Here is a 53,555-nt window from a genome sequence, read left to right as displayed (position 1 = left end):
CTAAGACGTCGCGCAGGAATCACAGGCGGGTCTTTCCTCGATAGCCGGCCATAGCAACACCTCAAACTGCTCAGCCGGAACGGGTTCGGAATATAAAAACCCTTGGGCAAAATCACAGCCGACCGCAATGAGGAAATCCCGTTGCTCTGTTGTCTCTACCCCTTCAGCGATGACCTTTAAGCCCAGTTTGTGAGCCAGCACGACCATCGCTTCGCACAGCGCCTGATTGTCTTCATCGAAGGCAAGGTTCTGTACGAATGAACGATCGATCTTGAGGTAATCGATATCGAAGCGCCTGAGATACGCCAGCGACGAGTAACCCGTCCCGAAGTCGTCGATCGAGATCCGGATCCCTGCATCGCGGAACGTCAGCAGCTTCTCGTCAATCTTCGACTCCGCATTCAGCAACAGCCCCTCGGTTATTTCGATCGCAACACTCTGCCCCGGCATCCCTTCCTGGATCAGATATTCCGGCCATTGGATGCAGAGGAGGCTGTCTTGACGAATCTGCACGGGCGACACGTTGACGCTGATCTGGAACGACGGATGGAATCGGCTGCGCCATTGCCGCGCCTGTTGCACGGCCTGCCTGAACATCCAGTCCCCGATCGGGACGATGAGCCCCGTGTCTTCGGCCAATGGAATGAAATCCAGCGGACTGATCGTGCCGCGTTCGGGGTGCATCCATCGGATCAGTGCTTCGGCTTTGTAGATTTCTCCCGTCGCCAGGTCAACGATAGGCTGGTAATAGATCTGGAACTGCTCACCGGACAGGGCGATGCGTAGATCACTCGTGAGCCGCCGGCGCTTTTCTGCCGCCACTTGCAGGTCGGGCGTGAAGTAGCTGAAGCGATTGCGCCCCGCGTTTTTGGCCGCATACATGGCCTGGTCAGCATTCTTGAAAAGGACGTCAAGCTCGATGGTGTCGTTGGGGTAAATTGTGACGCCGACGCTCGCCGATATGAAAGCCTCGTCTTGGCCGAGCTTGAAGGGTTCGGCCAGCTTGTCGATGATCGTCTTTGCGATCCGGTCAATGCTTTCGGTGTCGTTCAGGTTGGGCAGAATGACGGTGAACTCGTCGCCGCCAAGACGCGCAACCGTGTCCGATTCGCGCACGCTCGACATGATGCGCCTGGCGGCCTCGATCAAGAGAATGTCTCCTGTGTCGTGTCCCAGCGAGTCGTTAACCTCTTTGAAGCGATCCAGGTCGATCAGCATCAAGGCCATGCACTTTCCGGAGCGACGCGACGTTCTGGCTTCATGGTCGAGACGGCCATGGAACATCTGACGGTTTGGAAGGTGGGTCAGTGCATCGAAATTGGCCTGTTCCCAGATCGTCGCCTCGAAGGCCATCCGGTCCGATAAATCACGACCGATAGCGAGCACCGAGCTCACCGCGCCCGACCGGTCAATCTCCGGAGTCAGGCGGATATGGGCGCATTGTTCCTGTCCATCTTTACTGAGCCATTTCAACTCGAATTGCCCGCTTTTTCCGCTTGAGATGGCTTCGCTTATCTTCTTCTCGTAGATGAGGGCATTCACGCCGCCCGGGATCTCCGAAGGGCGCTTGCCGAGCGATTCCCCAAGGCTGCGTCCGACTGAGGCACAGAAAGCGGGATTGGCGTAAATGCGGCGGAGGTTCCGGTCGTAGCGGGTAATCGTGTCCGGAGAATTCTCGATCAACGTCCGCGACTCGTGCTCCTTGGTAACGAGTTCCGCGGTGCGCTCAATGACAGTCTGCTCAAGCGAGGCATTGATCTCGTTGATCTTCTGGATCTTCTGCTTGATCGCTTCGCGCATTCTTTCGAAGCGCTGCGCCAGTCTGCCTAGCTCGTCTTCGCCGTCGGCATCCGCGAGCGCTTGCGCACCGTCCTCCGCCTGGGCTCCCGCATCGTTGCCTGTATCGTGCATCTTTCGCACCAGGTCCTTGAGCGGCGCCGAAATGCTGTGGGAAATAAAGTAAGCAAGGAAGATCGAAAGCAGGAAGCCCAGGATGCCGACCAGTACGATCTGGTTGCGCACCGACTGTGCTTGTGCCGTCAACTTCGCTTCCGGAATGGTGCTGACGACAAACCATGTCGTACCCGGAATCCTTGAGTACGCGGCGAAGTAGCGCGCGCGGTGCTCGCCTTCGAAGGCAACGAAACCACTCGGCTTCCCATAGGGTTCGTTATGCGCGATTTTATCGATCAGGCCAGGTTCGACGGACTCACCAGTGGTCTCGTCTGAATTCGTGGAGGTGTCGTCGGCACGGACAATCAGCTTGTTGCTGCTCGCATCGAGAACGTAGATTTCCGTTCCGCTCCCCAAGGCGACGTCATTAAAAATGGTAGAGAAATATTCGGGGCGAATCACCAGAACCAGATTGCCGATCTGCTGATTGTTGCTCTTGCTGATGATGGCCCGCACCATCCCGAGGTTTTGTTGCCCAACGCCGTTGTCGTAGCTGCCCCAGTAAGGGTGGCCGTTATGATGGGGCGCCTGCTCGACCAGGTGCATCACGCCCCGGGTCAATTGCGCGAACGCCTGCGTGTCCATGATCCGGTTGTTCTTGTCGAGCAGATATTTCTGGTTGATGAAATCAATCGATCCGTAGTGCTCCAGGAGCAGCCGGGTCATGTCCCGGCGGGCCTCGCTCTGCTCTGTTTCATTGCCGATTGCGACCCTTGTCAGCGCGCCTTGAACCCGGTCAGAGAGCACAAGTGAACTGCTCTCCGTCTCGATTTGTTCCATTCGCAGCAAGACGTTCTTGGATAGTTGCTTGACCACTTCTTTCGAAAATATCTCCGCCTTCTCCCTGATCGCTGCGGTAGATTCCACATACGATAAGTAACCCGAAAGAAGTATGGGTAGCAGCGAAAGCAAAATGAATGCGGTGATCAGCCGGTAACGAATTTCGACCCGGCGCAGCAGATCCAGCGAGAGGTACTCGAAAACGCTTCGCAGCGACCGCATGATTGAGCTCATTTGTAGTGCATCTTTGCTTCGTTCTTGACAGATTCATCCAGGAGTTTTGCCGCCTGCCTGGACGTGATCTTCTTGAACAGCACGTCTTGCATCAACTGATGCAGCCGCTCGATCGAATTGGAAGGTATGACCGAGTAGTACGGGCTGCCAGTCACGGAAAACTGACTGACCTTATTCGTGTAATCGGCAATCTGCGGGTTGCTCACCATTGCGCTATCGACTTGCTTGAAGGGCGGAATGTTCTGGCGTTTTCTTTGGAGAATGGGAAACCCCTTCCCGGCGATGAATTCGAGAAAACGCATTGCCGCGGCTTTATTGGGCGTCTCACACACCGCAAACCCGGTTTCGCTGCCAATCACAGGCACGATCTGTTTGCCGGGCGCGTTCCAGGGTGGGATAAACACACCAACCTCGAAGGGGTTGCCGTGCAGGAACAGGCCGGCTGCCCAGCTGCCGTGGAATGCCATTGCCACTTTGCCTTCCTTGAACAGACGTATGCCTTGATCGTAGTCGGTCGCCATGAACGCCTCTTGTACGTATCCACGGTCTGCAATCAGCGAAATCTTGGCAAAAATATCGGCTACCTGAGGCGTGTTTAAATCGAGCGTGCCGTCAGATATTTTCTTTTTCCAGTCCGGCTCGCGTGCCACCACATTGTTGGCAAAGCCGAAACTGAAAGGCCCGTTACCAAGCATGTTCGGGAACCCGCCGTTCCACATGATCGGTGTAAAACCCGCACGTTTGAGCTTGTCGCACACCAACAGGAACTCCTGGAAATTGGTCGGCAGGTCCTTGATCCCCGCCTTCGCGAACATGTCCTTGTTGTAGTAAATCAGCGTCATGGCCACGCCGCCTGAGATTCCAAACCGCCTGGACCGGCGACTCGTCCAGTCGCCTTTGAGAGCGTCGAGCATGTTGTTCCACGCCGACGTCCCGCCGACGTCCGCCAGGATGCCTTGGTCCGCTAATTCCGCCGCGTAGGCGTTCGGGTTCACGCTGACCAGGTCTGGCAAGTTGCCTGAGGCGATCCGTGGTTTGATATTTTCTTCGACCGAATTGCCGATCATGAACTGCACATTCACGCGTATGTCCGGATTGAGCTTGCCGAATTCGGCGGCAATCTGCAGCATCTCCTCCGGCCAGTCCGGCGCCCATATCAACGCAGTGATGGTGGTCCGGGTCGGCGTGGTTGTGTTTGAGGAGGTGTGGTCTTGCTGGCTACAACCGTACAACGACATGAGAATGACGCTGAGCAGGACAGATAGCAGGGAGGCAAGCTCAATTCGTCGCACTGGAGATTTACTTTTTGGTTGCGGGATGGAACGACCCGGCTTCAGTCGGCACTTTTGGCGCGCCTGAAAGCTAACCTTTGGAACCTGCATCGCGAAAGAGCCAACGGCATGACGATGGGGGCGACTCTCAAACGGTAAAACGCAAAGACAAGGTGAATTGAACGGATGCAGTGCTTAGACTGAATATCGGCAACGGGCGTCAATACTTTAACCAGCCCGGGGTGGGTTGCCCCGACGTGATGAGGCGCCGCCGACGCGAATACGGGTCCGTTGCCGCTCTGCAGGCGATGGCCTGGCACGAGGTGGCGTCATTGATCGTCCGACTTCTACCGGCCCCGGCCTCTTGCTTATGCACGCCGCAAACCGCGTAAACAGCTTGTCTTACGCTCGACGATCACAACCGCGGCCGAGCATGACCGGACATGCAGCCGTGCAGAGTACGAGGCGTTTTGCCCCGCGACCCGGAGGCCGTCAGGGTTTACAGTTAAACTATTTGCCATGAACGAGTGCCGTTACTGCAGAAAAATGCGTGACGAATGGGATTGCCACGGGCAGGAATGCCGTACGGCCATAGCCCGGGCTTTGCGGAGGCAGCGCCTGGGCCTGCCGATGGTGCCGAATCTCATCCGCAACGAAATTCCCGCTGGGGCGACTACGGGAGAGGTCATTACCGTCCTGTGGCGCCAGCGCGTGCGTGCTCGCCGTGCCAACGAAGAGCGCCGGAATCGTAAGGCAGAGGACGATTTCGACGGCGACTAGCCGCGAAACCGGACACCCGCGCCGACGGTTCGCCTTCAGCGACCGAAACTGCAGCGTGGGAGCCTTCGCACGCGCCACATCCAACCCCGTACAGCCCGTCAGGCGGCGCGCCGCAATGCCCGCGCTTCTAGGGCTTTACCGGCGGCAAGAGCGCTGTGTTGATGCCGTAAGGCGCGTCCCGTGCACATGCGTACGCAGTATCGCAATCGCGACAATAGCCTTCCACCGTTCGCATATTGACCGGCTCTCGGCCACATCAAGGCAAAATACGGGTTTCAGCCCTAACCGGGCTCACGAATTACGTGCCGGAACGCGCGCTTCAAGCCTTTCAACCGGCCTTGTCCCGCGGACGGCAGGATCGCTCGTTGTTCAAGCGAGCCTACAGGAGCAATTTTGTATGACCGAATCGAACATGTCTTTTTTCAGCCGATTTTCCTTGGCCATCGGTACCTTTTTCGCCGTCCTGGGTGACGGCGAATTCGCCGCCCAAGTACGTCGGCTGCGCGACGGGGCAGTAGTCGCAGCGCCAGTTTCGGCGCCGCAACCCGCACCCACGCCCACCACGATCAAGGAGACAAGCCCCGAGGCAGCGCTTCAGTTGCTGGGACTTCTCCAGCGTGGCGCGCGCTTTGTCGACTTCGTCGAAGAGGACATTGCAGGTTATTCCGATGCGGACATCGGCGCGGCCGCGAGGCTCGTGCACGACGGTTGCCGCACGACATTGCGCGAGCATTTCACGATTCGCCCGGTACGCGAAGAGGCCGAGGGCAGCCGCGTGACGCTCGCCGATGGCTTCGACGCAACGGCAATCCGGCTGACGGGCAACGTGGTCGGCAAGGCGCCGTTCACCGGCAACATCAGTCATCGTGGCTGGCGAGTGACGGAGGTCAGGCTGCCGATGCTGACCAAGACGCACGACGCGACTGTGATCGCGCAGGCCGAGGTGGAACTATGAGCGAGCCGCGCTATTCGATCGGCATCGACCTGGGCACCACCCATTGCGCCCTCTCGTATGTCGACCTCTCCGCCAGCGACGGCGAGAAGACCATTCAGGGCGTGCTGCCCATCACTCAGCTCACCGCACCGGGGGCCATCGAGGCGCCCGAACTGCTGCCCTCGTTTCTCTACCTGCCCCATCCGAGCGAACTGACGCCGGGCGATCTTGCCTTGCCGTGGACCGGCGAACGCGACTTTGCTGTCGGTGAAATGGCACGCAGCCGAGGCGCCGGGACGCCGATACGCCTGGTGTCGAGCGCCAAGAGCTGGCTGTGTCATCCGGGTGTGGACCGTCGCGCGGCCATCCTGCCGAGCGACGCGCCGCCTGAAGTGACGCGCGTCTCGCCGCTTGAAAGCTCGGTTCGCTATCTCACGCATTTGCGTGAAGCCTGGAACCATTCGCATCCCGATGCACCGTTCGACGAGCAGGACGTCACGGTGACCATTCCCGCTTCTTTCGATCCGGCAGCGAGAGAATTGACGGCCGAGGCAGCGCAAGCGGCTGGCTACACCCGCATGACGCTGCTGGAGGAGCCGCAAGCCGCGCTCTATAGCTGGATTCAGAAAAGCAACGGCGCCTGGCGCAAGCAAGTGAAGGTCGGCGACATCATCCTGGTCGTGGACGTAGGCGGTGGCACGACCGACCTGTCGTTGATCGCGGTCATCGAACGAGAAGGCAATCTTGAGTTGCATCGCGTCGCGGTCGGCGAACATATCCTGCTGGGTGGCGACAACATGGATCTGGCGCTTGCGCACGTGGTCGCGCGCAAGCTGGCTGCTCAGGGAACACAGGCCGATCCGTGGCAGCTGCGCGCGCTCACCTATGCGTGCCGGGCAGCCAAGGAAACGCTGTTGACCGACCGCAGCATAGATACGGTGCCGCTGGTCGTGCCGAGCCGTGGATCGAAACTGATTGGCGGCTCGATCCGCACTGAACTGACCCGCGACGAACTCACGCAGACGATTCTCGACGGCTTCTTTCCGCAAGTCGATGCATCGGCGCGGCCGGTGAGCCGGACCCGAGGCGGCTTGACGCAACTCGGCTTGCCGTATGCGCAGGATGCGGGCATTACGCGGCATCTCGCTGCATTCCTCGGCCGACAGGTCGCGGCACTAGCCGACCTCGACGGCCTGCAGCATGTGCCCGCCGAGAATGCGAGCTTCCTGCATCCCACAGCCGTCCTGTTCAACGGCGGCGTGTTCAAGTCGATGCTGCTCGTTGAGCGGATTCTCGATGGCCTCAACGGCTGGCTCGAAGCCGAAGGCGCGCCGTCTGCGCGCTTGTTGGGCGGCGCCGATCTCGACCTCGCGGTCGCGCGCGGCGCGGCGTACTACGGCTACGTGAAGCGCGGCAAAGGTGTACGCATTCGTGGCGGCACGGCACGCGCCTACTATATTGCGATCGAGTCGGCTATGCCTGCCGTGCCCGGTATGGAGCCGCCTGTTCAGGCGTTGTGCCTCGCGCCCTTCGGTATGGAGGAGGGCACGGACGCCGCGTTGCCGGCGCAGGAATTTGGTCTCGTGGTTGGCGAACCGGTGCACTTCCGTTTCTTTGGTTCGTCGGTACGCCGGCAAGATCAGGTTGGCACGATGCTCGACTACTGGTCGCCCGACGAGTTGCAGGAGCTGGAGGAAATCCACGCCACGTTGCCGACCGAAGGACGCACGCCCGGTGAAGTCGTGCCGGTGAAGCTGCATGCACGGATCACTGAAGCCGGCACACTGGAACTCGAAGCCGTGCCGCGCGGCACAAACGAGCGCTGGAAAGTCGAATTCGATGTGCGCGGCAGCGTGAACGCCTGAGTGCGATGAAGCACTACATCGTCGGCATCGATCTCGGTACGAGCAATACGGTGGTTGCGTACGTCGAGGCGGGTACTGACGAGATCAGAATCTTTGATATCGATCAGCTCGTGGGTCTTGGCGAGGTCGGCGCGCGAGCGTTGTTGCCGTCCGTGCGCTATCACCCGGCGCCGGGTGAGCTTGCGCCCGGTGATCTGCAATTGCCGTGGATACCTAACGATCGCGAAACGCAACCGGCCGTAATCGGACATCTCGCTCGCACGCTGGGCGCGCAGGTGCCGGGACGGCTTGTGACCAGTGCGAAAAGCTGGCTTTCGCATGCGTCGGTCGATCGTCTCGCACCAATTTTGCCGTGGGGTGCGGACGATGAAGCCGGCAAGGTCTCGCCGGTGACCGCGAGCGCCAGCTATCTGGCTCACGTGCGTGCCGCGTGGAACCACCGTTTTCCGCACGCGCTGCTCGAAGATCAGGACGTAGTGCTAACTGTTCCAGCATCGTTCGACGATGGCGCACGCGCGCTCACGCTAGAGGCCGCGCGTATCGCGAAGCTGCCTGCCTTGCGCCTGCTCGAAGAACCTCAGGCCGCTTTCTACGACTGGCTGTTTCACCATCGCGCGACGCTTGGCGCCGAACTCGCGCAGACGCGCCTCGTGCTGGTCTGCGATGTGGGCGGCGGAACAACTGACCTCACGCTGATCAAGGTGCATTTCGAGGATGGCGAGCCGCAACTGACGCGCATCGGCGTAGGCAATCATTTGATGCTCGGCGGCGACAACATGGATCTTGCGCTGGCGCATCTGGTCGAGTCGCGTTTGGCGAAGGAGCAAACGCGACTGTCGGCGGCGAGCTTGTCGCAGCTAGTGGAAAGGTGCCGCGCCGCGAAGGAACAACTGCTTGGCAAGCAAGCGCCCGACTCCGTTGCGATCACGCTGCTGGGTGCAGGAGCGCGGCTGGTTGGCGGTGCACGCACGACGGAGTTGAGCCGGCAGGAAGTCGAACAGGTCATCGTGGAAGGGTTCTTTCCAATTGGCGGCCCGGATGAATTGCCTCGCCGGTCGCGGGCCGCGCTCGTCGAATTCGGCTTGCCCTATGCGGCCGATGCGGCCATCACGCGACACATCGCAGCGTTTCTGAAAAGACTCGACGCACAGTCGCGCGATGCATTGGGTGCATCGGATGCTGCGCAAACATCGATGCCCGATACCCTGCTGCTCAACGGTGGTGTGTTCCGTGCCAAAGCGCTCTCCGGGCGTCTGGCGAGTGCGCTGGGTACATGGCGCCAACAGCCTCTGCATGTGTTGCAAAACGACCATCCCGACGTTGCTGTCGCGCGTGGCGCGGTCGCTTACGGCCTGGCACGCGCGGGACACGCACCGCGCATTGGCGGCGGCTCGCCACGCAGCTACTTCCTTGTCCTTGATAACGACGCGCAGGATGACGCGCAGGACGGCGCGCAGGCATCGCGCGGCGTGTGCTTGTTGCCACGCGGAACCGAAGAAGGCCACGAGGTCCATCTAGAGGATCGCGTGTTTGCGCTGCGGCTCGGGCATCCGGTGCGCTTCCACCTGGTCTCTACTGTCGCCGATACAGCGTGGCAGCCAGGCGAGCTGGTCGACTTTACGACGGGCGATTTTGTGCGCTTGCCGCCGCTCGCAACGGTGGTGCAGCAGCAAGACGCAAATGGGCCACGCGAGCGACCGGTCAGGCTCACGACATCACTGACGGAACTCGGCCGGCTGGAGATGCATTGCATTGCAACCGACGATGCTTCGCAACGATGGTTGCTTGAGTTCCAGTTGCGTCGCGACAATGCTGAGCAAGACGTCTCCGCGGCCATACGAAATCCGTCGCTCGACAGAGCCATTGAACTCATCGACCGGACGTTCGGCGCTCGCTCGGCGAATGTCGATCCCAAGGAAATAAAGCGCCTGCGTGCAGGACTCGAACAGCTATTGGGACCGCGTCAGAGTTGGGATAGCGCATTGCTTCGCGAACTGTTCGGGGCGCTCTGGGAACGCGCCGGCCGGCGGCGGCGTTCAGCGGATCATGAACGCCTATGGTTGAATCTGGCCGGCTACTGCGTGCGGCCAGGATTTGGCTACCCGCTCGACGAATGGCGCGTTGAACAGCTTTGGTCGTTATTCGACGATGGCATTCAGTATGTCAACGAGAGCCAGGTGTGGTCGGAATGGTGGACGTTATGGCGCCGCGCGGCGGGCGGCTTGCATGAGGATGCACAGCTTCAGGTGCTCGATGCAATGGCCTGGCTTCAGGCGGCTGCGGGCACGAAGCGGCACAAGCTGCCCTTCGATCCCTCGAAGGTGGGCATCGCGGACATGCTGCGCCTTTACGCATCGCTTGAACGCATTCCTGTCGATCGCAAAATCGATATCGCGGAACAGCTTTTGGTCCGGCTTCAGCGGCCCTCGGAAAATCATCAGGGCTGGTGGGCAATTGGACGCATGGGTGCACGTCGGCCGTTCTATGGCAGCGCGCATGGTGTCGTGCCGGCGGACGTGGCGACCCGATGGCTGGACACAATCCTCGCGCTGGACTGGAAAAAGGTTGAGCCTGCCGCGTTTGCCGCCGCGCAAATCGCTCGCATGACGGGCGACCGTTCAAGGGATCTGCAGGAGCCGATCCGCGAAACTGTCGTGCGACGACTCGAAGCCGCGAATGCGCCGTCCGCGTGGGTCGACATGGTTCGTGAAGTCGTGACGCTCGATAACGCAGATACCGGGCGCGTATTCGGAGAGTCACTGCCTGCCGGATTAAAACTGATTATTGGTTGATGCGTTTTTCGAGTGGCTTTCTACCGACGCGAATGCAAGCACACGGTCGCCTGAATGATTGTCGCGGTAGTGAAAATTAGTGAAGATCGCTTCCCGTCCCACAGCACTTCTTGAACTTCTTGCCGGAACCGCACGGGCACGGATCGTTACGGCCTACTTTCGGACTCGTGCGCTGGATCGTCGTCGACGCGAGCGCGCGTTCAAACACTGCTTTTCGGAACGGAAGCCAATAATTGTGGATCGAGGCGACGTAGACGGGAATCAGTTCCGCAAACTTTTCACGTTGATCGGGACGAAGGACGAGCGACTTCTCTTCTTCAGCAAGGTCCGAAGAGCCAAGCAAATGAAATGGCTTTAGCCATTCCTGCCCATCCGGGTTATCGAATAGCGGTTGCCACGCTGACCGGCACAAGTTGAGACCTTGCATGAAACCAAGCGCCCACATTTCGGCGTCGACATAAGAGCGAGGATCGTCTGAAAACTTACGCTGACTCAAGATTGGCCGAAATGAGTAAGGATCATTCTCCATGATCTCGATAATGCTGTTGTAGTGCCTGATGATAAGACCCATGACGCGGTCGGCCTGCTTCTTCGATTTGAATTCAGGCGCGTCCTCAGGTTCCGGCCCCCAGACACCCGGTAGCCATTGACTCGGCATCAGTGTGATCGGACCGATCGCTATTGCGCTCAGATAACCGTCAAGACTTTCGGCTGTCAACGCCTCATCCGACATTACATCGGATAGCAGGATCTGGTTGAGTTTGTTCAGTTCGTCATCGGACAGCAGAGGCATGTTGGAGATCGGTCCTGAGTTTGGTTGGATCACGGCAGCGCAGGCGATCTATAGAACTGCCGGCGGTGATGCAATGTCCGGGGCAGTTTCCGTGCGCCAAACCCACATTTTAACCGCGACCGGCAAAGCGGCTTTGGAACCTGCCTCAGCGGGTGTTGCAACGCGTCAGACCTTCATTAGCGATCCCCTGTCTGAAAAACGAAATACTGTTTAAGCATGTTTCGATAAACATCATTCAACCCGGATTTATAGGCTTTCGCGCTACACGAAAGTCAATCCAATGTTGCGAACGGGAGACACGGCAATAGAAAACCAATCCCGATTTGCTTTGAAGGAAATATTATCCCGCTTGCGATCAAAAATCGCGAACGGACTTCTAGCGTTACATACGCCAGAAGTTGCTCATCAAATCAATAGGGGGAGACACTCTGTGAAGAAGACTATTAGCGCCATCGGCGGCGCACTCATCGCCCTTTCTGCCCAATCCGCCTTAGCGCAAAGCTCGGTCACGCTGTACGGTATCGTCGACACGAGCGTCCGTTATCTCACCAATGCCAATGCAAATAACGACAGCCAGGTATCGATGGGCGTTGGCCCGATCACCGGTAGCCGATGGGGCTTGAAGGGATCTGAGGATCTGGGCGGTGGCTTGTCTGCGGTGTTCCGTCTCGAAGACGGCTTCAATCTCTGGAACGGCCAGTTTGCAAGCGCGAATACGCTCTTCAACCGGATGGCTTACGTCGGGCTGTCGAGCAACCAATATGGCACGGTCACCGTGGGTCGCCAGAACACGCCGCTGTTCGATCAGTTAGGGAATGTCTATGACCCGTTGACTGTGGGTAACTTCGATCAGGACGGCTGGTTGCCGGGCGCACTCGGCTATGGCCTGCGGCAGAACAACTCCGTCAAGTACAACGGCCAGTTTGGCGGCGTGAACGTGGAAGCCATGTACGGCTTCGGCAACGTAGCCGGCAGCACCGGCGCGAGCAACATGTACGGCTTGACGGCTTCATACACGTTCGCCGGCTTGTCTCTTGATGCGGGCTTCCAGCAGAACAGCGACGTGCACAACAACAAGTTCAATGTTGTCAACGTGAGCGCGGTCTATGCATTCAGCACGGTCAAGGCCTTCGCGGGCTGGCTGCATTCGCAGGACAACACGGGCATGGTCGACATCTTCATGTCGGCTGCAAACTCACCGGCTGCCAATTTCGCGGCGCCTGTGACGAACACGAACCGCATCGACGATGGGTTCTACACCGGTGCCACGTGGCAGGTCACTCCGCCGTTGCTGCTGACCGCGGCGGCCTATTACGATCACTCCCGCAATGCGCTGGACGCCGACGGAACCACGCTTAGCCGCGGCGTCCGCTACTCGGGCGTGCTGCTCGCCGAATACTCGCTGTCCAAGCGGACAGAAGTGTATGGCACGGTCGATTTCATCCGTGGCACTGGCGCGGCGCAAGCAGACTTCCCGGGACGCAACAACCAGACCGGCGTTGCGGTCGGCTTTCGCAACATATTCTGATGTGGGCTGCCCGGTTTAACGCCGGGCATGACACTTCTGACCAAACGGCGTGCACTCAATGGTGCGCGCCGTGTTTTTACGCATGCAGCGAATTGCAGCACGCCATCAGATCAACAGTTCGACTGACTGCAGCACGTGGCGTGTTTCCGGCAAACTCGATTCGCATCCCTCGCGAATCGTTTCGATCATGCATTCTATAAAGCACTCCGACGCGGCACTCGCGGGATGACCGTTGCGTGAGATGACGCTGACCATCGCGTCATCGAGTTGCTCGCGCAATGGAATAGCGCACAGCCCTTCTTTGGCCGCACAGACCTCGACGAGCGGCCACGGAAATACGCTGACCATGTCGGTTTTTTTGAGCAATGCAATGGCAATCGAAACTGAATGCGTCAGATGAATCTTTCGCGGCACGGGCACGTTGTATCGGGTGAACATGTTGTCGACGAGCGCATTTTCGTTCAACGGATCCCACGTCAATACCCAGTCCAGATCGCTCAGATCCGCCAGTGAGTGGCAATTCGCTCGCGGATGTCCCTCGCGAGCGACGAGCGCGCACGTCGACGAAAACAGTGGCCGATACTGAAATTCAACACCGAACGCTCCAGGCTCCGGCCGGCCGATAAAGAAATCGAGGCTGCCGTCGCGCAAGCGCGGATTGGCAATCGACAACAATCCCTCGAAGAACTCCAGGCGGATATCGGGCATGCGCTCGCAAAAGCGCGTGACCGTGTCCGCCAGGAACGTCATGGCGATCCATGGGGTGACAGCGACCGTGAGCTTGCCCTGCGTGGCGCCTCGCAGGGCGTTCATGGCGTCCTGGGCGCGGGTCATCTGCCCGTAGATCAGTCTGGCGTGAACCAGCAGCGCCTGGCCGCTCTCCGTGAGCGTGACGCCTGACGACGTGCGCACCACCAGCGGCATCTGCACGCTTTCCTCAAGCTGGCGCAGGCTCTTGGTGATCGCCGCCGGAGACGCTTTCAACACGCGTGCCGCGCCGCGCACACCGCCTGCTTCGGCAATGGCGATCAGTGTGCGGATTTGATGAAGTTTCATACGCTCTCGATAATAAAGACGGTTAGCGCGGGTGTTCACTTCTGGTTGCCACGTTCACGATTCTAGCTCTCCCGCCTCGTTTTCTGTCGCGCTACGGTAGCGTCACCCGATGAAGCTCCGGGGTTGCTTAGGGACTCACAGGGACCCACACGAATGACTGCTTCTATCGACATCGACTGAACGCCGAACGCTCAAACTGATTCAATACCGACGGGGAACTCCATGAAACACGTAAGGCTTTCAGCCCTTTGCGCACTGGCGATGTTGCCCCTTGCCGTTCTTGCACAGGACAAAGAGGCGATTCGCTTTGGCGTCGATCCGAGCTATCCGCCGTTCGAGTCGAAGGCGCCCGATGGATCGTTCACGGGTTTCGATATTGACCTGGGCAACGCGATCTGCGCGCAGCTCCATCAGAAGTGCGTGTGGGTCGAGCAGACCTTCGACGGCATGATCCCGGCGCTCAAGGCGCGCAAGTTCGACGCCATACTCTCGGCAATGTCGGCTACACCGGCGCGGCGTCAGCAGATTGACTTCAGCAACCGCCTTTACAACAGCAGCTCGGCATTGATTGCGCGCACGGGATCGAGTCTTGAGCCGACCGCGCAGGCGTTGCAGGGAAGAAGCGTGGGGGTTGTGCAGGGTTCGACCCAGGAGAGTTATGCGAAGGCGGAGTGGGCGCCGAAGAACGTGACGGTGGTGTCGTATCAGACGCAGGACCAGATCTACCAGGACCTGGTGACGAATCGTCTCGATGCGGCATTTCAGGCCGCCGTGCAAGCTGACTTTGGCTTTCTGAAGACGCCGCAAGGCAAGGGTTTCGCGCTGGTGGGCAAGCCGGTGGGGGACAGTCGCGTGGCGGGCGATGTGGCGATCGGTATCCGGAAGGGCGACACGCCGATGGCAACGCAGATCAACCAGGCCATTGCCGCGATACGTCAGGACGGCGTGTATCAACAGGTCGCTGCGAAGTATTTTAATTTTAATATTTACGGCGATTGAGCGTCAGAACTCAGCCCATTCTTTCTCGTAGGGAGTCAGGTATGTCGGAGACTTTGGAGACCGTAACCGCTCGTCTTGAGCGGGCCGTCACCCGGCAATTGGTGGAAGATTTTCATCGCGATGGCGCGGTGTGTATTCGCCAGATATTCACGCAGGAAGAAGTTGCTTTGCTGCGTGGGGGTATCGATAGCAATCTGCAAGCGCCTAGTCCGCGTGCGAAAGTCGCGAGCCGCCCCGACGATCCGGGCTGGTTCTTCGAGGATTTCTGCAATTGGCAGGATAACGAAGCATATCGTCAGTTTATTTTTCAATCGGCTGCACCCGCGGTTGCCGCGGCGTTGTTGGGGGGCGAGACAATACGGCTTTACCACGATCATCTGCTGGTGAAGGAGCCGAATACGCGGCAGCGTACGCCGTGGCATCAGGACCAGCCTTACTACAACATCACCGGTCGCGATAACGTCAGCATGTGGATCCCGGTCGATCCTGTTTCTCAAGCGTCGAGGCTGGAGTTTGTCGCGGGCTCGCATCTCGGGCCGTGGCTGATGCCGCGTACGTTCATGGACAATCAGGCGAAGTGGTTTCCGGAAGGCAGTCTTGCGGATCTGCCGGATATCGAAGCTGACCGGGACGCTTATCCGATCATTGGATGGACGCTGGAACCGGGCGATATGGTGTGTTTTAACATGCTGACGTTGCATGCGTCTGGCGGTGTGAGCGGGCAGACACGGCGGCGTGCGTTCTCGGTTCGATTTATCGGCGACGATGTTCGGCACGCGCCGCGCCGTTGGCATACGTCGCCCGAGTTCCCGGGTCTCGCGGAGACGCTCAGTGAAGGCGCGCGAATGGAGCATCCGCTGTTTCCTGTTGTCTGGCCTGCGGCTTGAGGAAGGCGATAGCGAGTTGCCGCTCGACCGGTCGCCGAGCGGCAACTCGATGCGCGCAGGCTTTGCGCTGGTGAAGACGAAATCGACAGGCTGCTCGAATTCGCTTTCTCCCAAACTAGCTTGCGGAGTTTGTGTGCGTGACATCAATAGAGGCGCTGACGCATAAGGCGGTCGTGCACCATTCTGAAAGCCTCTCGGACGAAGCGTTTGAAGCGCTCATCGACGAGGCCACACGGCTCGTAGTCCGCTATCTGCAGTCGTCGCCGTGGTTGACGAGCGGACTGTGAGCACTCGCGAGGGCTTTGAGTCCTAATGGACGAGTTGTTGGCGGAATACGGTGGTCAGGTCAGAGCCTAGCCGCCGCGTCCTGCGGGTTTGACTTGCGATTGAACGGGTGCGAGGCGGTAATCCTCGCGCCCGTATGGACATCAGTTGCGCGGGATACCCATCTTCTCCATCGTCAGGGTTTCGTCGGCGCGCCCCCAGCCGCCGTCGGCGACCTCATCCACTAGAACCATCGAGTAAGGACGGACGCCCTCGCCGAAGTACTCGACGAACATGGCCGTCGTGCGATGGATGATTTCTTCTTTTTTCGCGGCATCGAGCGTGCCTTCCGGAAACTTGTAATTGGCAAATGGCATGAAACACTCCTTTATTGAGGATTGAAAACGAGGTGTCGGTTTTCGCCACCTGGACATTGCGAAGGTGGCCGACTGCCTTGAGAGCGATTATTCCAGCGCGGGGTACTTGGATAAATGGTGGTAAATTGCCATGACTATTCAATGGGAATAACTAATCGAGGTCGGCGGATATGGATCGCTTTGACACGCTGCAGTTGTTCGTCCGGATCGTCGAGCAGGGCAGTTTCACCAGAGGCGCAAGCATGGTGGACATCCCGCGCGCGACCGCGACCTATGCCATCAAGGCACTTGAGGCGCGGCTCGGCACGCGGTTACTCGAGCGAACGACGCGGCACGTGCGGCCGACACTCGACGGCCAGGCTTTTTACGAGCGCTGCGTGCGCATCCTGAGCGAGATCGACGATGCGGAGTCGTCGTTCTCGCATCAGACCAGCAACCCGCGTGGCGTGTTGAGGCTGGACCTGCATGGCACGCATGCCACACGCATCGTGTTGCCGCGCATCGACGAGTTTCGTGCGCGCTATCCGGGTATCGAACTGGTGGTGAGTAGCGGCGATCGCCTCGTCGACCTCGTGCGCGAAGGTGTCGATTGCGTGATCCGCGGGGGGCGTCCGCGTGACTCGTCACTGATCGCGCGGCCCGTGGCCGTCGTGCCGCAGATCATTTGCGCGAGCCCCGCCTATCTGGAGCGATTGGGTATGCCCTCGACACCGGCTGACCTGACCTCGCATGAAGCCGTCGGCTTCTTTTCCCCGACGAGCGAGTCCTCCTATGCGATCGAACTGCGCATTGAGCGGAAGATCACTGAATTCAAGCTGCGGAAATGGATCTCGGTGGGCGACGCTGAGAATTATCTCGTCTGCGCGTTGCGCGGGGCGGGTCTGATCCAGTTGCCCCGCTTCCACGTAGAGGACGAGCTCGCCGATGGTCGCCTTGTCGAGGTCCTGAAGGAGTGGGAGAGTCCCGGCTTACCCATCAATATTCTCTATCCCCAGCACCGGCAGCTTGCGCCGAGGGTCCGTGCTTTCGTGGATTGGGCGAGTCAGGTGTACGCGGCGAAATTCGGCGGTGAGAACGGGTTGAATGCAAGGGTGCTATAGACCTTCACGAAAGAGTGTGAATGGCGGCAAAGGCCGACGACCTGTCGACCGCCGTCAAAACACTGAAGAGTGCTATTCGGCCAAAACGGCCATCCGGCATCAAATCAAAAAATCACCGTTTTCAGGTAGAAACCGGACAGAACCGGTTGCTACAATTTGGCTAGGAAGGAGTGTTGGCCGCGATCCACCAGGAGCGGTCATTGCAGAGCAGTCCTCGCGCCACGAGCGTACTTCTGATTTGGCGCTCGCCAGAACAGGCGGTGAGCGAGTGTCCAAAAATATCGCTCAATAGACACACGTAAAAGCGTCGGATTCTTGCACCAAAGGAAAACATGCTTAGATTCAAAATCACGGCTACAAGTGTAGATCTCGAATACGAAGGAGATTTGGGAAGTAATAACCAATGGGTCTGGGAGGAGATGAAGACCAACAATGTGACGCGGGTATCCCGCGTATTCTCGTTCGAAATAACGGATCTGCTAAACCCTCCCACGCCCACACAAGATTTCGAAAATTACGTGTATCGGTTTCAGTTCGGCACATTCGAAGATGGCTATGTGAAGATACCTGGACGGTTCCTCGATATCAAGAACAACTTGCTCATAAGTCGTGATGTGACTCTCAAGCGGTCGATCTTTGCTGCTGAGCGCAACGTTTCGATTTTTGGTCGGCTATCAGAGCTACTAGAACACTCCGAGCCCATCGTTATTGGAGGACAGCGTCTCGACGCAATCCCGTGGGAGGTATTTCAGGAATTACTCAAAAAATTTCCAAACACCTATGAACTCGATCGCTATGCTAATGCCCGCGTTCACGCGATCCTTTCTCAGTACCTAAACGGAATGAAGGATGCACGAGGTCGCTATGAGAACTATCTCAACAAAAAGACGTCGCTCACCAGCACCGCGAAACTCGATTTGGATGTCTTGAAGAAACTGGAGGTCGAGAAATACGTCTTGATCCGAGACCTGATCAACGATGCCTTGGAGACCAAGAAGGATTGGTCCGAGGGCGACTGGCAGCAGCTGATGCTGTCCTTCCTGCTACTATTGTTCCCGAAGTACATTAAGGTGCTTGAGAACATCACTATCCACGACTACTACAGCGACCACAGCAAGAAGACCAATCGTTATATCGACATCGGTTTAGTTGACGTCAATGGCAATCTCGACGTCATCGAGGTCAAGAAACCTTTCGATGACAACATCCTTCGCAAGAGTCCTTACCGCGGCAATAGCATCCCGACCTCCGAGCTGAGCGGCAGCATCATGCAGGCTGAGAAGTATCTCTTCCATTTGTCGAAATGGGGCGTCAACGGCGAAAACGCACTCACCAAAAAGTATGCTACTGAACTGCCGCCCGGCATGAGGATCCGAATCTCCAACCCTAAGGCGATCATCATCGTCGGGCGCGATCAGATCGGCGGTGCCAGCATGACTAGCAGTCAGCTGCTGGACTTCGAGGTGATAAAGCGCCAATACACGAACATGATGGATATCATCACATACGATGACCTGTTGCGACGGCTCGACAATACCATTGTTGCTCTTGGTGGTTGATAGATTAGGCTTGACCAGCATCGCCTTCTCGCACTGCCCCGCTCCACCCTGTGAGGAGACCTTGTCCAAGGGCAACAGTTGGCAAGACGCGGGAACGGGAAATGTCCGTAAAGGGGTCGACTGCGTTATTACCGCGTGTCACTCGTGTCGTGGCTGGTTTTCCTCAATTAAACAGCTACCGACCGAGATGATTCAATTACGCACTGAGGTTAACAATTTTCGTGGTGAATTCCTTTAACTCGCGGGCGGCGTGGCCCCAAAACACGACGTGAGCGGCGATATTGCGCTTTTCAACTTATCAATCGCCGAAACGTAATCAGACGCAAACCGGGCGGCCGGTAATTGGCCCATCTCGTGCTCTCCGCCCGCGAACCCGGGCGGCGATTTTTCAATTATTAAGCTATTCGATAAACAGTGCGTTGCTCATCGAAACCGAAATCGGGACCAAAGAGAAGGGCGATACATCACGATACCCCCCGACAAGCCCAGCAAGAACGATGGACCCACCGGGGTTAAAAAATACCAAACAACCCAAGCAACCCATCAACTTACCCGAGAAGTATCAAAGCACCAAATCACCCACCCGCCAGCGACTTCCCTTGCGAAAGAATCTTGTCACAAACCTGCTTGGTAACCTGCTGCTTCAACCCACCCCCACTCAGATCCACGGACTTCCCATCGCCACTTTTCAAAAGACCGGCAGCCCCAGCCGTATACCCACTATCCGACGATGCAGCCGACGTCCCGCCCAGCTTGCTCATCAACGAATCCTTAACCGACGACGCTCCATTCCCACTGAGATAATTGTTCTTGATACAGAACTGCAGCACCCCTGCAACATTACTCGTACTACCCGACGTCAGCGATGACCCGGTCAACCCGCCAGTCATACCGCTCATGCTCCCCAGGCTGCTGAGCCCGGTGGACGATGAACCATCAGAGCTTCCGCCTCCCTTCAACAAATTGCCAAGCTGCGCGTGAGCGGCTGAAAAGGGTAACAACATTGCAATTGCGATGCCTGCAACTGTGCGGCGATACATGCGGACTTTCATACTCGGACTCCTTCAGTGACTAAAACCAGCCTCTAATATAGTGCGTTTCTCGCAAGACGTTGAATAAGAACGCCCTCGGCTTGCGATAAACCAATTTAGATGGAGTGCTGATGATCAAAAAATGACAAAAAATGTCAATGAAAGTCCCGGCTCACGCTCGTCAATCCACCCAGCAGATACGACATATCCACCAACCGCTGCGCGACGAGATGTCGAACCTCGCCCTCGCATTGCCACGTACCGTACACGGCCAGCAATGTCGAACCAAGCGCCTCGCGGCGCTGCTTCTCAAGCAGACTGGGCCATACGATGACGTTGACGTTACCGGTCTCATCTTCAATCGTAACGAACATCACCCCCTTCGCCGTTCCAGGCCGTTGACGCACGGTCACAAGTCCGCACCCGCGCGCTAACCGGCCGTCCCTGTAATTGCGCAACGTAGCCGCCGACATCAACCGATGTTCAAGCAACGCCGGACGCAGCAGTTCAAGCGGATGACGTCCGAGCGACAGACCCGTAGCCTTGTAGTCGCTGACAATATCGTCGGCCTCAGAAGGCGCGCCGAGCAGCGGCGTGACATCTTCCACGCGTGCATCGTTGAGCAGGTCCTTGTCGGGCACTGCGGCCACGGACTGCCATAACGCTTCCCGCCGATTCCCCGCGAGCGAAGTCAACGCGTTGGCTGCAGCCAGCGCCTGCAGATCATGCCGATCAAGTTGCGCCCGTTGCGCGAGGTCACCCACGCTCTCGAACTGACGCACACTTCGCGCCGTCTCAATACGCTCAGCCGCACCGTCCCGCATCCCGCGAAGCAGCGATAACCCCAGCCGCACGGCAGGCCTGCTGTCATCGCCCCGACATTCATCCGGATACTCAAGCACCGAATCCCAGCCGCTCACCGTCACGTCAGCAGGAAACACCACCACGCCATGGCGCTTCGCATCCTGCACGAGTTGCGAAGGGGAGTAGAAACCCATCGGTTGCGAGTTCAGCATGGCGGCGAGAAACGCCGCGGGTTCATGTCGCTTCAACCAACTGCTGACATACACAAGCAGCGCAAAACTCGCCGCATGGCTTTCAGGAAAACCATATTCACCGAAGCCCTTGATCTGCTCGAAGATGGCATCCGCAAAGGCTTTTTTATAACCGTTCTTAGTCATGCCACTCACAATGCGATCGTAGTATTTCTCCAAACCGCCTTTGCGTTTCCAGGCGGCCATCGCGCGGCGCAATTCGTCGGCTTCACCGGCAGTGAACCCGGCGGCGATCATCGCAATCTGCATGACCTGTTCCTGAAAAATCGGCACGCCCAGGGTTCTATCAAGCGCGACCTTCAGATCGTCGTTGGGAAAACTCACAGGCTCCAAACCCTGACGCCGCCGCAAATACGGATGTACCGCACCACCTTGAATAGGACCCGGCCGCACGATCGCGACCTCGATCACAAGATCGTAGAATTTCTGCGGCCGTAGTCGCGGCAACATTGACATCTGCGCCCGCGACTCGATCTGAAACACGCCGATCGTGTCCGCCTCCGAGATCATGTCGTAGGTCGCTTTATCGTCACGAGGAATGTCCTGCATCTCGAAGCGCTCACCGCGTTTCTCCGAAACCATATCGAGTGTGCGTCGAATGGCCGACAGCATGCCGAGCGCGAGCACATCGACTTTTAAAAGCCCCAGCGCTTCCAGATCATCCTTGTCCCACTGGATCACGCTGCGATCCACCATAGCCGCATTTTCGACAGGAACCAGTCGCGTGAGTTTCTCCCGGCTGATCACAAAACCACCCGAATGCTGCGACAGATGCCTCGGAAAATTCAGCAATTGCGCAGCCAGCGAAGCCCACGATTTAATCAACACATTCTCCGGATCAAGCCCGGATTCAGTGAAGCGTTGCAGCAGGTCCTGACTGGTATCGAACCACTGATGCGACTTCGCGACGCGATCCACAATCTGCGGATCGACGCCCAGCGCCTTGCCCGTTTCACGCAACGCGCCACGCGGCCGATAAGTGGACACAGCCGCCGCAATCGCCGTACGATCACGCCCGTATTTACGATAGATGTACTGGATCACTTCCTCGCGCCGCTGATGCTCGAAGTCGACATCGATATCCGGCGGTTCACCCCGTTCTTTGCTGATAAACCGCTCGAACAGCATGTTGCTGCTCGCCGGGTCTACTTCAGTAACACCGAGGCAATAACACACGGCGGAGTTCGCGGCGGAACCACGCCCCTGGCAAAGAATGTTTTCGCTGCGGGCAAAACGAACGAGGTCATAGACCGTCAGAAAATACGCCTCGTATTTCATATGCTCGATCAACTCGAGTTCATGTTCTATCTGCGCCTGCACCTTGTGCTCAATGCCGAGCGGAAAACGCCGATGCGCGCCGACATAGGTTTCCTGGCGCAAATAAGCCGCGTGGGTATAACCGGCCGGCACGATTTCGTTCGGATATTCGTAGTGCAATTCATCGAGTGAAAACCTGCAGCGCGTGAGTACGTTGAGTGTTTCGCCAAGCGTGTATTCCGGATAGAGATTCGCGAGCCGCAACCTGGAACGCAAATGTTGTTCGGCGTTCGGCGTGAGGTCATAACCACATTCCGACACCGGCTTGCCAATGCGAATGGCCGTCATGGTGTCCTGCAGCGGCTTGCGCGAGCGCACGTGCATCACCACGTTGCCCGTCGCCACCACGGGCACCTTATGGAACGCAGCCACGTGCTCGACGATCCCCCGGTGGATGTCATCGAGCGCGCGCTGGTGCAACGTCAACCCAACCCACGCGCGTTGAGGAAACGTGGTGTCGAGCCATTCGATCTGGGCATCGAGCGCGGCCTGCTTCGCGGGGAAATCGGGCACCAGGATCGCGAGGCAATCCGGCATGCCGCGCAAGTGCGCGAACTCTTTATCGGGCCGTGCCAGATCTTTCGGCGTGAGCAGGTACGCGCCTTTTTTCGATCGCATGCGCGCAATGGTGATGAGTTCCGACAAATTGCCGTAACCATTGCGGTTCGTCGCCAGCAGAATGAGTCCGAAGGCCGGCGAAAGATCCGCGTTGACGAGCTTGAAATACGAGCCAATCACCAACGGAAAATTCAGTTTCTTCGCCTCCACATGCGCGCGTACGACACCCGCGAGCGAGCATTCATCGGTAATCGCCAGACCGGCATAACCGAGTTGCGCCGCGCGCGCGACCAACTCCTCTCCACGCGATGCTCCGTGAAGAAACGTGAAGTTGGAAAACGCGAAAAGCTCCGCATACGCGGGCAGCATGGAGAAGGGGGTATCCACGGCGCATCATCCAAACAGACCGTGGAGAAACCAGCGCGGGTCTTCGGCTTCGGCACTGCCGGGCCGCTCGCGATAAATCCAGTAGCAACTTTGATCGCTGGCTTGCGCGACGAAATAATCGCGGCTTGTCAAACCGCCGTCGAACCATCCCGCTTCAATGCGCTCAGCCGGCGACACCAGTTTCAGCGACGACCCATAAAACGGCCGATGGCTTTTCATCATCAGTTGCAACGGCGTTTCAAGCAGCCACGCCGGGCGCGGCAGATCGGACGGCACGGCTTCAAGCTTTTGAGGATGGGTGGTGTTGGTGACGGAGATCCATCGGTTCGCCTGTTCAGGCCGGTAATCCGATGAAGGCGCCGCACGCAGCACGTTCTCGGCGCCCAGCCGCGCAACCAGCAATTCCAGCAAGCGGTTGTGGTCTTCCGGTGACCCGCCGGGTTCGGGAAAAAGCGTCTCGGTCGGCGGTTCGGCAGGCTGTATTTTTGCGGCGCTCAGGCGCAGGGCGATCACCGGCGCCACGAGTTCCGTGCGGCCAAGCCGCTCCTTGAACAGGCGCACCAGATGTTCTTCGTGCCAGGTGGGTTCGGCGAGGGCGATCTGGATAACGGTGGGGTCGATGGCATCGCGGCCGCGCTCGTGTTCCAGCGTAAGCGTGGCGTGCGTGAGCGCCAGTTGCTGCGCGCTCAGCCAGCCGCACAGTTGCACGATCAACCGGCGCGCGGAAAACAGCATGGCTTCCGCATGCTCGATACGATCGGGCAACTCGATGCGCGCGCTGAAAGCCGGCGGCACGGCCAGCCATTCATAGAGCTCGGGCGCGAGTCCATAAGCGCGATCGAGCGAATCCAGCAGCGCGACGCCGCAGCGTTTTTTCAGACCCGCACGCGGCAGGCGGCGGATGTCGTTCAGCGTCTTGCAGCCCAGCCCCGTGAACCAGTCCGTGAACGCCCGCACTTCCGGCGCGGCCTGGAACGGCAGCGTCCCGAGCTTGCGTTCGAGCGACGCCATTTTCAGCACGCGCCGCTTGCCGAGGTGAGTGCTCCGGGTGCTTTTGGCCAGCAGCCACGCGCCCTGGCCGGTCGGCGCCGTGCTCAGGCGCACAGTCACGCCGATGGCATCGACAATGTCCCGCATCTGATGACACAGCCGCACGATGCCGCCGAAGAGCCGCAAGCTCGCCGTGACGTCGATAACAATGGTTTCCTCATCGCAAAGCGCGACCATGGGTGAGAATTTCATCAGCGAAAAAGCGACCTCGCGCATCAAATCGGTTTCTCGGCTCAGCTCGCGCTCGAACATGAGGGTGTCGGGCGAGAGCGTAAGGACGCCGCCGCGTTTCATGCCCACGCACACGCCGGCCTCGCGCGCGCCCCGGTCTCCTATGAAGACCGTGTCGCGGTCGAGGACGACGCAGCCATGTTCAGGCTTACGCGACCAGCGTGGACGGAACACTTCCAGCGACAACCGGGGTAGATGTATGCCGACGTACACGGGCATGGGGACTCAGCAGAACGGGAGAGGGTTGCAGGGTGACGGACAGTCTTTCGGCGCGGATCGGGCCTTTGCGCTTGATGATGTCGACAGCAATACCGTCGCCGGCCGGCCGCACGCAGAGCCTCAACGTGGCCGGTGACGAGTCCGCCGCGCTCGCGAGCGGGCGCACCATCAGGAATAGCGTTTCAGAGGATTGCGCGGCCATGTGGAGGCGCCGCAGCGATTCCGTGCGCGCGTATTGCTGCCAGAAGACGAGGGCGCCGCAACTGCCCGTCTTGAGAATTTGCTCGGCTGACCACAATGCGTCGGCCAGTTTCGATGCACGCACCTGGAGCAGCTTGTCGAGCGGCACACCCAGATACGCGAAAGCGAGAGAATTTGGACTATGAGGCGGTTGCACAAAGGCGATAGGACGTTTGCTCACGGCGGCGAGCGCCGGGCGCAACAGCCTGACTTCGCCCACGCCCGGCTGCTGCACCAGCAGCTCGATCAGCGTTCCCAGAGGCCAGCCGCCGCCCGGCAGTTCGGCCGACAGCACGGCATAACCCGTGTCAACGGTTTGCCCATGCGAGCGCGCGAGCTGCGACCCGCGCCACAAGGCGGGGTGGATGTCTTCGACGTTCTTGAGCAGGGCTGACATGGTAAATTTAACTGTATGGATGTACAGTACTTTACCTTGAATTTGATCGAGCCTGAACGGCCCCTTTTAAAAGGCAGAGAGAAAAACGGGAAGGAAATTATGACCTGTGAATGCGGCAAAGACTGCGGTAAAAATGGTAGGGAGAATGCGCGGTGACCATCATGGTTGGCACAGCTTCGTGGACAGACCCCACGCTAATCAAGTGCAAGCGTTTTTACCCGCCCGGTTGTTCGAGCGCGGAGGCACGGTTGCGTTATTACGCGTCCGTGTTCCCTTTGGTGGAGGTCGATTCCAGCTATTACGCCATGCCTAACGCCGCGAATTCGGTGTTGTGGGCTGAGCGCACACCGCCCGAATTTGTGTTCAACATCAAGGCGTTCCGCTTGTTCACGGGGCATCAGACCGCACGCGACATGTTTCCGGCGGACATACAGCCGCACTTGCCGCAGAACGGCAAGACGAGCCTGTATTACAAGGATTTGCCGGGCGAGTTGCAGCAGGAACTATGGTGCCGCTACTTTGAAGCCGTTGAGCCGCTTCGTCTCGCCGGCAAGCTTGGCGCCGTACATTTCCAGTTCGCGCCGTGGGTGGTCTGCAATCCCCATGGCATCCGGCATGTCGAGCACTGCGCGGACGTCATGGGCGCAATGGACGGCTACACCATGGCGGTCGAGTTTCGCAATCAGACGTGGTTCGACGAAAAGCGCCGCGATTCCACGCTGGCCATGGAACGTGAGCGCGGGCTGGTGAATGTGGTGGTGGATGAGCCGCAAGGGTCGAGTAACAGCATCCCCGCCATTTGGGAAACAACGCACTCACGGCTGGCATTGATTCGCATGCATGGACGCAATCAGGACACGTGGAATATCAAAGGCGCGGTGGCATCGTCGTCTAGATTCAACTACGAGTACAACGACGATGAACTCGATTCAATCGCTAGCCAGGTTATCGAGATTTCAAAAGCGGTTGATTTGACGCATGTGGTTTTTAATACCAATTACGAGGATCAGGGGCAGAGGAATGCGCTGAAGTTAATGGGCATTCTCGGGGCGAACGCGATGCCGTCGTGATCCGTTTCGATGTCTGCTGGCGAAGGCAGCCATCCGCCGCGAGGCAACGTTCACAGCGTGCTCGCAGGGCCGTTCGAACGGGGGTTGTAACTAGAGAGCGGTCGCTCATTTAGTCATTATCGAATATCCCGTTTGGACGAAAGGCTGGGATCGAACTCGCTGTGAAATTACAACTGCGCGAAGTCTGGCTATTCTAGAAGAAGGATAACAACCCCGGGGCACAAAGGCGTCGAGGGGGACGTCCTGCCCTGACGTTCGTCTCGTCGCCGTCAAGACCGGTCACGCACGAAGCAATCGCAACTATCCAATCCCGCGAATCACGCAAAAGCAGGAACCGAAATTGCACCACGCTGACCATTCCGTTGAATGACGTAATCTGGCGGCTGTGGCGCGGATTGTGCTGTGCCAGAACCCACACCGAGCGCAAATGCCGTCACTGGTTGTAGCCTGGCAAAAAACAGAGGAAGGTTTGTACTCGGCGACGACACCCGTTAGCCGCCGCATCTTTCAGGAGTTCGATATGCCCACGGTATCCAAGGGTGACAAAGTGCAATGGCAAACATCGCAAGGCCCTACCGAGGGTACAGTCACGCGTAAGGTGACCAGTCCAGCAAAGGCGGGCGGCCACGTTGCGAAGGCGTCTCCTCGTGATCCCCAATACGAAGTCAAAAGCTCAAAGAGCGGTAAATCGGCCATTCACAAAGCCAGTGCGCTGAAAAAAGTCCGATGAGAAAGACGGCATGCCTTGTCGCTCCCGGTCACGGCGAAAACGTCGGGGCTCGCGCTCATGGGCATACAGACAACCAGGAGATATTTTGAATCAGATGCTCAAGATGTTTGATTTGTCGGGTAAGCGGGCGCTTGTCACCGGGTCGAGTAGCGGCATCGGTTTTGCCCTCGCGCGCGGACTCGCGGGCGCCGGCGCGAAGGTTATCTTGAACGGGCGCAATGAGGCGCGCCTTGCAGAAGCGGTGGCGCATTTGCGCGGTGAAGGCATGACCGTCGATGCAATCAGTTTCGACGTGACGGCCCCGTCGGCGGTATCGGAGGCGATCGAGAAGATCGAACGTGAGGACGGACCCATCGACATTCTCATCAATAACGCCGGGATGCAGCGTCGCGCGCCCCTCGACCAGTTTTCGCACGAGCAGTGGCAAGAGCTGATGAAGACGAACGTGGACAGCGTGTTCCTGGTCGGGCAGGCGGTCGCGCGCTTCATGATCACGCGCGGCGCCGGCAAGATCGTCAACATCTGCTCGGTTCAAAGCGAACTGGGACGCCCCGACATCGCTGCGTACACGGCAACAAAAGGCGCGGTGAAAATGTTGACGAAGGGCATGGCAATCGATTGGGGCAAGCACGGCATCCAGGTGAACGGTCTCGGACCCGGCTACTTCAAGACCGAACTGACCGAAGCGCTCGTGAACAACGAAACCTTTAGCGCATGGCTTATCGGGCGCACGCCGTCGCGGCGTTGGGGCGATGTCGAGGACTTGGTGGGCGCGGCAATATTCCTCACGAGCGCGGCCTCGAACTTCGTCAATGGGCACATTCTTTATGTCGATGGCGGCGTGACAGCAACGCTTTAATTGAAGCGGTCTTGCCGAAGCAAACAAAAAGCGCGTTGTGGTCACAGTACCCACAACGCGCTTTTTGGCTTTCTTATCAAACAGTGGATTGCGTCAGTTGTTGCACCGCGCCTCAAGGGCATCGATAAATGCCCGGACCGTCCTTGTAGGGGCCACGGCGCATGACACCGCACGGCTGACTAAAAGCCCATGCCCGAAACGAGCGGCATTCCCGATGGGTTCTTGAACAAGAGCGGCCTTCCTCTGCTCATCACTCCCGCTCTAACACAGCGCGCGTCCCACGGCTTGGCACGGTGGCCCTCAAGCTACTGCGCCCAATCAGCCTGCCTCCGGTCGAAGATAACAATTTGGTAATGCTGATGTCAGTCTCGCGAAAAGCTTGAAAGCCGATACTGATTGCAAGTCACCGGGATTGCAACTGCATAGAAAGCAGCCAGTCGTGGCTTACGAAGGTCTGTCACTAGCAACTTGAAGAAATTATCTGATCGATCGTGGAATAACAGCAATACCGATGTGTTTGCCACTGCATGACCGCAGAAATTTAGATTTTTTGAAGTAAGGATACCGAAACGAAGATGAGCCGCTCAGTAGCAGTTTTAAGGCTTGTCATCGCACTCCGGCAGCTACAGCTTCATTCGTTTCAGGGCAAGCTTGCCCGTTAATCAATCACACTCATTGAAGGAATATCTATCATGAAAAAAGCACTTATTTGTCTCGCTCTCGCCGCTGGTACCTTGGCCGCTCCGGTTCTTAGCTTCGCACAATCGAATGCTCCTGTGACGCGTGCTGAAGTCCACGCAGACCTGGTGCGTGTTGAACAGGCAGGCTACAACCCGGCGCGCGGTGGAGACGTTGACTACCCGGCGGACATCCAGGCTGCTGAAGCGAAGGTCGCGGCTGAGAACGGCCAACAACAGGCAACGCAAGCCTACGGCGGCGTGGCCGAGAACGGCACTTCTTCGTCAGGCGCCCCGATGCACACGGCCATGCACTCGACCTGCGTTGGTCCGGTCAGCTTCTGCAACATCTACGCGGGTAGCTGAGTGATGCGGTTCAGGGCCTGTGCAGTCGCTGTCATTTCCATCGACATGCACAGGACCTGATTTCGCCCCGCCCCCGTCGCGCAACCCGCTCTCTCCAATAATTTTTCCCTATCTAACTTATAAACGGAGTCTCTCGTGAAAATTTTGCCTTTGGTCGCCTCGGCTTTGTCATTGTCCGCTTGCCTCTTCGCATCGACCGCCGCAATGGCGCAGGATGCCCAGCCGAAGAGTGCCCCGGTGAAGAACATTGTCCTGGTGCATGGCGCGTGGGTGGACGGTTCCGGCTGGAAGCCCGTCTACAACATCCTGACCAAAGACGGCTATCACGTCACCATGGTGCAGGAGCCGTTGAGTTCTCTCGAAGACGACGTAGCCACAACCAAGCGCGTGCTCGACCTGCAGAACGGCCCCACTATCCTGGTGGCCCACAGCTATGGCGGTTCCATCATCACCGAAGCCGGCGTGCATCCGAACGTCGTAGGGCTGGTGTATGTGGCGGCACACGCGCCGGCTGTCGGCGAGGATGAAAGCGACCTTGGCAAGGGCATGCCCAGCTATACGTCGAAGCAACCAGGCGCGATCAGGAAGACCGATGACGGTTACACGTACCTGAACCCGGCAGATTTCCCGAAAGACTTCGCTGCTGATTTACCGCTCAAGCAAGCTCAATTCGAAGCGCAATCGCAGATCCTGACGGCTGCCAAGGTTTTCTCCGCGCCCATGACGGTTGCCGCTTGGACCACCAAGCCTAGCTGGGGCATCGTGGCCGGTGCGGACAAGATTATCAACCCGGACCTCGAACGCTGGTACTACGCCCGTGCGCATAGTCACACGACCGTGATCCCGGGCGCGAGCCACTCCGTTTATGAATCGCGTCCCAAGGAAGTCGCTGCCGTGATCGAAGATGCTGCCAGGCACGCCCAGCAATAATGCGCCAATAAGCAGATCGACGAGAACAGTCTTACCTCTCAATTTTGTAATCAAATAATGGGGGTCCCGTCATGTTGGCTGTTGCAACATGGAGTGCGGTTCCACTTGATTCGGGTTCTCCGTCCGCCCCATTATTTGACAGCGACCAATGAATCGCGCTCTGATGCGCATTCACGGAAACATCCCGGCGGTTTTAATCGTGGATCGGAATCAAATGGGGTGGCGTACTATTCTTTCAGGCAAATAAAACGTAGCAGCGAGGCGTCGACATGAGGGTTCTGGTCATTGAGGATGAGCAAAAGGCGCTCGCCTACATCAAGAAGGGTTTGGAAGAAGCCGGCTTTCTTGTCGATGTGGCGGCTGACGGTGCGGAAGGCCTGATCCTGGCAAGAGAGGATACGTATGACGTCATCGTGCTGGACGTGATGTTGCCGACCATGGACGGCTGGAGTGTCCTGAAGAACCTCCGAACCTTGAAAGCGACCCCGGTCCTGTTTCTTACCGCCCGCGATGACGTAAGCGATCGCGTCCATGGACTTGAACTGGGCGCCGATGATTACCTGGTCAAGCCGTTTGCTTTCGTCGAGCTGCTTGCGCGGGTTCGTACATTGGCACGCAGAGGACCGCCGCGGGAGCATGATTTGCTTTCGCTTGCGGATCTGGAAATCGATGTGACGCGCCGCAAGGTCCGCCGTGCAGGCAAGCGGATAGAGTTGACCCCTCGCGAGTTCGCGCTGCTGCAACTGCTCGCGCGCAAGCAGGGCGAGGTCATGAGCCGCACACAGATTGCATCCTATGTCTGGGACATGAATTTCGATAGCGATACCAATGTGGTCGAGGTCGCGATACGCCGGCTGCGAGCAAAAATAGACGATGACTTCGAAGTCAAACTCATCAAGACGGTACGTGGCGTGGGCTACGTCATAGACACCAAAGAGGACGACTGATGCGATCGCGGTCGTTGACGTCGACATTGGCACTGGCCTTCGCGGGAACCACGCTGGCGGTGTTCGCCCTGGTCGGAAGTTACGTTTATACGGCGCTGGCGCACGAGGTCAGTACACAGGACGATCAGGACATCGTGCTGGCGGCGCGGCATATGCGCCGGCTGACGCAGGAGTTCGCCAACGTGAGCGACCTGACGCAGCATCAGGAGCGGTTGGAAAGTCAGGTGCTAGGCAACGAGGCCTTGTCGGCGGAAGTGGTCGATTCATCCGGTCGTGTTCTCCTGCAGCATAACTTGTCCAACGCCGGGCTCAGCATTGCCTGGCCTGCGACCAAACTCCATGCCTCTGAGCAAATTACGGCGGCATCGATCACGGCCTTGGCCGCTAGCGACGGCACGCCGTTCCGGCGAGTTGCCACCGAGGCGCAACTGGCGGATGGTTCGAGCGTGAAGCTCGTCGTGATGCGCAATGTGGCTGACCGATGGCTGCTGCTAAGGAAGTATCGCGATCGGCTTTTTCTGGCAAGCGGCGCAGGCGCGTTGCTGGCGTTTTTGATGAGCTATTTGCTTGTTCGCCAGTCACTCAGGCCCTTGCGTGACATCGCGCGTAGCGCCGCAGACTTTACGACTGAAAATCTCAGCGCCCGCATCGCGGTGCGCAAAGTGCCGCGAGAACTTGAGGCGCTGGTTACCTCGCTCAATGGCATGTTTTCCGGCTTCGAGCATGGGTTCAACCTGCTCTCCCGATTTACGGCAGACCTGGCCCATGACATGCGCACGCCCTTGGCCAACTTACGCGGCTCAACCGAGGTTGCGCTGGCCCGGCCACGCTCCAGCGAGGAATATCAGACGCTGTTGGCATCGAATCTTGAAGAGTGCGATCGCCTTTCGAGGATGATCGAAAACGTCCTCTTTCTCGCCCGCGCCGAGCATCCTCATTTTTCGCGGCACTTGCTCGAGTTTGATGCCGACGAAGAGCTTCTAAAGATAGCCGACTATTTCGAGGGAATAGCAGAAGACGCCGGCATTCGAATTCGCGTGACGGGGCATGCGCGGTTGAAGGCGGATATCGAACTTTTTCGGCGCGCAGTGAGCAATCTGCTTGCGAACGCGGTGCGCTTTACGCCGCAAGATGCCGAGATCATGCTGTCTGTTGCTGAACGCGACGGCGCGGTGCGCGTTGAAGTGGCGAACGAAGGCGTTCCACTGGACGCGAACCTGCTCGAACGCGTCTTCGACCGGTTTTATCGCGCGGATCCATCGAGGACGAGTGGTGCGTCCGCGAGCGGATCGACCGGGCTGGGACTGGCGATAGTGCGGACGATCATGGAGCTGCATGGCGGCAAGGCGCATGCGGAAAGCGAACCGCAGGGAACCCGATTCGTGCTGACTTTTCCGCGGGTCAAATGAAACGTACATCCTTTGCTATCCGCGTTCTATTCGCCCTTTGCCTCCTCGGGGCGACCTTTAACCATCTACGCGCCGATATCGAACACGGTTTGCTTTGGGACTACGGGCTTGGGAACAGAGCCGTGTTCGCAAGCCGCATCTATTGGAGCGCTTTAACGGTTTTAGATCCGCTTGCTGCCGTGCTCCTGTTCGCGAAGCCGCGAGCAGGGATTGGCTTGACGGCGCTCATCATTTTCAGCGACGTCATTCACAACACGTATTATGTCGCCATAAGCGATCAGTGGACGGAGTCCTTCTATCTCTCGCAGGTCGGATTTCTCGTCCTTGTATTCGCGCTTTCGCCTATCGCCTGGCGTGGCCTGCAGTCAAAGACAACGATTCGAGAGGCCAACGTGCGCGGTTGACGTTCGAACAACGAACCCCATCAAAACACCATCCCGCCCGCGACATCGATAGTGCATCCGGTGACCCAGCCGGCATCGTCCGAGACGGCGTAGGCGACGGCCGCCGCGATGTCCCTGGGCTGGCCGACACGCCCCAGCGGCGTCTTGGCGATGAAGAAATCGGCCATCCCTTTCGCAGACTCAGCATTCCCTTCGGTGGTGACGAAACCCGGCGCAATGCCGACCACGCGAATCTTGCGAGGCCCAAGCTCCATCCCCAGTGTGCGCGTCAACGTGTCCACCGCGCCCTTGGTGGCGCAGTAGACGTGAACCATCGGATAGGGACTATGCGCGAGGCCCGAACTGATGTTGACGATCACGCCGCCCGCCGGCAACACGCGGGATGCCGCCTGCGTGGTAAGAAGCAGGCCGCGTACGTTGAGGTGGAAGTGCTCGTCGAAACTTTCCGCCGTCAGCGTTTCCAAGGAGTCCACTTTGTAGACCCCAGCGTTGTTGATGAGGATATCGAGCTTGCCGAACGCATCGAGGGCAGCATTAATGAGCGGCTGGATCTCAGCCGGCCTGGAAATATCGGCTTTGACCGCGATGGCCTTGCCCCCCGCCGCAACGATTCTTTTGACGACGACATCCGCGTCGTCCGCACTGCGCGAGTAGTTCACGACCACGTGAGCGCCGTCGGCGGCGAGGCGCTCGGCGATGCCTGCTCCAATGCCTTTGGATGAACCGGTGACGATGGCGACTTTGCCGGAAAGCTTGCTCATGACAGGGTGCTCCTATGGGGTGGAGCACCCATGATAGGCTGCGGATTGGTATGGATTAACGGGGGTAATCAATATGCAGCATGAAGCGCTGCTTCATAATATGGCGATGCTGCCCGACCTGCTGCCGGGTATCGCCGCCTTTGCTCGCGTGGCGCACCATGCGAGCTTTACGCGCGCCGCGGCCGAACTGGGTGTGTCGCCGTCAGCCTTGTCGCAAACCATGCGCACGCTGGAAGGGCGCCTCGGCGTGCGCTTGCTCGATCGTTCGACGCGCCGGGTCGGACTGACCGAAATCGGACAGCGGTTCTTGCAAGATGCGCAACCGGCGCTTGCCGCGCTCGCGAGCGCCGTCGACGGGGTCAACGAATTACGTGACAAGCCTGCCGGCCTGCTGCGCCTCAACCTCTCGCGCACGGCGGCGGACATTCTGGTGATGCCTCATCTGGTTGATTTCCTGGAGACCTATCCCGACATCACCGTGGAAATGCATTGCGACAACGCGCTCGTCGATCTCGTTGGCGGGGGCTTCGACGCCGGGATTCGCCTTGGCGAAAACCTGGCGCAGGACGTGGTGGCCGTGCCTTTCGGCGGCCAGCATCGCATTGCGACCCTCGCGGCGCCACGCTATCTGGCTGGACGCCCGTTGCCGCGCAAGCCCGAGGATTTGCGCGAGCATAGGTGCATCAACGTTCGTCTCGCGGGCAGTATTTATCGCTGGGAATTTACGCACAAGGGACGTGACTTCGACATTGAGGTGCCGGGTCCGCTTGTGACCAACGACGGCGATATCATCCTCGCGGCCGTCAGGGCCGGCGGCGGCATTGGCTGCGCGTTCGAAGTCCAGGTTCAGGACGACATTCAATCCGGGCGCCTGATTCCGCTGCTGAAGCCGTGGTGGCCCACGTTCCCCGGCTTTTATCTCTACTACCCCAGCCGTGTCCACGTTCCCCGCAAGCTGCGTGCGTTCGTGGATTTCATGCAGGATCGATTGAATCGATAATAGGCCACGGCGCGTAGCGTGCCTTCATCGCCGGTTTGCGATGAGGCTCGCTACGCTCGCTCTATTTCCACCGTCGCATTCCAGTCAGACCCGCGTGCAAGCTCAACAAAGGCGCTCAGGTAATCGATCGTCGTATCCGTTTCGCGCACGCCCAGAAAGATCTGCTTCGCAATGCCTTGCTTGCCTAACCGGACCGCATTCACCGCCACCTTGTCCGCATATTCTTCAACGAGCCAGCGAGGCAATGCGGCAACGCCCCGGCCGCTTGCGACCATCTGCAACATGATGTCGGTGGTTTCTATGACCTTGTGCCGCTTCGGCATGACGTTCGCCGGCATCAGGAACTGGTTATAGATATCCAGCCGATCGATCTCGACCGGGTACGTAATCAGGACCTCTTCGGCGAGTTCATCGGGCAGGATGAAAGACGCTTTTGCGAGCCTATGCTGCCGGCCCACCACGAGTACCTGCTCGTAGTCGAACACCGGCTCAAAACGCAATCCGGGTTTTCGCAACGGATCCGGCGTCACCAATATGTCGATGTCATAGCCGAACAACGCGCCAATGCCGCCAAACTGGAATTTCTGTTTGACGTCGACATCCACGTCGGGCCAGCGTGCGAGATAGGGCGATACCACCTTGAGCAGCCACTGGTAGCAAGGGTGGCATTCCATGCCAATACGCAGCGTGCCACGCTGTCCCAACGCGAATTGCCTCATGCGTTCTTCCGCATGTTCCATCTGCGGCAGCACGCGGTTGGCGAGCGCCAGCAGATACTGCCCCGCCTGGGTCAGTCGCAGTGTGCGCCCGTCGCGGCTCCACACGGCGGTCCCAAGCTGCTGCTCCATCTTCTTGACGGTATGGCTCAGCGCAGACTGCGTCAGGCACAGCACGTTCGCGGCCGCGGTCAGCGAGCCGTGACGGTCGACTTCCCGAATAATGGTTAGATGAGTTCGTTCGAGCATGTGGCATCCATGAAAGGAACTAATCGATCAATGAGAAAAGACCATTATATTTCATAGACCACGCACCCTATGATCAAGCCGTTCATTTCAGGAGCGGCACATCAATGGTCACGACGCACAATTTGGGTTTCCCCCGCATCGGCGCAAAACGCGAACTGAAGTTCGCGCAGGAAGGGTATTGGAAAGGGCAGTCGTCACGCGACGAACTGACCGGCTTGGGCGCCCAACTGCGCCAGCGGCATTGGGAAAACCAGGCCGGCCTCGACCATGTGCCCGTCGGCGATTTCTCGTTCTACGACCAGGTGCTCGACACAAGCTTCACGCTGGGCAACATCCCTGAACGGGTTCGCGGTTTTGACGGCGACCCGCTGGACAATTACTTCCGCGTTGCGCGTGGCCGCTCCGCACATGACTCGGCCTGCAGTTGCGGCGTGCAAGCCGGCGAGATGACCAAGTGGTTCGATACGAACTATCACTACATCGTGCCGGAATTCAGGGCTTCGACTGAATTTGCACTCGATGCATCGGGCTTGCTCGATCAGCTCGCGCAGGCTCGCAAGCTCGGCGTGAAGTCCAAGCCGGTCATCATTGGCCCGGTGACGTATCTCTGGCTTGGCAAGGCCAAAGACGATTCGGACAAGCTCGCGTTGTTACCGCGTTTGTTGCCGGTGTATTCCGCGTTGCTTGAACAACTGGCGGCGCAAGGTGTCGAGTGGGTGCAGATCGACGAGCCGGCCCTGGTCACGGAGCTGGACGCAACATGGCAGCAAGCGTTCGTCACCGCCTACGATGCATTGAAGGGTTCGAAGGCCAAGTTGCTGCTGACCACTTACTTTGGACAGTTGCAGGACAACCTTGAAATCGCGTGCAAGCTGCCGGTTCAGGGTCTGCATATCGACGCAATCAACGCGCGCGCCGAAGTCGAAAAAGTGATTGCGCAGTTGCCGGCGGACAAGGTGCTGTCGCTGGGTGTCATCAATGGCCGGAACATCTGGAAAAGCGATCTGAGCGCGGTGCTCGAGTGGCTGGAACCCATTCATAAGACATTGCAGAACCGCTTGTGGATCGCGCCGTCGTGCTCGTTGTTGCACGTACCGGTCGATCTGGCCAGCGAGCAAAAGCTCGATAAGGAAATCCAGTCGTGGCTCGCTTTCGCGTTGCAGAAGCTCGACGAACTGAAGGTGCTGGCTCACGCACTCAATGACGGACGCCAGTCGGTGCAAGCGGCGCTTGCTGAGAATAGTGCTGCGATTCAGGACCGCCGTTCGTCACCGCGTGTGCACAACCCTGCGGTCAAGGCAGCGGTTGCAAAGATCGATGCGGCACTTGGCCGTCGCTCAAGCGCTTACCCGCAACGTGCCGCGAAGCAGTCGGCCTTGTTGAACCTGCCGGCGTACCCGACGACGACTATCGGCTCGTTCCCGCAGACCGCGGAGATTCGTCAGGCGCGCAGCCAGTTCAAGTCCGGTGAACTGGACGACGCCGGCTACAAGGCCGTCATGCACAGCGAGATCACGCGGAGCGTGCGTGAACAGGAAGCGCTGGGGCTGGATGTACTCGTGCACGGCGAAGCCGAACGCAACGACATGGTCGAGTACTTCGGTGAGCAGCTCGACGGTTACGCGTTCAGCCAGTTTGGTTGGGTGCAGTCCTACGGTTCGCGCTGCGTGAAGCCGCCTATCCTTTTCGGCGACATCAGCCGTCCGAAGGCGATGACCGTGGAGTGGATCAAGTACGCTCAATCGCAAACCGCCAAACCGATGAAGGGCATGCTGACCGGTCCGGTTACCATCCTGAACTGGTCGTTCGTCCGTGACGACCAGCCGCGTTCGGTGTCGTGCCATCAGTTGGCGCTGGCTATCCGCGGAGAAGTGCTGGATCTGGAAAAAGCCGGCGTGCGCGTGATTCAGATCGACGAGGCAGCATTGCGTGAAGGCTTGCCGTTGCGCAAGTCGCAGTGGAACGAATACCTGCAGTGGGCCGTTGAATCGTTCCGTATCACGGCGAACGGCGTGCAGGACGAAACGCAGATCCACACGCATATGTGCTATTCGGAGTTCAACGACATCATCGCGTCGATCGCCGATATGGACGCCGACGTGATCACGATCGAGACATCGCGTTCGGACATGGAGTTGCTCGATGCCTTCGATAACTTCAACTACCCGAACGAGATCGGACCGGGCGTGTACGACATTCACTCGCCGAATATCCCTAGCCAAGAGCATATTGTGCAATTGATGCGCAAAGCGGCCGAGCGTATTCCGGCAGAGCGCTTGTGGGTCAATCCGGATTGCGGCCTGAAGACGCGTCAGTGGGACGAAGTGATTCCCGCGCTCAAGAACATGGTCGCCGCGGCAAAGACGCTGCGCGCGGGCGTGTGATTTAGCGAGTCTTTGCAAGTATTAACCACGTGCAAGCATCGATGTGAGCGACGGCCGCCTTCGGGCGGGCGTTTCTTCTTTGGGCGGTGCACGTCTTGCGACGACGCATTCGATCGGACTTGAGCATCCGGATGACAGACCGCTGACTTCTCGAACGCGTTGGAGCATTGTTGAGTGCGTGACAAGACCATGGCCGTCGCATGCGGAAAGCTTGATATGAAGCAGATCAAGTGGCGACAGACAACATGGTCATGTACGCATTTACCCGGGTTTAGCAGCGCTTTTCGCACCGCCGATTTGCACCGCCGAAAGCAGCGGGTACACTACGCCGATGTATTGCGCGACCCTCGCGTTTCCGGCCACTTCCCGCTGCGGCTAATCAGCCGGTCTTATGCAAAATGGCATTTCTTTCGATCTGAAGGCGCTGGAAGTCTTCGTGCTTGTCGTCGAATCCGGCGGCATGACAGCGGCTGGTCAACGACTCAGCATTACGCAATCCTCAGTCTCTCAAACGCTGTCGAACCTGGAACAAACACTCAATCTGCAATTGCTGGATCGCTCGCAGCGGCCCCCAATGCTGACACCCGTGGGGCGCCAGTTCTACAACCGCGCCTGCACGCTGCTGGATGACGCCAGGCACTTGAGTCAGGAGTTCCGCAAGCCTCTCGGTGAACCCCTCAAGCATATTCGTATTGCACTGGTCGATTCCATGGCCACCAGCATCGGCGCCGATCTGCTGACCGCGATACGGCTGCGCACCGCCAACTGGTCGATGGTGACCGGGCAATCGCATCAGCACGCTGATGCATTGTTATCCAGACGGGTCGACATCATCATCTCCGATGACGTCGTGTTAAAGAACCCGTTGCTGTATCGCCAGCGCATCTTGCGCGAACCCTTCGTGCTGGTTTTGCCCGGCGGCTTCAAAGGACCGGTGCCCTCGCTGCGCAACCTGTTGGTCAGCGGCGACTTCATTCGCTATAGCAATACAACCGTCATTGGCCGCAGCATTGAAACCCAGTTGGAGAAATGGGGGATTCAACCACCCCTTCGTCTGCAGCTCGACAACACGTTCGCGATCATGTCCATGGTGATGGCCAATGCCGGCTGGACCATTACCACGCCGTTGTGCTTGTTGCAGTCGGGCTTGGCCCCGGACAATCAATTTTCCGACGCGTTTCGCCTGTTCCCGATTCCCGGTGAGGAGTTCTTCCGTGAACTCACCATGGTCGCCCGTCAAGATGACCTTGGCTTGCTGCCGCAGCAACTCGCCGAGGACAGCGTGCAATTGCTGAAAAGCCGCTTCTTGCCGATCATCGAGGCGAACGCGCCATGGCTGCTGCCATCGATTGTGTTGGGCTGACGGGACGAGCCAACTTCAGAGCTAAGGGTAGAGCTAGCTTCAGAGCAGCGTGACGCCGGGCCGCAATTTTTCATAATGCAACTGGCGCAAATCCGCGACGTTAATACCGGGCGCGGCCACCACCAGAATCTCGTCTGCCAGCGCGGCAAAGTCGGCCCGGAAATGTACCGAGCTCTTTAGAACCAGGATGCGATAGTCGGCGGGAAGGGCGCCGACATGGCGGAACATGGCTTGATCGGCAGCTTGCTGTTTGCGGCTCGACACCACGATCTCAATGCCGTGCGGGCCGCCGCATCGCACCCGGGCCATTGCGCCCAAATCCATGTGGCAACCAAGGTAGAACGGCCCTGTGCCGATGAAACGGCCGCTCCCCAGCGCCAGCACTTCGAATGGCGCGTGCAACGGCCCAGCTCCTATTCCGCCGACCCCGCCCAGCGGGTCATAGATAACGGCGCCGATTCCCGCATGCGTGGCCGCTTCGACAAACCCCGCATCGCACACGACCCCGGCGCAAACCCGCTGCGCTTTTTGTCGAAGCAGTTCGTGCAGGAGATCGGTTGTATCGCCGCCACCGCCGCCGCCCGGATTGTCCTGGGTATCGGCGAGGATGATCGTGCCGCCCGCAGATCGCAGCCCCCGCTCAAGCGCATGCGCAACCGCGTCGGCCGGCGCGTGGAGCCGCCCGCCGAAATCAGCTCGCCTAGCCAGAACAGCCTGTGTCAAGGAGTCGACCGCCGCCTCGACCGCAATCGGGTCAGTGCCGTAGGCGATCACGCTGGGGCCGCTATGGTGGATATCGGCAAGCGGAAAACCCGGCACGAAGTCGACCGCAAAAACGTTTTCCGATGCCAGCGATTCACCCAGCGCCACAAGACTACGCATCGGTTCGCTCAAGGTGCTTTGCCAAGGCATCGGAATCAGAAAAGGGATTTGGCGATAGCCCTTGTGCAGTACTTCTCCAGTGAGCAACCGGTCAATCAACACGTGGGCACGCTGCCCCGTCTGCGCCATGTCGACATGCGGATAGCTGCGGTAAGTGACCAAACCGCTGGCATGTTCGATCATGGCCGGCGTGATATTGGCGTGAAAATCCAGCGCCGCGACAATCGGCATGGTGCCGCCAACTCGCTGACGCAGGCGCCGCAGCAACTCCCCCTCGCCGTCCTCCAGATGCTCACACACCATCGCGCCGTGCAGATCGAGAAACAGCGCGTCCAGCGGACCCGCATCACGGATCATGCGGTCGAGCATGAAGGCAATTGCTTCGAATGCATCCTGCGTCACTGGACCGCTCGGATTGGCCGAAGCCCACAATAGCGGGACCAGTTGATGCGAAGGGCGCGCAGCCTGTATGAACCCGTCTATGGCGAGATTGACGCCCGAGACCGCGCCGAACATCTCTTCGCCAACCAGCAAGCCCGGCCACGCGTCCGCTTCGACGAACGTAGCAAAACTCGCCCGGCTGGCGGCGAAGGTATTCGTCTCATGCAAAAAGCCAGCGATCCCGATTCTTGCCACACCATCCCCTCGATAACACTGACTCATTCCACCAGGCGTTACAGCAAGCCTTCTACCGCAGTCACGAAAATGCGGCTGTACTCGGCGGCGCTAAACGGAATGGGATTGGTCCCTGCCGATCCATCGGCCACGGCCATGTCACCGACCTTCGCCGCATCGCGACCATCGATACCTATCTCGCTCAACGTATGGGGAATGCCCAGTGTGTCGCGCATCATCAAGACCCAGTCGAGGAAGGAGGTGAACGACGGCTGCGCGAGTTCCAGGTAGCGCGCCAGCGGCTCGATCCGGTTCGCAATAGCCGATTCGTTGGCCTTGAGCACATAGGGCATCAGGATTGCGTTGAGCATGCCGTGGTGGGCGTCATACAGCGCGCCTAGAGGGTGCGCCAGCGCATGCATCGCGCCCAGGCCGCGCTGAAACGCTGTGGCGCCCATGCTCGACGCCACCAGCATTTGGAGGCGAGCGTCGAGGTCCTGGCCATCCTTGACCGCACGCGGCAGGAACTGCTTGATCAGGCGAATACCTTCGACCGCGATGCCCGTGGCCATCGGATGGTAAAAGGGCGAACAATAGGCTTCGAGGTTATGCGAGAGCGCGTCCATGCCGGTCGCCGCCGTCAGCTTGGCCGGCAGGCCGACCGTCAACTCGGGATCGAGGATCACGACCGAGGGCAGCATGTTTGCGTGGAATATGATCCGTTTCACATGGGCGTGATCGTCGGTGATCACCGACGCGCGCCCGACTTCCGAGCCGGTCCCGGCCGTAGTCGGCACAGCCACCACGGGCGCCATGCCGGCCACATTCACGCGCAGATAGTTGTCGCCAACATCCTCGAAATCCCACAACGGCCGATTCTGCCCAACCATCAGCGCCACGGCCTTGGCTGCATCGAGGGCCGAACCGCCACCGAAGGCGATCACCCCGTCATGGCCGCCGGCCTTGAAAATTGCCACGCCATCGCCGACATTCTTGCCAGTCGGATTGCCCTTGATATCGTGAAACAGCCCGCACGCCAAGCCGGCGGACCGGCAGTTATCCAGGGTCCTGCCGATCAGCGGCAATGCCGCCAGACCCGGGTCGGTAATCAGCAGCGGCCGGTTCATGCCCAGGCTTTTACACCATTGCGGCAATTCGCTGATACGTCCTGCGCCGACCTTGACTGCGGTCGGGTAATTCCAGTTTGCAGACGGAAGTGACATGCGAAATTCCTTTGAAGATCCGTTCAGAGACGGGTTTTCAGATGAAAAGATTTGGGTCGCGTCAGGTGCTCGTAACCGATCGCCGACAAGGTCGCACCGCGGCCGGTATTCTTCACCCCGGTCCAGGCCAGCGCAGGGTCGAGATAGTCGCAGCGGTTCATGAAGAACGTACCGGTTTCGACGCGCCTGCCAATCGATAGCGCGGCTTCTTCGTCGCTCGTAAACACACTGGCCGTCAAACCGTAGGGGCTGTCGTTCATCAGCGCGATTGCTTGTTCATCGCCGGACACCGGCATGATGCCGACCACGGGTCCGAAACACTCATCGTTCATCAGCGTCATGCCGTGATCGACATCGACGAACACGCCCGGTGCCACATAAGGCGTGCCGACGCGCGACAGTCCGAACTGGCTTTCGTCGATAAGATTCTTAGCACCTTTGGCGAGTGCCTCGGCGATCACCGCCCGCACGCCTTCGGCTGCCGCGGTACGGACTACCGGCCCCAGGGTGGTTTGCGCATCAAGCGGATTGCCCAGCACATACTGATTCGTCAGCGCCACGGCACGCTCGATAAAATCCTTGTACAGAGGCTGAGCCACATAAATTCTTTGGATACCGCAGCATGACTGGCCCGAATTAAAGAAGGCACCGTCGACCAGCGTCTCCACGGCATAGTCGATATTCGCATCGCTTCGCACGTAGGCCGGATCATTACCGCCCAACTCCAGCCCAACGCCAATAAATCGTCCGGCTGCCGCTTCCTCGACTATGCGGCCTCCGCCCACCGAACCGGTGAAACAGACAAAGCCGATCTCGTTCGCGTGTATCAGACGACGCACACGCTCATGATCCACATGCAAGTACTGGAACACACCCTCGGGCAGTTCGGCCTGGACGAAGGCCTGATGAATGAGTTCGGCACACAACGGCGTTTGGTCGGAGTGCTTAAGAATGACGGAATTTCCCGCCAGTAACGCCGGGACGATACTGTTGACTGCCGTCAGCAAGGGGTAATTCCACGGCGCGATGGTGAGCACTACGCCCACCGGCTCACGTGAAATGAAGCGCGTAAAGCCGTCCTGCGGTTCCACCTGCACGAGCTTCAACGCATCTTCTGCGATCGCCATCATATGGCGTGCACGTGAGGCAAAGCCGTCCACTTCGCCGCCGGTGTAGCGCAACGGGCGTCCCATCTGACGCGTAATCGCCTCGGCGATGGTTGCCTTGTTTTGGACGAAGTGTTCGACGGCACGGCCAACCAGCGCCAGTCGCTGGGACAGCGGTCGTGCAGCCCACGCCTTCTGGGCAGTTTTCGCGCGCTGTAGCGTCTGCTCGATCTGCGACTCGCTCGCATAAGGGCGGCGCACGAATTCGCTGCCGTCGATCGGACTAATGGTAATCAGTTCATCTTTCATCGTAGTGGGCTTGGACTTATAGACTCAAATAATTTCGAAATAGCGGGCCAATTCCCAATCGGTTACATGCCGACGGAACTGTCGTTCTTCCCATTCGCGGGTCGCGACAAAATGCTCGACAAATGCTTCGCCGAACAAGGTCTTCGCGGCTTCGGAATGGCGCAGTCGCTGAGCGGAATCCCACAAGGTGCAAGGCAATTTCAGATGGGCGGGGAATTCCTGCGTATAGGCGTTGCCCTCGACAATCTGCCCTGGATCCAGGCCCTGTTCGATGCCGTGCAAGCCGGCACCCAACGCCGCGGCCAATGCAATGTAGGGATTAGCGTCAGCGGAACCGATGCGAACTTCAACGCGCTGCGATTTCTCCGAACCCGGGATCAGGCGTAAGGCCGTGGTCCGGTTCTCAACGCCCCACGTTGCATCGAGCGGCGCCCAGTAGCCCGGCACCAACCGCGAGTAGCTATTGACGGTCTGCGCGAACATCGACATGAATTCGGGCAGGTAGCGTTGCACGCCCGCCATGAAGCTGGCCTGCTTGGCGCTCATATTGTAAGGACGGCTTTCGTCGTAAAATGCCGACTTGCCGGTGCTCGCCTCGCGCAAGGACAAGTGGATATGACCGCTTTGTCCCGGGTGGTCATGCGACCACTTCGCCATAAAGGTCGCCATCAGATTGTTCTTCTGAGCCAGCGCCTTGGTAAAGGTCTTGAACAACATTGCCTTGTCCGCCATCTCGGCCGCACCGTCGACCGCTAACGCCGCCTCGAGCACACCGGGACCGGTTTCGGTATGCAAGCCCTCGATCGGCATGTCCATCTGCTCGCACATGTCGAGCAGTTGCCGATAAAAATCGCCTTCGACCGTACTGCGCAGCACTGAGTAGCCAAAATTTCCCGGCGTCCAGTTCTTCAGGTCGCGGTAATTTTTCTCACGCACCGAATGCGGTGTTTCCTCGAACATGAAAAATTCATATTCAAGTGCGGCAGAGACCTCGAACCCCATGTCGCTTGCGCGCTTCAATACACGTTGCAATAAACCCCGTGGGCAAATTGCTTCGGCATCCCCAACAAACTCGGCGAGGAAGAACAGCATATCTTCGCCGTCGCCTTGTTCAAGCGGCAAACGCCGGCAGCTCTCCGGAACGATGCGCACCATGGCGTCCGGGTAAGCGGTGTGCCAGCCGGTGTATTTGGCGTTGTCGTACATTTGGTCGTCTGAGTCCCAACCCAGTACGACATTGCAGAAAGCAAAACCCGCACGCAGTGCCCCGAGGAACTTATCCTTACGCAGATATTTTCCGCGCAGAATGCCATCGATATCGGACAGGCCGACTTTAATATGTGTCAGCCGACTCGCCTCCACCAGGCGAATCGCATCTTCTACTGTCCTGATTGCCCGTTCGGGCTTCGCCTGCGCATCCATAGTCAATGTCTCCGTGTTATCGATTTTTTACGGTTAAACCATCTTAGGAACGAGAAAGTTCCAGATCAACAACAATCGATATTCGTTATGGCGATGATCGGCTGGGGTAATACTCGATGCTTCGTTATTGCGGACATTACTCGCCCATTAAAACCGGGTTTTCCCGACCCTCACGACGTATAAGAGGCTTCGGGATTGACCGAATAACGCGCGCTCACGCCAGAGGCCGGGCAGGCTCGCTACTGGTGCGAGGCCGCCCAATCTCCGCTCGTTCAGCGCCACTTCAGGGCATTCTGCGGCTGCCGGGCAGGCTGCCAATGCGCTTTAAAAACCTGTCGAAAGCCGATCGGTAAAGGCTTCCCTGCCATTGGCACAACTCTTGTATATGAAGTTTGAAACTTGTACACAAGAGGAAATACCAGATGCTCGGATGGACTATTCCCGACTGGAAGCGTGCATACGGAACCGGTGCCAAGCCATCGGACCTCCTACACGAACTCAGGGCGTCGCTGTCTGCTGATGACCCAGCCTGGATTTCCATCGTGTCCGCCGCCGGGCTGGACGCTCGCCTGACCACGCTCGCTCAGAAGCTTGATGCCGTTGGCGGCGATATGGCCCGTCTCCCGTTGTACGGTGTCCCGTTCGCGGCGAAAGACAACATCGACGCGGAAGGCTTCGAGACAACTGCCGCTTGTCCCGCGTTCGCCTATTTACCGGACAAGGATGCAACCAGCGTTCGGCGTTTGGCCGATGCCGGTGCGATCATCATTGGGAAGACCAACCTCGACCAGTTTGCAACGGGTCTTGTGGGTGTGCGGTCACCCTACGGAGTACCAACTAATACGTTTAACGCCGCCTTTGTGTCAGGAGGGTCGAGTTCTGGCTCGGCTTCGGTCGTGGCACGCGGTCTTGTACCTTTCGCGCTGGGAACCGACACGGCGGGCTCTGGACGGGTGCCCGCTGGGTTGAACAACATTGTCGGCATCAAACCCACGCGCGGCGCGTTCAGCAACACCGGCGTCGTACCTGCGTGCCGTACGTTGGATTGTGTATCCGTGTTCGCGATGACCATGGGTGACGCGGTGTCCGTGTATGACGTGGCGGCTGTCATCGATCTTGAAGATGGCCTTTCGCGTGCCGCACCGGAAGCGTCGCGCGATTGGCGCATGCCGGCGGCTCCGCGCATCGCCATTCCAGCACACCCCGAATTTTTTGGCGATGATTTCGCCTCGCAAGCCTTTCAGGTTGCCATCGGACAGCTTGAGGCACGAGGTGCGACCTGTGTGCCGATCGACTTCGCGCTGTTCGACGAAGTCGCTGCGTTGCTATACGACGGCCCCTGGGTCGCGGAACGCTTCGCCGCCATTCGCGAGTTCGCAACGACGCACGAAGCCGATATCCATCCGGTCGTGCGCGACATCATTTTCAAGGCCACGGAGTTTTCCGCCGCAGACGCTTTCGACGGCGTCTATAAGCTCGCCGATTTCAAACGCCGCGCCGACGCACTGCTTGTCGGGTTCGACGCCATGCTTGTGCCGACGGCTCCCACGCATTATCGAATAGCCGATGTCCAGGCGGATCCCGTGCGTTTGAACAGCAACCTGGGCAAATACACCAACTTCGTCAACTTGCTTGATTGGAGCGCGGTTTCGGTACCGGCCAGTATTCGCGAGGATGGTTTGCCGTTCGGCATTACGTTTATCGGCGACGCGTGGCAGGAGCGCGGACTCGCCGCGTTCGCCGAGCAGTGGCATAACAGCACAGGTCTAACGCGCGGTGCGACGGGCCTTGCAGTGAATCTTGAGGATGCAACGTTGTCAGCGCATGGCACCGCACCGGCGAACGTAAATACGATCCGCGTCGCGGTTGTGGGCGCACATCTGCGTGGAATGCCGCTCAATCATGAGTTGCTTAGTCGCGGCGCGCGATTCGTTGCAAGCACGACTACCGCGTCTAACTACCAACTGTTTGCGTTGGCCAATACAACACCGCCTAAGCCCGGTTTAATGCGTTCCGATAGCGGTGCACCCATCCAGCTTGAACTATGGGACATGCCCATTACCGAGTTCGGTTCCTTTGTGGCAGGCGTCGCCGCACCCTTGGGAATAGGTACCGTCAGGCTTGCCGATGGAACCGATGTCAAAGGCTTCATCTGTGAGTCCGCCGGACTGGACCAGGCCGTCGACATCACCGGGTTCGGCGGTTGGGCGAACTACCTCGCCGACAAAAGCAGGGCGACCGCAGCATCCCACTCCTGATCAGGGACGTCCATGTTCCACACCGTATTGATCGCTAATCGCGGCGAGATAGCCTGTCGTATTGCGCGCACGCTAAGACGCATGAACATACGCTCGGTTGCCGTCTACTCGGACGCCGACCGCAATAGCCTTCATGTCTCTTCTGCCGACGTTGCAATTTCGCTTGGCGGTCACACCGCGGCCGAAAGCTATCTGCGGGCGGATCTCATCATTAATGCGGCGAAGCGAAGCGGTGCTCAGGCGATCATTCCGGGCTACGGTTTTTTGTCAGAGAACGCTGAGTTTGCGGCGCGCTGCGAGGCGGAAGGTTTTGCGTTCGTGGGGCCGACCCCGCAGCAAATGGAACAGTTTGGGCTGAAGCATGCCGCTCGTGAACTCGCGGAACTGGCCGGTGTACCGCTAACCCCAGGGTCTGGTCTGCTTGCGGACGTGTCGGACGCACAACAAGAGGCAGCCAGAATCGGTTACCCCGTCATGCTGAAAAGTACGGCTGGGGGCGGTGGCATCGGTCTCACGCGATGCAATGACGAAGGCGAGTTGATTGCCGCGTTCGAGTCAGTCAAGCGTTTGGGACAGTCGTTTTTCGCAAACGCTGGCGTGTTTGTCGAGCGCTTCGTTGACCATGCTCGTCATGTTGAAGTGCAAATCTTCGGGGATGGTCAGGGTAATGTCGTCGCGCTGGGTGAACGAGATTGCTCTTTGCAAAGGCGAAATCAAAAGGTCGTCGAGGAAACACCTGCGCCGAATTTATCGGATACAGTTCGGCGACGGCTGTGGGCCGCGGCTGAGAATTTGGGCCGCTTGGTTTCTTATCGATCGGCCGGTACGGTCGAGTTTATTTATGACGCGCCTCAGGAGGCGTTCTACTTTCTCGAAGTCAACACGCGATTGCAGGTCGAACATGCGATCACCGAAAGCGTGACCGGCATCGACCTGGTTGAGTGGATGATCCTGACCGCGGCCGGTAGTCCGCCCTCGCTGGATCGTCCCATCATCCCGCATGGGGCGGCAATTGAAGTGCGGGTGTACGCGGAGAATGCTTTACGTAACTTTGCGCCGAGTCCCGGCACGCTGACCGAAGTCAGCTTCCCTCCTGATATCCGCGTGGATGGCTGGGTCGAAACCGGGACGGAGGTGTCCGCTCACTACGACCCCATGATCGCGAAGCTCATTGTGCACGGCGCCAATCGCACGGCGGCCATTGCGGCGATGACCCGCGCACTCGCCGAAACACGGCTGGCCGGTATAGCCACAAATCTGGATTACTTGCGGCAAGTGGTGGCAAGCGACGGCTTTCGGGCAGGCGATGTCTCAACGCGTTTTCTCGACGCGTTTGAGTATCGGCCTAGCGCAATCGAGGTGATGGAGGCGGGTACCTATACCTCTGTCCAGGACTATCCCGGCCGCGTAGGGTATTGGGATATCGGCGTGCCACCGTCGGGGCCAATGGACGACTGGGCGTTCAGGCTGGCTAACCGGATCGTCGGTAATCAGCCGCATGCTGCGGGCATTGAAACGACGGTGCTTGGACCCACGCTGCGATTTCATTGCGACACGATCATTGCCTTGACCGGTGCGCCGACCGATGTGACGCTGGACGGCGAACCGGTATTGTTCTGGATACCTATCGATATCAAAGCAGGGCAGACCCTGCGTATTGGCAAAGCGACTAGCGGATGCCGGACCTATCTCGCGGTGCGTAATGGCCTGGACGTTCCGCTGTATCTCGGTAGTCGCGCCACGTTCGCGCTTGGGAAATTTGGCGGCCATGCCGGCCGGACATTGCGTCCGGCAGACGTCTTGGGGATAGCAGATCCAAGTCTGCCTGCGATGGCTGACCTGGCGCCTCTGTACGCTCCCGCGGCGCTGCCTGATGCTCTCATACCCCGCTACGGACGTACTTGGGAGATCGGAGCCCTATACGGCCCGCATGGTGCGCCTGACTTCTTCACGGCTGAATCAATCGAGACGTTCTTTGCAAGCGAGTGGGACGTCCACTACAACTCGAACCGTCTGGGTATCCGGCTGAACGGGCCGAAGCCTCAATGGACGCGTTCCGACGGTGGCGAAGCGGGGCTGCATCCGTCGAACGTGCACGACTGCGAGTACGCAATTGGCAGTGTCAATTTCACGGGCGACATGCCGGTGATCCTGACCCGGGATGGCCCGAGCCTTGGCGGATTCGTTTGTGCCGTGACAATCGCCAAGGCTGAATTGTGGAAGGTGGGGCAGGTCAAGCCAGGTGACAAGATTCGCTTTCGTGAAATGACGTTCGATGATGCACTCGCATTGGAGCAGGCGCAGGACGCCTTTATCGCGGGATGGGATGCGTCGGTCCTGGCACTCCCAGATGCGAGCTCTGAGCGCGGTTCACCAATCCTGTTTGAGATAACCGCGTCAGGCGAGCGTCCCAAGACAGTCTTGCGCCAAGCAGGCGACAAGTACATCCTGATCGAATACGGTGAGAACGTTCTCGATCTCAATCACCGTTTTCGCATTCACGCGCTGATGGAGGCCTTGGAAAATAGTCCGGTGAAGGGCGTGTGTGAACTCTCCCCCGGCGTACGTTCCTTGCAGGTACGTTTCGACAGCCGGGTGATCCATCAACGGGCTCTCGTTGATGCCCTTGCCGCTACAGATGCAACGCTTGCCGGGATCTCCACCATGACGGTGCCTAGCCGTGTCGTCTACTTGCCAATGGCTTATGAGGACTCCGCGACACTCGATGCAGTCGCACGTTATCGGCAATCGGTGCGTGACACGGCCCCTTGGTTGCCCAGTAATACCGAGTTCATCCGGCGCATCAATGGCCTGGAATCGAGCAATGCGGTCAGCGATACCATTTTCGAAACCAGCTACATGGTTCTCGGGCTAGGCGACGTGTACCTGGGCGCTCCTTGTGCCGTCCCTGTTGACCCGCGGCATCGCCTGGTGACGTCCAAGTACAACCCGGCGCGTACGTACACCGCCGAGGGCACGGTGGGCATCGGCGGCGTCTATATGTGCATCTACGGAATGGATTCACCAGGCGGCTATCAACTGGTCGGACGCACGTTGCCCATCTGGAACAAGTTCCTCAAGAACGAGATGTTTGTCGATGCCAAACCCTGGCTGCTCAGATTCTTCGATCAAGTGCGATTTTATCCGGTGAGCGAGAGCGAGCTCGATGTACTGAGAGACGACTTTAGGGAAGGGCGGTATGGTGTCCGGATAGAAGAGGAGGTGTTTGATCTCGGCGCATACAACGCTTTCCTTGAAAGTATCGCGCCGGAACTTGAAGTGTTCTGGGCCGCGCAGAAACTCGCATTTGACGCAGAGGTCGCGCATTGGGCGACCGATACTGCGGCCGACAATCGCGTATCGGCCGTAACCGAAACTGCCGGGGAATTGATCGAAGTTGCCGAGCTATCAGGCTTTGTTGTATCGGCCGATATCACGGGCAACGTGTGGAAGCTCATGGCGGACCCCGGCTCGCGTGTGAACGCCGGCGACCCTCTTTTGATCCTTGAAGCAATGAAAATGGAGTTTCATGTCGCGGCGCCGCACGACGGCATCGTGGGAATATTCCACTGCAAGCCCGGTATGATGATCAACGCCGGGGATCCTTTGGTCTCACTCGAATAATCGGTTTACATCGGTTGGAAAAGCACATGGTGGATATGAAGACGCCCGCGGGTCCGGCGAAAAGTGCCAGCAATCTCGCGGCACAAATCTATACGCAACTGAAGGCCGATATTTTCGATTTCCGGCTGCTGCCGGGCGACAAGTTCAGCGAAGGCGACATTGCTACGCGCATGCAGGTGAGCCGGACGCCGGTTCGTCAGGCGCTCTTCTGGCTGCAGCGTGAAGGATACGTCGAAGTGCATTTTAAAAGCGGCTGGCAGGTACGCGCTTTCGACTTCAAATACTTCGAAGACCTGTACGAAGTGCGAGTCATGATGGAGACGTCCGCTATTGCCCGGGTCGTGGCTCTCGATGCAATGGACAGGCTTGATACGTTACGCGAGACATGGTGTGTGCCGGCCGAGGACTACCTCACTGACTCGACCGTGGTGGCAGCGCTCGACGAAGCGTTTCACACCCGCATTGTCGCGGCAGTCGGCAACGACGAAATGGCGCGCATTCATCAGGACGTAACTGAGCGCATCCGGATCATCCGTCGGCTGGATTTTACGAAGGCCCCCCGTATCGATGCCACCTATCGGGAGCATGGCGAAATCCTCTCGGCGATCTTCGCCAAAAACGTCTCCGGCGCACAAGAGATGATCCGCGCGCACATTGCGGAGAGCCAGGCCGAAGTGAAGCGCATCACGCTTTACATGCTCCATTCCGCACGCGAACGTTACGCCAGTCAGGATGATTCGTAGTGTGCCTCCGAAAGCGTGCACACCGCACCAGTTTTGAGCGTGCACGCACCGCGCCCAGTCAATCAACCGGCCTGTGATTGACTGACGAATACCCGGAAAGCCTTTTCTACAAAGGCTTCCGCGTCCTTGGCCCAGAATTTGCAAATGGTATTCCGTCTTGGATACAAGACTAAATCCAACTTACATTCTGGTTAAGGACGGTCAATGAAAAAGCGTGAGTTCCTGAAGGTCGCATCGGCAGCGGGGGTTGCAGGCGTAGTTGGAAAGATCCCTTCGGCTTTCGCTCAAAGCGACAAAGGCCCCATCAAAGTGGGTGTACTGCATTCCCTGTCCGGCACGATGGCGATCTCGGAAACGTCGCTTAAAGACACGGCGCTGATGACCATTGCGCAGATCAATGCAAGCGGCGGCGTGCTTGGCCGTCAACTGGAACCGGTGGTGGTCGACCCTGCCTCGAACTGGCCGCTGTTCGCCGAGAAAGCGCGTCAACTGATCTCGCAAGACAAGGTGGCGGTGACCTTCGGCTGCTGGACGTCTGTCTCGCGTAAATCGGTGCTGCCGGTGTTCGAGGAACTCAATGGCTTGCTCTTCTACCCGGTGCAGTACGAGGGTGAAGAGATGTCGAAGAACGTGTTCTACACGGGCGCCGCGCCGAATCAGCAAGCGATTCCTGCGACCGAATACCTGATGAGCAAGGAAGGCGGGGCCGCCAAGCGCTTCTTTCTGCTGGGCACCGACTACGTCTATCCGCGCACGACCAACAAGATCCTGCGCTCGTTCCTGCACTCGAAGGGCGTGAAGGATGACGATATTCAGGAGGTCTACACACCGTTCGGTCACGCGGATTATCAGACGATTGTCGCGAACATCAAGACGTTCTCCCAAGGCGGCAAGACCTGCGTGATCTCGACGGTGAACGGCGACTCGAACGTGCCGTTCTATAAAGAACTCGGCAATCAGGGGCTCAAGGCCACGGACGTACCGGTCGTCGCGTTCTCGGTGGGTGAAGAGGAACTGCGCGGCATCGATACCAAACCGCTGGTGGGCAATCTCGCCGCGTGGAATTACTTCATGTCGCTGAAGAACCCGGAGAACACGAAGTTCAAGGCGATGTTCGCCGACTGGGTCAAGAAGAACAACCTGCCCGGTGGCGACAAGCGCGTGACGAACGATCCGATGGAAGCGACCTTTGTTGGCATCCACATGTGGAAGCAGGCGGCCGAGAAAGCGAAGAGCGTCGATGTCGACAAGATCCGCGTGGCGATGGTCGGCCAGAAGTTCGCAGCACCGTCGGGCTTCACGCTTGAGATGGACGGTAACCACCACCTGCACAAGCCGGTCATGATCGGTGAAGTGCGCGCTGACGGCCAGTTCAACGTCGTGTGGCGCACGAAGACGGCCATTCGCGCGCAACCGTGGAGTCCGTACATTCCGGGCAACGAAGGCAAGCCGGACGTGGTGAGCTCGATTCCGGATTTCCTGCGCCGTCGACGCGTGGCTTAAAGGCTTGGGCTTGGGCTTAAGCTTAAGCTTAAGCCTTAGTAAGTACTAGCTACGAACGTTGAAACATCGAACCGCCGCGCACTCAAGCACAAGAATCCCGCGGCGGTTCGTACGAGTCCGGGCGACACGTGACATGCAACGCACCAAGCCGCCCCGCACTGCGCTCTACCTGACAGGCCCTTCATGACTGATTCGATGCTTCGCTTCGCTCGCCGTGGCCTCTGCGCAATCCTGATTGCCTGCATGCCTTTGGTGGCCTTTGCGGCCCTCACCGCCGACGATCTCGCGCCGCTCGCGGCCGATGACTTCGACGCCAAGTCCGCTGCCGTCGACAAGCTCATCGCCAAG

41 protein-coding genes are annotated in these 53,555 nt (G+C 58.6%); 26 read left to right on the top strand and 15 right to left on the bottom strand.

Translation table 11 applies throughout. The annotated features are described in order from the left end of the window. Together GSQ93_RS22685 and GSQ93_RS22680 are read right to left on the bottom strand one after the other, a co-directional pair. Nucleotides 1–2,967: an EAL domain-containing protein gene (locus tag GSQ93_RS22685; protein WP_158937885.1), complete on the bottom strand. Its 2,967-nt coding sequence runs from the start codon at nucleotides 2,965–2,967 to the stop codon at nucleotides 1–3. Continuing rightward, the gene (locus GSQ93_RS22680; protein WP_174254669.1) at nucleotides 2,964–4,205 is read right to left on the bottom strand and encodes an ABC transporter substrate-binding protein; all 1,242 of its coding nucleotides are present in this window, start codon (nucleotides 4,203–4,205) and stop codon (nucleotides 2,964–2,966) included. The genes GSQ93_RS22685 and GSQ93_RS22680 overlap by 4 nt, the downstream gene beginning before the upstream one ends. A 552-nt stretch (nucleotides 4,206–4,757) precedes the next feature. Here GSQ93_RS22680 and GSQ93_RS38220 point away from each other — a divergent pair. From GSQ93_RS38220 to GSQ93_RS22660, 4 genes are all read left to right on the top strand, one after another. Then, nucleotides 4,758–5,018, top strand: a complete 261-nt coding sequence (locus GSQ93_RS38220) for a hypothetical protein (protein WP_158937883.1) — start codon at nucleotides 4,758–4,760, stop codon at nucleotides 5,016–5,018. Nucleotides 5,019–5,415: 397 nt separating this feature from the next. Beyond that, nucleotides 5,416–5,973 carry a DUF2760 domain-containing protein gene (locus GSQ93_RS22670; protein WP_158937882.1) on the top strand — a complete coding sequence of 186 codons (558 nt, stop codon included), beginning with the start codon at nucleotides 5,416–5,418 and terminating at the stop codon, nucleotides 5,971–5,973. Further along, nucleotides 5,970–7,817 carry an Hsp70 family protein gene (locus tag GSQ93_RS22665; RefSeq protein WP_158937881.1) on the top strand — a complete coding sequence of 616 codons (1,848 nt, stop codon included), beginning with the start codon at nucleotides 5,970–5,972 and terminating at the stop codon, nucleotides 7,815–7,817. The genes GSQ93_RS22670 and GSQ93_RS22665 overlap by 4 nt, the downstream gene beginning before the upstream one ends. A 5-nt stretch (nucleotides 7,818–7,822) precedes the next feature. Beyond that, nucleotides 7,823–10,609 (top strand): Hsp70 family protein, encoded by a 2,787-nt coding sequence (locus GSQ93_RS22660; protein WP_158937880.1) that lies wholly within the window; start codon nucleotides 7,823–7,825, stop codon nucleotides 10,607–10,609. Nucleotides 10,610–10,685: 76 nt separating this feature from the next. On the opposite strand, the gene GSQ93_RS22655 is transcribed toward GSQ93_RS22660, so the two are convergent. Next, a complete protein-coding gene (locus GSQ93_RS22655; protein WP_158937879.1) occupies nucleotides 10,686–11,402 on the bottom strand; it encodes a UPF0149 family protein in 717 nt (238 codons plus the stop codon). On the opposite strand from GSQ93_RS22655, the gene GSQ93_RS22650 reads away from it, so the two are divergent. Both GSQ93_RS22650 and GSQ93_RS22645 read left to right on the top strand, forming a co-directional pair. After that, on the top strand, nucleotides 11,401–11,616 hold the full coding sequence (locus GSQ93_RS22650; protein WP_158937878.1) for a hypothetical protein: 216 nt from the start codon (nucleotides 11,401–11,403) through the stop codon (nucleotides 11,614–11,616). The genes GSQ93_RS22655 and GSQ93_RS22650 overlap by 2 nt on opposite strands. 216 nt (nucleotides 11,617–11,832) lie before the next feature. Next, nucleotides 11,833–12,930 carry a porin gene (locus GSQ93_RS22645; RefSeq protein WP_158937877.1) on the top strand — a complete coding sequence of 366 codons (1,098 nt, stop codon included), beginning with the start codon at nucleotides 11,833–11,835 and terminating at the stop codon, nucleotides 12,928–12,930. Nucleotides 12,931–13,035: 105 nt separating this feature from the next. Here the strand turns inward: GSQ93_RS22645 and GSQ93_RS22640 are convergent, their stop codons facing one another. Beyond that, on the bottom strand, nucleotides 13,036–13,986 hold the full coding sequence (locus GSQ93_RS22640; protein ID WP_158937876.1) for a LysR substrate-binding domain-containing protein: 951 nt from the start codon (nucleotides 13,984–13,986) through the stop codon (nucleotides 13,036–13,038). 222 nt (nucleotides 13,987–14,208) lie between these two features. Here GSQ93_RS22640 and GSQ93_RS22635 point away from each other — a divergent pair, with 222 nt between their 5' ends. The 3 genes from GSQ93_RS22635 (at nucleotide 14,209) to GSQ93_RS22625 (ending at nucleotide 16,159) form a co-directional block, all read left to right on the top strand. After that, nucleotides 14,209–14,985: an ABC transporter substrate-binding protein gene (locus tag GSQ93_RS22635; RefSeq protein WP_158937875.1), complete on the top strand. Its 777-nt coding sequence runs from the start codon at nucleotides 14,209–14,211 to the stop codon at nucleotides 14,983–14,985. 41 nt (nucleotides 14,986–15,026) lie between these two features. Next, nucleotides 15,027–15,872 carry a phytanoyl-CoA dioxygenase family protein gene (locus GSQ93_RS22630; protein WP_158937874.1) on the top strand — a complete coding sequence of 282 codons (846 nt, stop codon included), beginning with the start codon at nucleotides 15,027–15,029 and terminating at the stop codon, nucleotides 15,870–15,872. Between the two features lie 137 nt (nucleotides 15,873–16,009). Then, entirely contained in the window at nucleotides 16,010–16,159 is a 150-nt protein-coding gene (locus GSQ93_RS22625; protein ID WP_158937873.1) for a hypothetical protein, read from the top strand. Between the two features lie 141 nt (nucleotides 16,160–16,300). Here the strand turns inward: GSQ93_RS22625 and GSQ93_RS22620 are convergent, their stop codons facing one another. After that, nucleotides 16,301–16,513, bottom strand: coding sequence for a 4-oxalocrotonate tautomerase family protein (locus tag GSQ93_RS22620; RefSeq protein ID WP_133894772.1), 213 nt, complete (start codon nucleotides 16,511–16,513; stop codon nucleotides 16,301–16,303). 170 nt (nucleotides 16,514–16,683) lie between these two features. Here GSQ93_RS22620 and GSQ93_RS22615 point away from each other — a divergent pair, with 170 nt between their 5' ends. Both GSQ93_RS22615 and GSQ93_RS22610 read left to right on the top strand, forming a co-directional pair. Next, nucleotides 16,684–17,613 (top strand): LysR family transcriptional regulator, encoded by a 930-nt coding sequence (locus GSQ93_RS22615; RefSeq protein WP_158937872.1) that lies wholly within the window; start codon nucleotides 16,684–16,686, stop codon nucleotides 17,611–17,613. Between the two features lie 419 nt (nucleotides 17,614–18,032). Then, complete coding sequence (locus GSQ93_RS22610; protein ID WP_216857656.1) at nucleotides 18,033–19,172, top strand: Shedu immune nuclease family protein; 1,140 nt, start codon at nucleotides 18,033–18,035, stop codon at nucleotides 19,170–19,172. A gap of 575 nt (nucleotides 19,173–19,747) precedes the next feature. Here GSQ93_RS22610 and GSQ93_RS22605 read toward each other — a convergent pair. The 4 genes from GSQ93_RS22605 to imuA all read right to left on the bottom strand — a co-directional run bounded on the left by GSQ93_RS22605 (nucleotide 19,748) and on the right by imuA (nucleotide 25,657). Then, entirely contained in the window at nucleotides 19,748–20,224 is a 477-nt protein-coding gene (locus GSQ93_RS22605) for a DUF2501 domain-containing protein (protein ID WP_158937870.1), read from the bottom strand. 134 nt (nucleotides 20,225–20,358) lie between these two features. Next, nucleotides 20,359–23,520: an error-prone DNA polymerase gene (locus tag GSQ93_RS22600; RefSeq protein WP_158937869.1), complete on the bottom strand. Its 3,162-nt coding sequence runs from the start codon at nucleotides 23,518–23,520 to the stop codon at nucleotides 20,359–20,361. 6 nt (nucleotides 23,521–23,526) lie between these two features. Continuing rightward, nucleotides 23,527–25,020 carry a DNA polymerase Y family protein gene (locus tag GSQ93_RS22595; RefSeq protein WP_158937868.1) on the bottom strand — a complete coding sequence of 498 codons (1,494 nt, stop codon included), beginning with the start codon at nucleotides 25,018–25,020 and terminating at the stop codon, nucleotides 23,527–23,529. Beyond that, nucleotides 24,950–25,657: a translesion DNA synthesis-associated protein ImuA gene (imuA, locus tag GSQ93_RS22590; RefSeq protein ID WP_158937867.1), complete on the bottom strand. Its 708-nt coding sequence runs from the start codon at nucleotides 25,655–25,657 to the stop codon at nucleotides 24,950–24,952. Before imuA ends, GSQ93_RS22595 begins: the two co-directional genes overlap by 71 nt. Before the next feature lie 152 nt (nucleotides 25,658–25,809). Here imuA and GSQ93_RS22585 point away from each other — a divergent pair, with 152 nt between their 5' ends. The 8 genes from GSQ93_RS22585 (at nucleotide 25,810) to GSQ93_RS22550 (ending at nucleotide 33,049) form a co-directional block, all read left to right on the top strand. Then, on the top strand, nucleotides 25,810–26,727 hold the full coding sequence (locus GSQ93_RS22585; protein ID WP_158937866.1) for a DUF72 domain-containing protein: 918 nt from the start codon (nucleotides 25,810–25,812) through the stop codon (nucleotides 26,725–26,727). Between the two features lie 427 nt (nucleotides 26,728–27,154). Further along, nucleotides 27,155–27,457, top strand: coding sequence for a DUF2945 domain-containing protein (locus tag GSQ93_RS22580; protein ID WP_367889772.1), 303 nt, complete (start codon nucleotides 27,155–27,157; stop codon nucleotides 27,455–27,457). Nucleotides 27,458–27,551: 94 nt separating this feature from the next. Continuing rightward, nucleotides 27,552–28,316, top strand: a complete 765-nt coding sequence (locus tag GSQ93_RS22575; RefSeq protein WP_254074002.1) for an SDR family NAD(P)-dependent oxidoreductase — start codon at nucleotides 27,552–27,554, stop codon at nucleotides 28,314–28,316. 692 nt (nucleotides 28,317–29,008) lie between these two features. After that, the gene (locus tag GSQ93_RS22570) at nucleotides 29,009–29,359 is read left to right on the top strand and encodes a DUF4148 domain-containing protein (RefSeq protein WP_158937865.1); all 351 of its coding nucleotides are present in this window, start codon (nucleotides 29,009–29,011) and stop codon (nucleotides 29,357–29,359) included. A gap of 135 nt (nucleotides 29,360–29,494) precedes the next feature. Next, nucleotides 29,495–30,289, top strand: coding sequence for an alpha/beta hydrolase (locus GSQ93_RS22565; protein WP_158937864.1), 795 nt, complete (start codon nucleotides 29,495–29,497; stop codon nucleotides 30,287–30,289). Nucleotides 30,290–30,558: 269 nt separating this feature from the next. After that, nucleotides 30,559–31,236, top strand: a complete 678-nt coding sequence (locus GSQ93_RS22560) for a heavy metal response regulator transcription factor (RefSeq protein ID WP_158937863.1) — start codon at nucleotides 30,559–30,561, stop codon at nucleotides 31,234–31,236. Beyond that, entirely contained in the window at nucleotides 31,236–32,645 is a 1,410-nt protein-coding gene (locus GSQ93_RS22555) for a heavy metal sensor histidine kinase (RefSeq protein ID WP_158937862.1), read from the top strand. The genes GSQ93_RS22560 and GSQ93_RS22555 overlap by 1 nt, the downstream gene beginning before the upstream one ends. Beyond that, entirely contained in the window at nucleotides 32,642–33,049 is a 408-nt protein-coding gene (locus GSQ93_RS22550) for a hypothetical protein (protein ID WP_158937861.1), read from the top strand. The genes GSQ93_RS22555 and GSQ93_RS22550 overlap by 4 nt, the downstream gene beginning before the upstream one ends. Before the next feature lie 20 nt (nucleotides 33,050–33,069). On the opposite strand, the gene GSQ93_RS22545 is transcribed toward GSQ93_RS22550, so the two are convergent. Beyond that, nucleotides 33,070–33,810, bottom strand: coding sequence for an SDR family NAD(P)-dependent oxidoreductase (locus tag GSQ93_RS22545; RefSeq protein ID WP_158937860.1), 741 nt, complete (start codon nucleotides 33,808–33,810; stop codon nucleotides 33,070–33,072). Between the two features lie 73 nt (nucleotides 33,811–33,883). Between GSQ93_RS22545 and GSQ93_RS22540 the strand changes: the two genes are divergently transcribed. Continuing rightward, a complete protein-coding gene (locus GSQ93_RS22540) occupies nucleotides 33,884–34,810 on the top strand; it encodes a LysR family transcriptional regulator (RefSeq protein ID WP_254073994.1) in 927 nt (308 codons plus the stop codon). Nucleotides 34,811–34,860: 50 nt separating this feature from the next. Here the strand turns inward: GSQ93_RS22540 and GSQ93_RS22535 are convergent, their stop codons facing one another. Next, nucleotides 34,861–35,775, bottom strand: a complete 915-nt coding sequence (locus GSQ93_RS22535) for a LysR family transcriptional regulator (RefSeq protein WP_158937859.1) — start codon at nucleotides 35,773–35,775, stop codon at nucleotides 34,861–34,863. A 104-nt stretch (nucleotides 35,776–35,879) separates the two neighbouring features. Here GSQ93_RS22535 and metE point away from each other — a divergent pair, with 104 nt between their 5' ends. Both metE and GSQ93_RS22525 read left to right on the top strand, forming a co-directional pair. After that, nucleotides 35,880–38,159: a 5-methyltetrahydropteroyltriglutamate--homocysteine S-methyltransferase gene (gene metE / locus GSQ93_RS22530; protein WP_158937858.1), complete on the top strand. Its 2,280-nt coding sequence runs from the start codon at nucleotides 35,880–35,882 to the stop codon at nucleotides 38,157–38,159. A 391-nt stretch (nucleotides 38,160–38,550) separates the two neighbouring features. Then, a complete protein-coding gene (locus tag GSQ93_RS22525) occupies nucleotides 38,551–39,522 on the top strand; it encodes a LysR family transcriptional regulator (RefSeq protein ID WP_158937857.1) in 972 nt (323 codons plus the stop codon). A gap of 39 nt (nucleotides 39,523–39,561) precedes the next feature. Here the strand turns inward: GSQ93_RS22525 and GSQ93_RS22520 are convergent, their stop codons facing one another. The 4 genes from GSQ93_RS22520 to GSQ93_RS22505 are packed head-to-tail and all read right to left on the bottom strand — an operon-like array spanning nucleotide 39,562 to nucleotide 45,079. Then, nucleotides 39,562–41,040 (bottom strand): M81 family metallopeptidase, encoded by a 1,479-nt coding sequence (locus tag GSQ93_RS22520; RefSeq protein ID WP_254073993.1) that lies wholly within the window; start codon nucleotides 41,038–41,040, stop codon nucleotides 39,562–39,564. Between the two features lie 38 nt (nucleotides 41,041–41,078). Then, nucleotides 41,079–42,242 (bottom strand): iron-containing alcohol dehydrogenase, encoded by a 1,164-nt coding sequence (locus tag GSQ93_RS22515; protein ID WP_158937855.1) that lies wholly within the window; start codon nucleotides 42,240–42,242, stop codon nucleotides 41,079–41,081. Between the two features lie 23 nt (nucleotides 42,243–42,265). Next, nucleotides 42,266–43,657: an aldehyde dehydrogenase family protein gene (locus GSQ93_RS22510; RefSeq protein WP_158937854.1), complete on the bottom strand. Its 1,392-nt coding sequence runs from the start codon at nucleotides 43,655–43,657 to the stop codon at nucleotides 42,266–42,268. Nucleotides 43,658–43,681: 24 nt separating this feature from the next. After that, nucleotides 43,682–45,079 carry a glutamine synthetase family protein gene (locus tag GSQ93_RS22505; protein ID WP_158937853.1) on the bottom strand — a complete coding sequence of 466 codons (1,398 nt, stop codon included), beginning with the start codon at nucleotides 45,077–45,079 and terminating at the stop codon, nucleotides 43,682–43,684. Between the two features lie 422 nt (nucleotides 45,080–45,501). Between GSQ93_RS22505 and atzF the strand changes: the two genes are divergently transcribed. From atzF to urtA, 4 genes are all read left to right on the top strand, one after another. After that, complete coding sequence (gene atzF, locus GSQ93_RS22500; protein ID WP_158937852.1) at nucleotides 45,502–47,337, top strand: allophanate hydrolase; 1,836 nt, start codon at nucleotides 45,502–45,504, stop codon at nucleotides 47,335–47,337. Between the two features lie 12 nt (nucleotides 47,338–47,349). Continuing rightward, nucleotides 47,350–50,961, top strand: a complete 3,612-nt coding sequence (uca, locus tag GSQ93_RS22495) for an urea carboxylase (RefSeq protein ID WP_158937851.1) — start codon at nucleotides 47,350–47,352, stop codon at nucleotides 50,959–50,961. A 26-nt stretch (nucleotides 50,962–50,987) separates the two neighbouring features. Beyond that, on the top strand, nucleotides 50,988–51,704 hold the full coding sequence (locus GSQ93_RS22490) for a GntR family transcriptional regulator (RefSeq protein WP_158937850.1): 717 nt from the start codon (nucleotides 50,988–50,990) through the stop codon (nucleotides 51,702–51,704). Nucleotides 51,705–51,908: 204 nt separating this feature from the next. Beyond that, a complete protein-coding gene (gene urtA / locus GSQ93_RS22485; RefSeq protein WP_158937849.1) occupies nucleotides 51,909–53,207 on the top strand; it encodes an urea ABC transporter substrate-binding protein in 1,299 nt (432 codons plus the stop codon). Nucleotides 53,208–53,555 lie beyond the last annotated feature (348 nt).

This window comes from Burkholderia sp. S171 (assembly GCF_009766085.1).
Classification (GTDB): Bacteria; Pseudomonadota; Gammaproteobacteria; order Burkholderiales; family Burkholderiaceae; genus Caballeronia.
Note: the sequence above shows the minus strand (reverse complement) of the source record. Positions and strands in the feature narration are given on the sequence as shown.

What these genes read in the sequence shown, in the direction of transcription:
- uca (WP_158937851.1), top strand. Translation starts at nt 47,350, where the DNA reads ATGTTCCACACCGTATTGATCGCTAATCGCGGCGAGATAGCCTGTCGT.
- GSQ93_RS22580 (WP_367889772.1), top strand. Translation starts at nt 27,155, where the DNA reads ATGCCGTCACTGGTTGTAGCCTGGCAAAAAACAGAGGAAGGTTTGTAC.
- GSQ93_RS22535 (WP_158937859.1), bottom strand. Translation starts at nt 35,775, where the DNA reads ATGCTCGAACGAACTCATCTAACCATTATTCGGGAAGTCGACCGTCAC.
- imuA (WP_158937867.1), bottom strand. Translation starts at nt 25,657, where the DNA reads ATGTCAGCCCTGCTCAAGAACGTCGAAGACATCCACCCCGCCTTGTGG.
- GSQ93_RS22595 (WP_158937868.1), bottom strand. Translation starts at nt 25,020, where the DNA reads ATGCCCGTGTACGTCGGCATACATCTACCCCGGTTGTCGCTGGAAGTG.
- GSQ93_RS22550 (WP_158937861.1), top strand. Translation starts at nt 32,642, where the DNA reads ATGAAACGTACATCCTTTGCTATCCGCGTTCTATTCGCCCTTTGCCTC.
- GSQ93_RS38220 (WP_158937883.1), top strand. Translation starts at nt 4,758, where the DNA reads ATGAACGAGTGCCGTTACTGCAGAAAAATGCGTGACGAATGGGATTGC.
- GSQ93_RS22635 (WP_158937875.1), top strand. Translation starts at nt 14,209, where the DNA reads ATGAAACACGTAAGGCTTTCAGCCCTTTGCGCACTGGCGATGTTGCCC.
- GSQ93_RS22650 (WP_158937878.1), top strand. Translation starts at nt 11,401, where the DNA reads ATGTTGGAGATCGGTCCTGAGTTTGGTTGGATCACGGCAGCGCAGGCG.
- GSQ93_RS22505 (WP_158937853.1), bottom strand. Translation starts at nt 45,079, where the DNA reads ATGGATGCGCAGGCGAAGCCCGAACGGGCAATCAGGACAGTAGAAGAT.
- GSQ93_RS22605 (WP_158937870.1), bottom strand. Translation starts at nt 20,224, where the DNA reads ATGAAAGTCCGCATGTATCGCCGCACAGTTGCAGGCATCGCAATTGCA.
- GSQ93_RS22545 (WP_158937860.1), bottom strand. Translation starts at nt 33,810, where the DNA reads ATGAGCAAGCTTTCCGGCAAAGTCGCCATCGTCACCGGTTCATCCAAA.
- GSQ93_RS22615 (WP_158937872.1), top strand. Translation starts at nt 16,684, where the DNA reads ATGGATCGCTTTGACACGCTGCAGTTGTTCGTCCGGATCGTCGAGCAG.
- GSQ93_RS22515 (WP_158937855.1), bottom strand. Translation starts at nt 42,242, where the DNA reads ATGTCACTTCCGTCTGCAAACTGGAATTACCCGACCGCAGTCAAGGTC.
- GSQ93_RS22660 (WP_158937880.1), top strand. Translation starts at nt 7,823, where the DNA reads ATGAAGCACTACATCGTCGGCATCGATCTCGGTACGAGCAATACGGTG.
- GSQ93_RS22570 (WP_158937865.1), top strand. Translation starts at nt 29,009, where the DNA reads ATGAAAAAAGCACTTATTTGTCTCGCTCTCGCCGCTGGTACCTTGGCC.
- GSQ93_RS22630 (WP_158937874.1), top strand. Translation starts at nt 15,027, where the DNA reads ATGTCGGAGACTTTGGAGACCGTAACCGCTCGTCTTGAGCGGGCCGTC.
- GSQ93_RS22685 (WP_158937885.1), bottom strand. Translation starts at nt 2,967, where the DNA reads ATGAGCTCAATCATGCGGTCGCTGCGAAGCGTTTTCGAGTACCTCTCG.
- GSQ93_RS22655 (WP_158937879.1), bottom strand. Translation starts at nt 11,402, where the DNA reads ATGCCTCTGCTGTCCGATGACGAACTGAACAAACTCAACCAGATCCTG.
- GSQ93_RS22555 (WP_158937862.1), top strand. Translation starts at nt 31,236, where the DNA reads ATGCGATCGCGGTCGTTGACGTCGACATTGGCACTGGCCTTCGCGGGA.
- GSQ93_RS22680 (WP_174254669.1), bottom strand. Translation starts at nt 4,205, where the DNA reads ATGTCGTTGTACGGTTGTAGCCAGCAAGACCACACCTCCTCAAACACA.
- urtA (WP_158937849.1), top strand. Translation starts at nt 51,909, where the DNA reads ATGAAAAAGCGTGAGTTCCTGAAGGTCGCATCGGCAGCGGGGGTTGCA.
- GSQ93_RS22575 (WP_254074002.1), top strand. Translation starts at nt 27,552, where the DNA reads ATGCTCAAGATGTTTGATTTGTCGGGTAAGCGGGCGCTTGTCACCGGG.
- GSQ93_RS22510 (WP_158937854.1), bottom strand. Translation starts at nt 43,657, where the DNA reads ATGAAAGATGAACTGATTACCATTAGTCCGATCGACGGCAGCGAATTC.
- GSQ93_RS22640 (WP_158937876.1), bottom strand. Translation starts at nt 13,986, where the DNA reads ATGAAACTTCATCAAATCCGCACACTGATCGCCATTGCCGAAGCAGGC.
- metE (WP_158937858.1), top strand. Translation starts at nt 35,880, where the DNA reads ATGGTCACGACGCACAATTTGGGTTTCCCCCGCATCGGCGCAAAACGC.
- atzF (WP_158937852.1), top strand. Translation starts at nt 45,502, where the DNA reads ATGCTCGGATGGACTATTCCCGACTGGAAGCGTGCATACGGAACCGGT.
- GSQ93_RS22665 (WP_158937881.1), top strand. Translation starts at nt 5,970, where the DNA reads ATGAGCGAGCCGCGCTATTCGATCGGCATCGACCTGGGCACCACCCAT.
- GSQ93_RS22560 (WP_158937863.1), top strand. Translation starts at nt 30,559, where the DNA reads ATGAGGGTTCTGGTCATTGAGGATGAGCAAAAGGCGCTCGCCTACATC.
- GSQ93_RS22620 (WP_133894772.1), bottom strand. Translation starts at nt 16,513, where the DNA reads ATGCCATTTGCCAATTACAAGTTTCCGGAAGGCACGCTCGATGCCGCG.
- GSQ93_RS22610 (WP_216857656.1), top strand. Translation starts at nt 18,033, where the DNA reads ATGAAGACCAACAATGTGACGCGGGTATCCCGCGTATTCTCGTTCGAA.
- GSQ93_RS22540 (WP_254073994.1), top strand. Translation starts at nt 33,884, where the DNA reads ATGCAGCATGAAGCGCTGCTTCATAATATGGCGATGCTGCCCGACCTG.
- GSQ93_RS22525 (WP_158937857.1), top strand. Translation starts at nt 38,551, where the DNA reads ATGCAAAATGGCATTTCTTTCGATCTGAAGGCGCTGGAAGTCTTCGTG.
- GSQ93_RS22490 (WP_158937850.1), top strand. Translation starts at nt 50,988, where the DNA reads ATGGTGGATATGAAGACGCCCGCGGGTCCGGCGAAAAGTGCCAGCAAT.
- GSQ93_RS22670 (WP_158937882.1), top strand. Translation starts at nt 5,416, where the DNA reads ATGACCGAATCGAACATGTCTTTTTTCAGCCGATTTTCCTTGGCCATC.